The organism is Melioribacter sp. Ez-97 (assembly GCF_051488665.1).
Classification (GTDB): Bacteria; Bacteroidota; Ignavibacteria; order Ignavibacteriales; family Melioribacteraceae; genus Melioribacter.
The window spans coordinates 230,686-288,356 of sequence record NZ_JBPSEG010000003.1 but is presented as its reverse complement, the minus strand read 5'-3'; the positions used below and the strand labels follow the sequence as shown (position 1 = coordinate 288,356).

Annotated in this window: 56 protein-coding genes and 1 CRISPR repeat array (2 of these 57 only partly in view); of the genes, 31 read left to right on the top strand and 25 right to left on the bottom strand. The window is 40.0% G+C overall.

Annotated elements, in window-relative coordinates; genetic code table 11:
• The 5 genes from cas3 to cas2 all read left to right on the top strand — a co-directional run.
• On the top strand, positions 1–1,731 hold the 3' portion of the coding sequence (gene cas3 / locus ACSSWA_RS05865; protein WP_437355624.1) for a CRISPR-associated helicase Cas3'. 918 nt of this gene lie to the left of the window's left edge; only the last 1,731 of its 2,649 coding nucleotides appear in the window; its start codon lies beyond the left edge, outside the window; the stop codon is at positions 1,729–1,731.
• A 48-nt stretch (positions 1,732–1,779) separates the two neighbouring features.
• Positions 1,780–2,280, top strand: a complete 501-nt coding sequence (cas4, locus tag ACSSWA_RS05860; protein ID WP_437355623.1) for a CRISPR-associated protein Cas4 — start codon at positions 1,780–1,782, stop codon at positions 2,278–2,280.
• A gap of 109 nt (positions 2,281–2,389) precedes the next feature.
• Positions 2,390–2,755 (top strand): four helix bundle protein, encoded by a 366-nt coding sequence (locus ACSSWA_RS05855; RefSeq protein ID WP_437355622.1) that lies wholly within the window; start codon positions 2,390–2,392, stop codon positions 2,753–2,755.
• 58 nt (positions 2,756–2,813) lie between these two features.
• Positions 2,814–3,902, top strand: coding sequence for a type I-B CRISPR-associated endonuclease Cas1b (cas1b, locus tag ACSSWA_RS05850; protein WP_437355621.1), 1,089 nt, complete (start codon positions 2,814–2,816; stop codon positions 3,900–3,902).
• 1 nt (position 3,903) lies between these two features.
• Positions 3,904–4,167 (top strand): CRISPR-associated endonuclease Cas2, encoded by a 264-nt coding sequence (cas2, locus tag ACSSWA_RS05845; protein WP_437355620.1) that lies wholly within the window; start codon positions 3,904–3,906, stop codon positions 4,165–4,167.
• 148 nt (positions 4,168–4,315) lie between these two features.
• Positions 4,316–6,660: direct repeats of the CRISPR family, unit length 30 nt; unit sequence GTTTTAATCGTACTATTGTAGAATTGAAAT.
• Between the two features lie 437 nt (positions 6,661–7,097).
• Here cas2 and ACSSWA_RS05840 read toward each other — a convergent pair.
• Entirely contained in the window at positions 7,098–8,282 is a 1,185-nt protein-coding gene (locus tag ACSSWA_RS05840) for an ATP-binding protein (protein WP_437355619.1), read from the bottom strand.
• A 547-nt stretch (positions 8,283–8,829) separates the two neighbouring features.
• Here ACSSWA_RS05840 and ACSSWA_RS05835 point away from each other — a divergent pair.
• The 3 genes from ACSSWA_RS05835 to ACSSWA_RS05825 are packed head-to-tail and all read left to right on the top strand — an operon-like array spanning position 8,830 to position 10,027.
• Positions 8,830–9,069, top strand: a complete 240-nt coding sequence (locus ACSSWA_RS05835) for a septation protein SpoVG family protein (protein ID WP_437355618.1) — start codon at positions 8,830–8,832, stop codon at positions 9,067–9,069.
• 20 nt (positions 9,070–9,089) lie between these two features.
• Positions 9,090–9,791, top strand: a complete 702-nt coding sequence (locus ACSSWA_RS05830) for a class I SAM-dependent methyltransferase (protein WP_437355718.1) — start codon at positions 9,090–9,092, stop codon at positions 9,789–9,791.
• Entirely contained in the window at positions 9,776–10,027 is a 252-nt protein-coding gene (locus ACSSWA_RS05825) for a YkoF family thiamine/hydroxymethylpyrimidine-binding protein (protein WP_437355617.1), read from the top strand. The genes ACSSWA_RS05830 and ACSSWA_RS05825 overlap by 16 nt, the downstream gene beginning before the upstream one ends.
• A 41-nt stretch (positions 10,028–10,068) precedes the next feature.
• Here the strand turns inward: ACSSWA_RS05825 and ACSSWA_RS05820 are convergent, their stop codons facing one another.
• Positions 10,069–10,560: a heavy metal-binding domain-containing protein gene (locus tag ACSSWA_RS05820; RefSeq protein ID WP_437355616.1), complete on the bottom strand. Its 492-nt coding sequence runs from the start codon at positions 10,558–10,560 to the stop codon at positions 10,069–10,071.
• A gap of 444 nt (positions 10,561–11,004) precedes the next feature.
• Between ACSSWA_RS05820 and ACSSWA_RS05815 the strand changes: the two genes are divergently transcribed.
• The 17 genes from ACSSWA_RS05815 to ACSSWA_RS05735 all read left to right on the top strand — a co-directional run bounded on the left by ACSSWA_RS05815 (position 11,005) and on the right by ACSSWA_RS05735 (position 22,382).
• Positions 11,005–11,268: a hypothetical protein gene (locus tag ACSSWA_RS05815; RefSeq protein ID WP_437355615.1), complete on the top strand. Its 264-nt coding sequence runs from the start codon at positions 11,005–11,007 to the stop codon at positions 11,266–11,268.
• 64 nt (positions 11,269–11,332) lie between these two features.
• A complete protein-coding gene (locus ACSSWA_RS05810) occupies positions 11,333–11,902 on the top strand; it encodes a hypothetical protein (protein WP_437355614.1) in 570 nt (189 codons plus the stop codon).
• A gap of 9 nt (positions 11,903–11,911) precedes the next feature.
• Positions 11,912–12,178, top strand: coding sequence for a hypothetical protein (locus ACSSWA_RS05805; RefSeq protein WP_437355613.1), 267 nt, complete (start codon positions 11,912–11,914; stop codon positions 12,176–12,178).
• Positions 12,179–12,182: 4 nt separating this feature from the next.
• Positions 12,183–12,416 (top strand): YHS domain-containing protein, encoded by a 234-nt coding sequence (locus ACSSWA_RS05800; protein WP_014855476.1) that lies wholly within the window; start codon positions 12,183–12,185, stop codon positions 12,414–12,416.
• A 66-nt stretch (positions 12,417–12,482) separates the two neighbouring features.
• Positions 12,483–12,689: a YHS domain-containing protein gene (locus ACSSWA_RS05795; RefSeq protein WP_437355612.1), complete on the top strand. Its 207-nt coding sequence runs from the start codon at positions 12,483–12,485 to the stop codon at positions 12,687–12,689.
• 209 nt (positions 12,690–12,898) lie between these two features.
• The gene (locus tag ACSSWA_RS05790) at positions 12,899–14,104 is read left to right on the top strand and encodes a multicopper oxidase family protein (RefSeq protein WP_437355611.1); all 1,206 of its coding nucleotides are present in this window, start codon (positions 12,899–12,901) and stop codon (positions 14,102–14,104) included.
• An 18-nt stretch (positions 14,105–14,122) separates the two neighbouring features.
• Positions 14,123–15,298 carry a hypothetical protein gene (locus ACSSWA_RS05785; protein ID WP_437355610.1) on the top strand — a complete coding sequence of 392 codons (1,176 nt, stop codon included), beginning with the start codon at positions 14,123–14,125 and terminating at the stop codon, positions 15,296–15,298.
• A gap of 13 nt (positions 15,299–15,311) precedes the next feature.
• Entirely contained in the window at positions 15,312–15,698 is a 387-nt protein-coding gene (locus ACSSWA_RS05780) for a DUF302 domain-containing protein (protein ID WP_014855473.1), read from the top strand.
• A 146-nt stretch (positions 15,699–15,844) separates the two neighbouring features.
• Positions 15,845–16,012, top strand: coding sequence for a hypothetical protein (locus ACSSWA_RS05775; RefSeq protein WP_157867297.1), 168 nt, complete (start codon positions 15,845–15,847; stop codon positions 16,010–16,012).
• A 51-nt stretch (positions 16,013–16,063) separates the two neighbouring features.
• A complete protein-coding gene (locus ACSSWA_RS05770; RefSeq protein WP_437355609.1) occupies positions 16,064–16,270 on the top strand; it encodes a YHS domain-containing protein in 207 nt (68 codons plus the stop codon).
• A 16-nt stretch (positions 16,271–16,286) separates the two neighbouring features.
• Entirely contained in the window at positions 16,287–17,453 is a 1,167-nt protein-coding gene (locus ACSSWA_RS05765; RefSeq protein ID WP_437355608.1) for an NAD(P)/FAD-dependent oxidoreductase, read from the top strand.
• Between the two features lie 218 nt (positions 17,454–17,671).
• Complete coding sequence (locus ACSSWA_RS05760; RefSeq protein WP_437355607.1) at positions 17,672–18,070, top strand: hypothetical protein; 399 nt, start codon at positions 17,672–17,674, stop codon at positions 18,068–18,070.
• Positions 18,071–18,084: 14 nt separating this feature from the next.
• Positions 18,085–18,303, top strand: a complete 219-nt coding sequence (locus ACSSWA_RS05755; protein ID WP_437355606.1) for an SHOCT domain-containing protein — start codon at positions 18,085–18,087, stop codon at positions 18,301–18,303.
• Positions 18,304–18,327: 24 nt separating this feature from the next.
• Entirely contained in the window at positions 18,328–21,015 is a 2,688-nt protein-coding gene (locus ACSSWA_RS05750) for a heavy metal translocating P-type ATPase (RefSeq protein WP_437355605.1), read from the top strand.
• 12 nt (positions 21,016–21,027) lie between these two features.
• Positions 21,028–21,405, top strand: a complete 378-nt coding sequence (locus ACSSWA_RS05745) for a cupredoxin domain-containing protein (RefSeq protein WP_014855467.1) — start codon at positions 21,028–21,030, stop codon at positions 21,403–21,405.
• A gap of 41 nt (positions 21,406–21,446) precedes the next feature.
• A complete protein-coding gene (locus tag ACSSWA_RS05740) occupies positions 21,447–22,013 on the top strand; it encodes a class I SAM-dependent methyltransferase (protein WP_437355604.1) in 567 nt (188 codons plus the stop codon).
• A 15-nt stretch (positions 22,014–22,028) separates the two neighbouring features.
• Positions 22,029–22,382 (top strand): DsrE/DsrF/TusD sulfur relay family protein, encoded by a 354-nt coding sequence (locus ACSSWA_RS05735; protein WP_437355603.1) that lies wholly within the window; start codon positions 22,029–22,031, stop codon positions 22,380–22,382.
• 194 nt (positions 22,383–22,576) lie between these two features.
• Here ACSSWA_RS05735 and ACSSWA_RS05730 read toward each other — a convergent pair whose 3' ends face one another.
• From ACSSWA_RS05730 to pepT, 23 genes are all read right to left on the bottom strand, one after another.
• A complete protein-coding gene (locus tag ACSSWA_RS05730; RefSeq protein ID WP_437355602.1) occupies positions 22,577–22,879 on the bottom strand; it encodes an ATP-binding protein in 303 nt (100 codons plus the stop codon).
• Positions 22,866–23,498, bottom strand: a complete 633-nt coding sequence (locus ACSSWA_RS05725; protein WP_437355601.1) for a hypothetical protein — start codon at positions 23,496–23,498, stop codon at positions 22,866–22,868. The genes ACSSWA_RS05730 and ACSSWA_RS05725 overlap by 14 nt, the downstream gene beginning before the upstream one ends.
• A 12-nt stretch (positions 23,499–23,510) precedes the next feature.
• A complete protein-coding gene (locus ACSSWA_RS05720) occupies positions 23,511–23,822 on the bottom strand; it encodes a PadR family transcriptional regulator (RefSeq protein WP_437355600.1) in 312 nt (103 codons plus the stop codon).
• A 95-nt stretch (positions 23,823–23,917) separates the two neighbouring features.
• Positions 23,918–24,286, bottom strand: coding sequence for a hypothetical protein (locus tag ACSSWA_RS05715; protein ID WP_437355599.1), 369 nt, complete (start codon positions 24,284–24,286; stop codon positions 23,918–23,920).
• A gap of 29 nt (positions 24,287–24,315) precedes the next feature.
• Positions 24,316–24,897, bottom strand: a complete 582-nt coding sequence (locus ACSSWA_RS05710; RefSeq protein ID WP_437355598.1) for a DUF2231 domain-containing protein — start codon at positions 24,895–24,897, stop codon at positions 24,316–24,318.
• A gap of 23 nt (positions 24,898–24,920) precedes the next feature.
• Entirely contained in the window at positions 24,921–25,661 is a 741-nt protein-coding gene (locus tag ACSSWA_RS05705; protein ID WP_437355597.1) for a hypothetical protein, read from the bottom strand.
• Positions 25,662–25,674: 13 nt separating this feature from the next.
• On the bottom strand, positions 25,675–26,229 hold the full coding sequence (locus tag ACSSWA_RS05700) for a hypothetical protein (RefSeq protein ID WP_437355596.1): 555 nt from the start codon (positions 26,227–26,229) through the stop codon (positions 25,675–25,677).
• Between the two features lie 14 nt (positions 26,230–26,243).
• Positions 26,244–27,380: a tetratricopeptide repeat protein gene (locus tag ACSSWA_RS05695; RefSeq protein WP_437355595.1), complete on the bottom strand. Its 1,137-nt coding sequence runs from the start codon at positions 27,378–27,380 to the stop codon at positions 26,244–26,246.
• A complete protein-coding gene (locus tag ACSSWA_RS05690) occupies positions 27,377–28,084 on the bottom strand; it encodes an ABC transporter ATP-binding protein (RefSeq protein ID WP_437355594.1) in 708 nt (235 codons plus the stop codon). Before ACSSWA_RS05690 ends, ACSSWA_RS05695 begins: the two co-directional genes overlap by 4 nt.
• Positions 28,085–28,096: 12 nt before the next feature.
• Positions 28,097–29,257, bottom strand: a complete 1,161-nt coding sequence (locus ACSSWA_RS05685) for an ABC transporter permease (RefSeq protein ID WP_437355593.1) — start codon at positions 29,255–29,257, stop codon at positions 28,097–28,099.
• Positions 29,258–29,259: 2 nt separating this feature from the next.
• Positions 29,260–29,919 carry a Fe-S-containing protein gene (locus tag ACSSWA_RS05680; RefSeq protein ID WP_437355592.1) on the bottom strand — a complete coding sequence of 220 codons (660 nt, stop codon included), beginning with the start codon at positions 29,917–29,919 and terminating at the stop codon, positions 29,260–29,262.
• Positions 29,920–29,957: 38 nt separating this feature from the next.
• On the bottom strand, positions 29,958–30,872 hold the full coding sequence (locus ACSSWA_RS05675; protein ID WP_437355591.1) for a double zinc ribbon domain-containing protein: 915 nt from the start codon (positions 30,870–30,872) through the stop codon (positions 29,958–29,960).
• A 30-nt stretch (positions 30,873–30,902) separates the two neighbouring features.
• Entirely contained in the window at positions 30,903–31,301 is a 399-nt protein-coding gene (locus tag ACSSWA_RS05670; protein ID WP_437355590.1) for a DUF1573 domain-containing protein, read from the bottom strand.
• A 69-nt stretch (positions 31,302–31,370) separates the two neighbouring features.
• Positions 31,371–31,796: a heavy metal-binding domain-containing protein gene (locus ACSSWA_RS05665; RefSeq protein ID WP_437355589.1), complete on the bottom strand. Its 426-nt coding sequence runs from the start codon at positions 31,794–31,796 to the stop codon at positions 31,371–31,373.
• Between the two features lie 175 nt (positions 31,797–31,971).
• The gene (locus ACSSWA_RS05660; protein ID WP_437355588.1) at positions 31,972–32,304 is read right to left on the bottom strand and encodes a P-II family nitrogen regulator; all 333 of its coding nucleotides are present in this window, start codon (positions 32,302–32,304) and stop codon (positions 31,972–31,974) included.
• Positions 32,305–32,413: 109 nt separating this feature from the next.
• A complete protein-coding gene (locus ACSSWA_RS05655; RefSeq protein ID WP_437355587.1) occupies positions 32,414–35,596 on the bottom strand; it encodes an efflux RND transporter permease subunit in 3,183 nt (1,060 codons plus the stop codon).
• 14 nt (positions 35,597–35,610) lie between these two features.
• The gene (locus ACSSWA_RS05650) at positions 35,611–37,305 is read right to left on the bottom strand and encodes an efflux RND transporter periplasmic adaptor subunit (RefSeq protein WP_437355586.1); all 1,695 of its coding nucleotides are present in this window, start codon (positions 37,303–37,305) and stop codon (positions 35,611–35,613) included.
• Entirely contained in the window at positions 37,305–38,579 is a 1,275-nt protein-coding gene (locus tag ACSSWA_RS05645) for a TolC family protein (protein WP_437355585.1), read from the bottom strand. Before ACSSWA_RS05645 ends, ACSSWA_RS05650 begins: the two co-directional genes overlap by 1 nt.
• Before the next feature lie 312 nt (positions 38,580–38,891).
• Complete coding sequence (locus ACSSWA_RS05640) at positions 38,892–40,964, bottom strand: carboxy terminal-processing peptidase (RefSeq protein WP_437355584.1); 2,073 nt, start codon at positions 40,962–40,964, stop codon at positions 38,892–38,894.
• Positions 40,965–41,024: 60 nt separating this feature from the next.
• On the bottom strand, positions 41,025–42,710 hold the full coding sequence (locus tag ACSSWA_RS05635; RefSeq protein ID WP_437355583.1) for an AMP-binding protein: 1,686 nt from the start codon (positions 42,708–42,710) through the stop codon (positions 41,025–41,027).
• Positions 42,711–42,764: 54 nt separating this feature from the next.
• Entirely contained in the window at positions 42,765–43,613 is an 849-nt protein-coding gene (locus tag ACSSWA_RS05630; RefSeq protein ID WP_437355582.1) for a cation diffusion facilitator family transporter, read from the bottom strand.
• Positions 43,610–45,346 (bottom strand): asparagine synthase-related protein, encoded by a 1,737-nt coding sequence (locus ACSSWA_RS05625; RefSeq protein ID WP_437355581.1) that lies wholly within the window; start codon positions 45,344–45,346, stop codon positions 43,610–43,612. Before ACSSWA_RS05625 ends, ACSSWA_RS05630 begins: the two co-directional genes overlap by 4 nt.
• A 62-nt stretch (positions 45,347–45,408) precedes the next feature.
• Positions 45,409–46,656, bottom strand: coding sequence for a peptidase T (gene pepT / locus ACSSWA_RS05620; RefSeq protein ID WP_437355580.1), 1,248 nt, complete (start codon positions 46,654–46,656; stop codon positions 45,409–45,411).
• Positions 46,657–48,221: 1,565 nt separating this feature from the next.
• On the opposite strand from pepT, the gene ACSSWA_RS05615 reads away from it, so the two are divergent.
• The 6 genes in view from ACSSWA_RS05615 to ACSSWA_RS05590 are tightly spaced (at most 21 nt apart) and all read left to right on the top strand, a layout consistent with a single transcriptional unit that may run on beyond the window.
• Positions 48,222–49,799 carry a sodium:solute symporter family transporter gene (locus ACSSWA_RS05615; protein WP_437355579.1) on the top strand — a complete coding sequence of 526 codons (1,578 nt, stop codon included), beginning with the start codon at positions 48,222–48,224 and terminating at the stop codon, positions 49,797–49,799.
• A gap of 15 nt (positions 49,800–49,814) precedes the next feature.
• The gene (locus ACSSWA_RS05610; RefSeq protein ID WP_437355578.1) at positions 49,815–52,208 is read left to right on the top strand and encodes a glycoside hydrolase family 31 protein; all 2,394 of its coding nucleotides are present in this window, start codon (positions 49,815–49,817) and stop codon (positions 52,206–52,208) included.
• 7 nt (positions 52,209–52,215) lie between these two features.
• A complete protein-coding gene (locus ACSSWA_RS05605) occupies positions 52,216–54,012 on the top strand; it encodes a glycoside hydrolase family 13 protein (protein WP_437355577.1) in 1,797 nt (598 codons plus the stop codon).
• Between the two features lie 5 nt (positions 54,013–54,017).
• Positions 54,018–54,164 carry a hypothetical protein gene (locus ACSSWA_RS05600; protein ID WP_437355576.1) on the top strand — a complete coding sequence of 49 codons (147 nt, stop codon included), beginning with the start codon at positions 54,018–54,020 and terminating at the stop codon, positions 54,162–54,164.
• Entirely contained in the window at positions 54,145–57,258 is a 3,114-nt protein-coding gene (locus ACSSWA_RS05595; RefSeq protein ID WP_437355575.1) for a SusC/RagA family TonB-linked outer membrane protein, read from the top strand. Before ACSSWA_RS05600 ends, ACSSWA_RS05595 begins: the two co-directional genes overlap by 20 nt.
• Positions 57,259–57,279: 21 nt before the next feature.
• A protein-coding gene (locus tag ACSSWA_RS05590) for a RagB/SusD family nutrient uptake outer membrane protein (RefSeq protein ID WP_437355574.1) crosses the window boundary here: on the top strand, positions 57,280–57,671 show its start. 1,225 nt of this gene lie beyond the right edge of the window; only the first 392 of its 1,617 coding nucleotides appear in the window; the start codon lies at positions 57,280–57,282; the stop codon falls past the right edge of the window.

Below are 57,671 nucleotides of genomic sequence, written 5' to 3'. Positions count from 1 at the left end.
TTAAATCATATCAGACAAAAATTATCATCTGAGGTAATAACGAATTTTAGAAATAATAAGAATAAAAAACTTTTCTATATTGAGGCGCCTACGGGTAGCGGAAAAACTAATTTATCTTTGTTGGTTATATCCGAATTACTAAAAACAAGAAGTGATATAACAAAAATATTTTACGTATTTCCGTTTACTTCCCTTATTACTCAAAATATTAATGACTTCCGAACATATATGGAGCTAGGCGAAAATGAGATTATACAAATACACTCAAAAGCTCCTTTTAATCATAACGCTAGTGATGACTTATATGGTTCTTTGCATCAAAATTATATAGACGCTTTATTTGTGAACTTCCCTTTTGTTTTATTGAGTCATATTAAGTTTTTTAATTCACTTATTTCTAATGATAAGGAAGATAATTATTTATTACATAGAATTGCTAATTCGGTTGTGATAATTGATGAATTGCAGTCTTATACACCTTCCGAATGGGATAAGCTAAATTATTTGATTAATGAGTTTTCCGAATCACTCAATATTACCTTTGTTCTAATGTCTGCAACATTACCTAAAATAAGTCGACTGCTTGTTAATAAAACAAAAGATTATTTTGTTTATTTAGTAAAGGACAAGAAATCTTATTTCAATAACCCTAACTTTGCGAATCGGGTAAGATTTAATTTTGATTATTTGAACCATTCGCAATTATCATTTTCAAATGAAAGTTTTGCTGATATTGTCTTAAAACATTCAGAAGATTATTATGCAAATGAAAAGCATGTGCATACTTTAATTGAGTTTATAACAAAAAAATCAGCAAAATCTTTTTTTGAATTTATTACTCCATTTAAAGAAAAAGGGTATGATTTAATTTTTATTGATGGAACAGTTTTAGAACCGAGACGAATTGAAGTAATTGAGTATCTTAAGTCAGATGAGCGAAGAGATAAAATTATAATAGTTGCAACACAGGTTATAGAAGCTGGTTTAAATTTGGATATGGATATAGGTTTTAAGGATACTTCAATATTAGATGCAGAAGAACAATTTGCAGGTAGAATTAATAGAAACGCTTCTAAATTAAATTCTATTGTTTATTTATTCAATTCTGGTAATGCTAAATCTGTTTATGAAGAAGACTTGAGATTTAAGGTACAAAATAAAGTCAAAAAAGAAATCCTTAACGAAATTTTAAAAGAAAAAGATTTTGATAAATATTATTCTCATGTATTTGAGAATATAATCAACTATAATAACGATGTATTTGCAGAAAATATTTCCTCATTTCTAAATTCATTAAGATTATTAAAATATTGGGATGTGAGGAATAGTTTTAAACTAATAGATAACAAAACAATTTCAATTTTTGTCCCGCTATGTGTTGGGAAAAAATATTTTTCTTTCAATGAACTAATATTTCTCAAACATAATAAAATATTTAAAGAAGGAGATACTCAAGTTAATGGTGAAGGCGTTTTTGAATTGTATTTACATTTGATTTCACAAAAAGGTGATGATGTCGGATTTTTACAAAACAAAGCAGAGCTTAAAATATTGTCGGCAATTATGTCAAAATTTGTTTTTAATTCTTACTTAAATAACAATTTCTTTAATATATTAAGACATTATGGAGAGGAATGTCACGGTTACTTTTATTTGTATAATTGGCAGAAAGTATATTCTTATGAAAATGGTTTGAAAGCAGACTTAGAAACGGATTGCAATTTTTTATAGACAATAATAAATAAAACTAATTGTGAAATAATATTTGTATTAACCAAATTGAAGATTACTGGCACTCATATCTGTTATTACTTTCATTGTCATCGACACCTTTGGCTTTTTGCTCATTCGATTAATATGGAACATACCAATGATATTGTGGCAATGGGCAAGTTTATATCCGAATCTACATACGAAAGAGAAAAACACGAAATTCATATTACAGACGATGAAGACGATATTGTGCTCGATTTTTACGACTCGAAAACCAAAACTATACACGAAGTAAAAAAATCAGACAAAATGGAAGAAACTCACGTCTGGCAGGTAAAATTTTATATTTACGTGCTTGAAAAAATGGGCATTGATAATGTAAGAGGAGAGATTAATTATCCGAAATTAAAACAAAAGGCGGAAGTAACGCTGACGGAAAGCGACAGAAAAAAACTAAAAGAAATACGAGAAGAAGTCAAAAAAATAGCAGAACTAAACGTTCCGCCGGTAGTAATCAACAAACCTTTTTGCAAACAATGCGCTTATTATGAATTATGCTATGTATGAGGGGAGATTGGCTGGCAAATTATCAAATTGCAAATTACCAAATTACCAAATTGCAAATTAACAAATTGGCTCGCTGAAAAAAGTTAATAAATTCAAAGGGACGTTAATTATGATACGAAAATTTGAAGATTTAAAAGTATGGCAAGACGCGAGAATGTTCGTAAATGTAGTATACAATTTGACAAATAGCGACGTCTTCAGAAGAGACTACGGATTAAAAGACCAGATTCAAAGAGCGTCGGTTTCGATAATGAATAATATAGCGGAAGGTTTCGAAAGAGACAGTAATAAAGAGTTTGTTAAATTTCTTTTATATGCAAAAGGTTCTGCCGGCGAAGTAAGATCTCTATTATATATAGCCTACGACCTTCATTATATTGCCAAAGAAGAATTCGAAACGGCATTGGAACAATCATTGAATATCATAAAACAGATTTCAAAATTCATAAGTTACTTAAAAACAAAAACAAATTAATCTTGCAATCTTGGTAATCTTGGTAATCTTGCAATTTGATAATCTTGGTAATAAAAAAATGAAACGAAATTACTACATATTCAGTTCGGGAAAATTGATTCGCAAAGACAATACGCTTTACTTCGAACCCGGGGAGTCTTCGGAGCCGGAAGAAGTAAGCGATACTGAAGAAATCGAAGTCGAAGACGAGTCGGTAACCGAAAACGACGCGGAAGAAAGGGAGCCTACTCGGTTACCTCGCAAGCCGATTCCCGTTGAAGATATCGATTCGATCTATTGTTACGGCGAATTAAAATTCAACACAAAATTCTTGAACTTCCTCGCCCGGAAGGAAATTATACTTCATCTGTTCAATTACTACGGCTATTACACTTCTTCGTTTTATCCTCGCGAACCTTATTTGTCTGGCAAGCTTTTGGTTGAGCAGGTTAAAAGGAATCTGGATAAAGAGGCTCGTCTGGAGATTGCTAAAAGATTCATAATAGGAGCCGCGGAAAACATCAAAAAAAATTTACAGTATTATAACGGTCGCGATAAAGACCTTTCGTATTTTATCGATAAAGCCGAGGAAGCAATTCGAAAAATACCCGGCTGCGGCGACGTGCAGGAGCTGATGGGTATCGAAGGCAATTTAAGGTCGGACTATTATATGGCATGGAATTTAATAGTAAATCCCGAAATTAATTTTACAAAGCGGGAAAAACGTCCGCCTTCCAATCCCGTTAACGCGCTTATATCATTCGGTAATTCGCTGGTTTATACCGTTGTGTTGAGCGAAATTTACAGAACACAGTTAAATCCCCTGATCAGTTATCTTCACGAGCCGGGAGAAAGAAGATTTTCCCTGGCTTTGGACATAGCGGAGGTATTTAAGCCGTTGCTCGCCGACAGGATTATTTTTTCTTTGCTCAATAAAAATCAAATACAGGAAAAACATTTCAGCAAAGAACTCAACAAGTGTTATTTGACTGAAGACGGAAGGAAAATATTTCTAAAGGAATTCGACGAAAAGCTTAAAACTACTATAAAACACAGGCAGCTTAAAAGAAACGTAAGTTACAGGCATTTGATAAGACTGGAATGTTATAAGTTAATTAAACATATTTTAGGCGAAAAAGAATATAAACCGTTTACAATCTGGTGGTAAAATGTATGTAATTGTGGTTTACGACGCGGCTCCGAAAAGAGGCGTAAAGTTAATGAAATTTTTAAGACAACATTTGAACTGGGTTCAAAATTCTGTTTTCGAGGGAGAACTTACCGAGAGCGGATTTGAAAACCTGAAACACGGTATAAAAGATATAATAAACGACAAGAAAGACAGCGTAATTTATTACCGGTTCGATTCGCAAAACTATCACTACAGAGGAATAATAGGCGTGGAAAAAAATGAAATCGATTCGTTTATATAAATCGGTCGGACGCCTCCCCAATGACTGGTCAATTAAGCTCGAACACACAAAAGTCGTCGACCTCCCGGCGTTTTTGCATTATCGGAGGTCGACGACGCAAAGTGAAAAAAATCCTTGCAAAACAGGCTGAAAATAAGGATATTTAACGGTTTTAATCGTACTATTGTAGAATTGAAATATGTAATAGAATCTGATGGAGACAAAGTGGTAGGGGATGGTTTTAATCGTACTATTGTAGAATTGAAATAACAAAGAAGCCTGCGATAAGTTGAAAGACCAGATTAGTTTTAATCGTACTATTGTAGAATTGAAATAAATGTTACTAATCGTTTTGCTCTCTATCACTTTTGGTTTTAATCGTACTATTGTAGAATTGAAATAGCAATGCCCTCACCTTCGCATTCGTTTCTGCCAGTTTTAATCGTACTATTGTAGAATTGAAATGTACTTTGAGTTCTTCGTCCTTTACGACGAGCCTCTGTTTTAATCGTACTATTGTAGAATTGAAATATGTAATAAGTTATTTTTTCCTTATCATACCATTCGTTTTAATCGTACTATTGTAGAATTGAAATTAGAAAAAGACAAGACAGGCGAGTGGTGTTCTTACTGTTTTAATCGTACTATTGTAGAATTGAAATAACGATGAATTTAGTTACGAATTCGGGCTGGAACCGTTTTAATCGTACTATTGTAGAATTGAAATTAGAAAAAGACAAGACAGGCGAGTGGTGCTATTACGTTTTAATCGTACTATTGTAGAATTGAAATAAAAAATATAAAACGGCGGGAATGATGAACGGGAGAGTTTTAATCGTACTATTGTAGAATTGAAATAATTGATCTGCGACGTCCGCTTCTATTTCCATGCTCGAGTTTTAATCGTACTATTGTAGAATTGAAATTAGATACGCGCAGAGCTTTGTTTAGTTCCATCTTTAGTTTTAATCGTACTATTGTAGAATTGAAATGGGAAATATTCCAATGGAGTCTTATTAGTTACATTGTTTTAATCGTACTATTGTAGAATTGAAATAAAAAGAAGCGAACGACGAAGCTATAGCCGTCCTGGTTTTAATCGTACTATTGTAGAATTGAAATAATTCTCGGCAAAAATTATAAAGAATGCGGGTTCGGGTTTTAATCGTACTATTGTAGAATTGAAATAAATTATAATTTGAATGCCGTAAACCTCATCGGAAGTTTTAATCGTACTATTGTAGAATTGAAATTTAACTAATTTTGTTCCCGGAGTAAGCGGCATAGCTTCGTTTTAATCGTACTATTGTAGAATTGAAATGATGGATGTTGACATCGATATTGTTTGCCCGGATGCGTTTTAATCGTACTATTGTAGAATTGAAATATTGAAATACGAACGCGAAATGTTCGAAGAAGCCGGAAGTTTTAATCGTACTATTGTAGAATTGAAATGACGAATCGTTGTTTGGTCTGACTTTTTTGTCAGAGTTTTAATCGTACTATTGTAGAATTGAAATGCGGGAGTCTCGAAAGTGCCGGTTATAAGCCTTTCGGGTTTTAATCGTACTATTGTAGAATTGAAATGCTTTATGCATCATCATCATCATCATCAAAAGTTCAGTTTTAATCGTACTATTGTAGAATTGAAATAAGAACAAATAGCAGAATTAATACTATCCGAACTTGGTTTTAATCGTACTATTGTAGAATTGAAATTAAAAGGGAACATAAAGGAAAAGGAAGAATTAATTAAGTTTTAATCGTACTATTGTAGAATTGAAATGCTGAAATATTCCGATTCGGTCTTTCCTTTGCGCTGTTTTAATCGTACTATTGTAGAATTGAAATTTTATTAATGTCTATATTAATCCCTATGCGCGAATAATGTTTTAATCGTACTATTGTAGAATTGAAATAACTTATTATTTAATGTTTCAATGATATAAGCTATAGTTTTAATCGTACTATTGTAGAATTGAAATATGGTCAGCCGCTGTGATTGCGGCTATGTCAACGGGTTTTAATCGTACTATTGTAGAATTGAAATCCTTGCCAGAATAATGATATTTTCTGACGAAGGCATTCGCGTTTTAATCGTACTATTGTAGAATTGAAATGCCTTCTACACTTGCAAAATTGAAAAAAGAAGACATGTTTTAATCGTACTATTGTAGAATTGAAATAACCTTGAAATCAACGGGGATAATGTTAGAATGAAGTTTTAATCGTACTATTGTAGAATTGAAATTCCGATTCCGCCGGAGTATCTTACCTCGTGCCCGTGGTTTTAATCGTACTATTGTAGAATTGAAATAAATATTCAATCAAAAACGGTAAGATTGTTATCGAGTTTTAATCGTACTATTGTAGAATTGAAATTTGATTTTCAAATTCGGGGGTGTTCGTAAAGGCATAGTTTTAATCGTACTATTGTAGAATTGAAATTAGAAGTCAAGAAATATCTAAGGGCGTATATTGATAGTTTTAATCGTACTATTGTAGAATTGCCCCGCTTACAGCGGGGTCACCGTTCGTCCGTCAGTCGACGGACTCACTCCGAAAATCCGATGTTACAAATTGGCTTGTGGTATGTTGTATTAATCGTACCCGACTCCGACGGGTTACCGGACGCTGAGCCTGTCGAAGCGTTGTTGTGGCTATGTTCAGGCGGATACTGAGCTTGTCGAAGCGTTATTGCCGCTAGGTTCAAGCGGACGCTGAGCTTGTCGAAGCGTTATTGTGGCTAGGTTCAAGCGGACGCTGAGCTTGCCGAAGCGTCTCCGTTCGTCCGTCAGTCGACGGACTCACTCCGAAAATCCGATGTTACAAATTGGCTTGTGGTATGCTGTATTAATCGTACCCGACTCCGACGGGTTACCGGACGCTGAGCCTGTCGAAGCGACGATATCCCGTTACGATAAGTACATTCTGCAGTTATAAGAAATAGATCAACCTAAATCGCCGCCCCATGTAAAATCGTTGAACGAGGGTGTCGGATACCGGGCGGCTATTATTATCTTCGAGATACCGATTCTTTTTGCAAGAGTTTTAATCTGATTTTTATCCTGAACAGTAGCTCTTTCTTTGACTTCAATTGCAGTTTTACCGTTAAGTATAAAATCGATTTCTTTGCCGGTCTTTAATGAATAATATTGAAGTTTGCCGTGAAATTTTAATTGATTAAAGACAGCATTCTCGAATTGTACGCCGCTGCCGACTTCGGTAAGTCGGTTTAATAATCCGTTGTCGTTAATAAAAATCTTAGGAGCTTTTACGATTTCTCTGTCAGGATTTTTGGTAAATACGGGAACCCTCGTAATCACAAAAGTCTTTTCGAGCAGGTCAATATAATTATAAACTGAAGGCCTGGATATTCCAGTTAATGAAGATAGTTTTGTATAATCCAGGCGCGTAGCCGCCCTCACTGCAAGCATTTTAAGAAGATTAAATAAATTTTTTTGATCTCTGATATCAGCGATATTTTTAATGTCAATATTTAAATACGAACTCAGAATATCGTCGATAATGTCAATTTTATCTTTAATAGTTCTTGCTAAAACGACTTCGGGAAAACCTCCGTATCGAATGAATTCTTCATAATGCTTTTTAAGACGTTCATACTCAGCGGGTAGGAATTGTCGGCCGATTGTTTTGGGCGATGTGTAAGGGATGCCTTTGAAATGAAGAAATTCCCTGAAACACAGCGTATTCAGCTCGAAAACTTTTTTTCTTCCGGCTAATGACTCGCCGAATAAATTCTTTATGTAATAGCTGCTTGAGCCGGTTATAATAAATTTTATTCGATAATTATCGTATAAATATTTGATTGCGCTAACTATACCCGGTAGAAGTTGTATCTCGTCTATGCCAATAAGCGCTTCCTCTTTGAAATCTAGTCCCCGTGAAGCGAGAGACAATATAATGTTATCGTAATTTTTTTCGGAAAAAAGTTCCCGGTTGTCGATACGTTCCAGGTCTATGTAAATTTTATTGTCGGTTTTAAATTCTTCAAAAAGTTTTTTTAACAGCGTTGTTTTTCCGGTTCTCCTTAATCCCGTAATTACTGTAATCTGCTTTCTGGAAAGATGCTCCCTTAAATCCGTGTATATTAGGCGTTCCTTGTAATTATACATTTTCATCATTGATACTATTTGTCAAGCATAATTTACGAATAGTACTACTAAATGTAAAATAGTGTTGACCGTCAATAAATAATCCTGTTTAACGACGGTTAATCTATAGTTAAAAGCTTTAAGTGTTGTGTTCTTCTCTTGTGGGAGGGTTAAATTATCTTTTTGTTGAGGCGACAACTGCAGGTAATGTGATGTTGATGATTCCGCACGCTTCGATAAACTCAGCGTGCGCCAGAATCTTCTCTCAGTTCACGCTTCGATAAACTCAGCGTGCGCCTCTAAGTCTCTTCTATTCGATTATTGACAGATTTTATTATAAAAAGGATGCAAAAATATTCCATAACAATTTGTTAATCTTGCAATTTGGTAATCTTGTAATCTTGCAATTTGGCAATCTTGGTAATTTGGTAATATTTAAAGTAGACAAAAACCGAAAAAATATTTATTTTGACTTTCGCATGAAGGGCAAAAAGAGGGGTAACCGGTAAATCGCATCGCGCAATTTCCTTTCCTGTTAATTATTTGTTTTAATAAACAGGAGTCAAAAATGAAAATCGTACGAATGAACAAAATTCAAGGCGGGGGAAAAACCGTCGCGTTTTTCGATATTCAAACCGACGACGATATTGTAATTAAAGGGTTCCGGCTGGTAAACGGCGCCAACGGTTTGTTCCTTTCAGCTCCAAATGAAAAGGGCAAAGACGGAAAATTTTACGAAACGGTAATTCTACCGAAAGAAATGAAAAAAGACCTGGAGAAAAAAGCGGTCGACGAGTACAACAAATAACTTTAATTCAATAAAATCGTATTTTTGACCGTATAAAATCACAACGGTATATTATGGCAATTTTCGATTCCGAAGCGGATAAATACGACCAATGGTACGAAACGCCTCCGGGTAATTTTATTCACATGTTAGAAATGAAGGCGGTTCTTTCGCTGCTCGATCCGAAGGAAGGGGAAAGTGTTTTAGACGCCTGCTGCGGTACGGGCAATTATTCGATTGAATTGGCAGGACGGGGATGCAGCGTTACGGGAGTCGACAATTCAAACAATATGCTTGATGTTGCAAAAAAGAAAGCTCTTTCCCGGAACTTAAATTTAAATTTTGTATTAGCCGACATTCATAAACTGCCGTTTGAAAACGAACGTTTTGATTCCGCCGTCTGCGTGGCGGCGGTCGAATTCTTCGGCAATCCTTCCAAAGGCGTCGATGAAATTTTCAGAACGGTCAAAAAGGGCGGTAAAGTCGTTATCGGTTTTATTAATAAAAAAAGCGGGTGGGGCGAGTTATACGAATCGGAATATTTCAAAGAAAATACCGTATTCAAATACGCCAGACTGTTCGATATCTCCGAAATCCGCTCGTTTCATCCGGATGAATTGATCGCCGTACGGGAAACTTTGTATACACCTCCCGGCGAAACAGAGCCTTCGCTCGATAAAGAAATGAATTATTCGAAAATAAATAAACCGGGATTTATAGCGGCGTTATGGCAAAAAAAATAATGACATGCGAAATCGCGTTCGTTCCGGTTCAATCTCACGATTATATCGCCGAAGTGAACGCCGTCCTCGATATTATAAAAAAAAGCGGACTCGAATTTAATATCGGCGAAATGTCGACTTTAATAAAAGGAGAACCGGAAAAGATTTTTTCTTTGTTAGAGAGAATTTATAACGAAAGATGCGATGAATCGAAATTTATAATGTCGGTAAGAATGTCCAACGTTTGCGGATGTTAAAAAAAGCCCGCCGGACTTACGAACGGCGGGCGTTCTATAACTTATTTCATTTCTTTCTTTTTCATTTCCATCTTTTCTTTTGCTTTCGTTAAATTTTTGCATGCGTCGTCTACGGAAACCTCTTTTAATTTCATGCCGCATGCAGGACATTCTCCTGCCTCGTCTGAAATTTCATTCGGGCACATTGAGCATTGAAATACTTTTCCGTCTTTGTTCTTGTCATAATCCTTTGCGGATTTCATTTCCATTTTATGATTGTGATCCTTCTCTTTTCCGCAGATTGCTTTATGAACTTCGTCGACGGTCATTTCGTGCAGCTCGGCTCCGCATTTGGAACATTTTCCCGCTTCATCCTGGTAAACTTCGCACTTGGGACAAGCGAATACTTTGCCGTCTTTATTGGCGTCGGTCTTTTGAATTTTTTCGACCATCATTTTGCATTTGGCTTCGTGGTCGTCTTTCTTGTCCTGTGCCTGAATGCCCGTAATAAAAACGGTCAATAAAACGATAAGGGCTAATTTGAAGATTTTCATAGCGTACTCCTTTTTATGTTGTTGGTTGGATTGTATAACGCGCTTTTACAATCGATCTTAAAACAAATCTGCGCTTGCATAAAGATAATATTTACCTTTGTAAATTCACTGTCAATTAGTTGACATAATAAAAACATTCCGCTATCGGAATAAGTTTACAAACTTACGTTTTTTTTAGTCTTAAAAAGCCGCGCAATTTAAAGCGACGCTCTGAATATTATTTCGCGCGTCAATGTTTGTAGTTCGGAATTAAGAAACTGAGTCCCGACGGAAATCCGGCAAAACGGAAAAGTCAGCGGAAATAATCATTAAAAATATTTAAAGAAATATTTAAGATTATTTAAATGACCGGCGACAAATGGCTGTAAATGGATAAAAAATGAATAATTGACAATGGCACGACAGTTGCATATTAGCGTATGGACACAATTAACGGAGGAGCACATGAAACTCAGGTTCTTTAAAGCCGCAGCCTTTTTAGCAGTAGCTCTTATACTTACCGGCATTAATGCCGATATCTACGGAAAAAACTTTAACGCAATGAAATATCGCTCGACGAAGGCGGAGATTTATTCCGCTAAAAAACCGAGCCGGTTTCTTAAATCCAAACGGCACGGTTTCGACGTTTACAATGCGAAAGTTATCGCCGTAAAGCGGACGCTCCAAAAGAGGACAAGCGTTTTCAGAAGCAGTAAAGCCCATATGTAATTTAATTAGGGCGGACAATTTAAGGTCCGCCCGGATAATTGAAATCTTAAAGAAGGGGGAAGTTATGAAAAGGTTAGAACCGTATCCGGTAGCGGTGTCTCTCTTTTTTATTTTCACTATATTCTACGGTATTTGTATAAGCATCGGTCTGATTTTAACCGACTCGGGAAGCAACTCTATCTGGCAGATGCACAAAATATGGCTTTTGTTTTTACCGGGATTTAACGGTCTCGATTCTCTCAGTATTTTAATTGGTCTTCTGGAAGTGTCGGTCGGATCTTATGCATTCGGCTATATTACGTTTCCAATCTACAATTATCTGCTGCGCGATAAATTCAAAAAGAATTCTTACCAGCCTAAGTTGATATATCTCAGGTTCAAAAGTCTTTTCTTATCGTTTGCAGTCTTTCTGATTCTTGTGTTTACGCTGTGCGTCGTCTACGATATTTTAATGCCGCCGCAATACAGCATGATAAAAATATGGGAGATACTGTTGCCCGGATTCAAAAGTTTGAATTTCTATAGTTACTTACTCGGTATCGTCGAAATTATTATATACAGCGCTTATACGGCTTTAATAATTTCGGGTACGTTGAATTATTTTGAAAAGTCCAAGAACGCTGAAATATCGTAGGAGGAGAAGATGAAAAAATATAGTTCCGTTTATTTCGGTATCATTACAGGCGTAGCGGGAGCGGCGTTGTTTCTTTTGTCGATTATTAAAACGCTCGTTTCCGATATCGACGCCTTGCCTTATATTAGAGCTATAGTGCCTTTTGTCGATTCAATTACTATTTATACGGTATTGGGAGGACTGGCGGCGGCGTTTATTTGGGGCTGGGTTCTGGGATTCTTTTTTATGCTTATTTATAACTGGATAGACAATTATTTCTTCGAAAAAGGAGAATAAGCAAATGGAAATCGATCCGGTATGCGGAATGGAGTTGAATAACATCGAATCGGCGCCGCGGATTGCATATAATGGCAGGATGTACTATTTCTGCTGCCCCAAATGCAAATCGTTGTTCGTCAAAGCTCCCGAAAGTTACGTCGATTTCTTTGATTCGTCAATCGAATTGAATGGCATAAAGCCGGATAAATGCGATTGCGACAAGTCGATGCTTTATATAAAAGGTTATCGATTCTGATTGGCCTGTATTATATTCCGCTCATGTACTGATAAGCAATTTGATGAATCTAACGATGGAATGGGTATGGATGGCAAAGCGAATAAAAATAACAGCGGTAAATTTATAGCCGACCCCGTTTGCGGCATTGTTATTCATAATATACTTCTGGCTCAGGAGTCGGTATATAAAGGCAAAACATATTTTTTCTGTTCGGAAACATGCAAAGCAAAATTCGATTTGAATCCGGAAAAATATATTAAGATTAAAAATAAAGAGACGCGTCAACAATGATAAGCGTCGACCGTAATTCGGGAACATAATAAATATCAGATTGTTTGGAGCTTTGATTCATTGTATAGAATTCTTTAGCTTTACTTTGACACAGCGGGCAACAATCTCAAAATAACGAATAATGTAAACTGTTCCCAAATTAATCCCGGTTCATGCAGATAATAAAAAATAGAATGAAGCGTATTTAAAATAAATTAACGGAGGCGCCCTTGAAAAGGAGGGAATTTATAAACAACGCCGCTATTATTTCCGCCGCCGCATTTATGCCGGCCGACCTGTTAGGGAAAGAAGCCGTTGAGCGTAATAAGAAAAATTTCCCCAATGTACTGGAGCCCGTCAAAAACAACGGGATTCTAAAAGAGTATGAACTTTTTATTGATATTGCACGGCACGAAATTGCGCCGGGGTTTGATATTCACACGCTCGCTTTTAATAATTCGGTTCCCGGACCTGAAATACGTGTAAACAGAGGCGACAATGTCAGAGTTATCTTCAGGAATAAGACCGAGTTAAACCATACAATCCATTGGCATGGTATGCATGTGCCCTGGCGTATGGACGGCGTGCCTTATGTGAATCAGATGCCTGTTATGCCGGGACAAACCTTCGTTTATGAATTTACCGCCGAACCGTACGGCACGCATTTTTATCATTGCCATTGGGGAACCCTTCTTCATATGCAGTCGGGAATGTTCGGAAGTTTGATTGTAGAAGAGCCGGACGATCCCATAAAAAAAAGATTTCCATATGAACGCGAGTATACTCTCATTTATTCGGCGCACGACACTAATTTCATTAGAGAAGAACTTAACAATATGATTGTGCGAATGAAAGAACGATCTTATTTAATGATGAACGGAAGATTCGACAAGGAGAGATTCAACCTGTTCGATTCGAAAGACGAACTGACTGAGCATATGCAAAAGGGCTATAAGCCTCCATACGTTTTAAACAGACGATCCTCGGCGAACCTGCCCCAACCGAATTTCTTTACGGTCAACGGAAAGTCATATCCTTCTACGCCTAATCTTTATATAAAGGAAGGAGAAAATATCAGAGTGCGGTTAATTAATGCCGGAGGCGAAGAACATTATTTGCATTTGCACGGACACGATTTCTGGCTGGTTGCGGACGACGGTCTGCCTGTGCCTCAGCCCTGGCAAATGAATACAATCAGATTAAGCCCCGGCAAAACTTTCGATATTATAATTGAAGGGAAAAACCGGGGGATCTGGACGTTTCACGACCATGATACCAGGCGCGTAACCAACAACGGCTTGTACCCCGGAGGCAATCTCCTGGCGCTCGTTTATGAAGACCTTCCGGTGGAAGAGAGAATGGTCGATTCGATGAAAGGCATGCAGATGAAAACCGAAAAAATGAATCTGCTCCCCAAAGTAGCTCTGGACGAATAATAAAATAACAGGTGGAATATGAAACGTAACAAAATTTCAATCTTAATTTTCATACTGTTTTTTTCAAGTATTTCGATTGCGCAGGTTGACCCCGAAATTCGGCTCGGAGCCAGAGGAGTTATGTCCGTCAATAACGACATTATTAACAATTCGCTGTCCTCGGCTATTAATGATTTTTCGGACAGCGGATTCCTGCTCGGCTTTAAACAAAAATTATATAATGATTTCAGAGGACTATTCGTTTTGGGTTTCCAGTTCCCGGACGCCGAATCAGACCTGGGCCAAATTTTCTTTCACCAGATATTCCTCCAAATTGAAGACAAAAATAATATCTTTAAATTAGGAAGAAGCAGAGTCAAAAGCTCATTGATTGAATTTACTACTCTTAGAGACGACGACGCTCTGCAATTGACGGACGTTATTAGTCCGTATTCTAATGGCATTAATACGGAGGATAATCAGTTCGGGAACGTATTTGAATATTCGCATATCTTCAAACAAAGATACTGGCTTACAATTCACGGAGAGCATTTTACAAAGTCAAAAATATCGCCGGAAACCGATTTCAGCATGAACGCCCTTGGCTTTTCGCTTGAATATCGCGTCCCTCTCAGTCAGAGGTGGAACAGAGAAATTATTCAACAAATCGGATTTTCTTTCAATAATTTTCTTACCGAAAGCGAGGGTTACAGCAATAAGTTCAATAAGACTTTGAAGAATTATATTTTTTCTGCGGTTTTCAATTTACTGCCCGACCCGGTCTATTTTCTCGACTTCAGGATGCAGTCGATTCTGAACACGGGAACGGAAGGAATTGCGTCCGTGTCCGGTTTTTCTGATCTCGCGCGTGCAAAGTCGGTTTCCGTTTTTGGCGGTCCCAGATTTTTGTATCGAAGGCTCGAAAGACCATATCTTCAAGCTTCTATTTATGGAGGATATAAAAGTTACCCTGACCTTGTTGAGAAAACATCTCAACTTCAACTGGTAACAAACTTTTTCTACAGGCTCGGAGAAAATTTCGACGTGGGGATTCAATATCAATATAAAAAAAACATTGGCGAGGTTGCAAAAATATATCCTAATAACGAGCACAGAATTCAATTTTCGATCGTCTATTCAATCGAACAAGTTTGGAATAAACATTTCGACGACAGAGAGTCGATATTAAATCTGGAACACGGTTACATCAAATAAATAGGAGTAAAAAATGAGTTACTATTTCACAAAAACAATCGAAGCCAACTTCGAAGACGCAATAGAAAAGGTTACGCAAGCGCTAAAGTCTGAAGGATTCGGCGTTCTTACGGAAATTGACGTTAAGGAAACATTAAAAAAGAAATTAGACGTCGATTTCAAAAAGTATAAAATATTAGGCGCATGCAATCCGCCTTATGCATACAAGGCTCTTCAGGCGGAAGATAAAATCGGGACAATGCTGCCGTGCAATGTAATTGTAATAGAACAGGAAGAAAACAAAATAGAAGTGGCGGCTGTAGACCCCGTAGCTTCGATGCAGGCAATTAAAAATGAATCGCTAAGTCCGATAGCGGGAGAAATTCAAGCAAAATTAAGGAAGGTAATCGACAGCCTCTAAATTAATTTTCTTAATTCACTTTTAAGAAAATTAAATTTTGTTTCGACGAATAAACCGAGAACCGGAAAATTTGACGTTTTTACGATAATAATATTCGGGTATGCTTTTTGCAATATTGAACGTATCATAACGGAACGGAGGATAAAATGGATTTTTTGCTGTTTGTATTCGGTTTAATAGCGGTTTTCGGTTTAATCGGCTATTTCAGAAACAGAAAAGTCGAAGCAGACCCTCATAGCGATATGAGAGAACATCGACATGAGCAATCTCATGGACATAATCATTCGGGCAGACGCCACGGATGCTGCAGCTAAAATAGAAAGCCGCAGAAATTTTAAAATAGTCGTATAAAACAGGAGGATAAAATGGAACACGGAAAAACAAAAGATACGCGTCAAATTCAGGACCCGGTATGCGGTATGGTAATTAAAGACATCGACAAAGCGCCGGCGTCTCATTACGAAGGGAAAAAATATTATTTCTGTTCGGATTTATGCAGAATACAATTTGACCAGCAGCCGGAGAATTATATAAAAAAAGATCAAGAACCGGGGCATTCGCATCATCATTGAATGATAAGATGGCGCTATGCGCGATAACAATACTATAACAATCGTCGGCGCGGGTCCGGGAGGCTTAACTGCCGCGATTGCGTTGAAAAAAGCTGGTTATAATGTAGATGTGTATGAACAAAATTCCGATGTAGGCTTAAGATTCAACGGCGACTACCAGGGATTAGAAAATTGGTCGGATGAACAGGATACTCTGGAAATACTGAAAAATATCGGCATCGAAATTAATTTCTTATGTCGCCCTTACAGCGGTAACGACGGGTGTTTTGTCGGTCCGAAAAGAGAAAGGATTCAGGTTAAAACATCACGCCCATTGTTTTATTTAATTGAAAGAGGAAGCGGTAAAAATTCCCTCGACCAGGGGCTTAAACATCAGGCTTTGGAGGCGGGCGTTAATATTGTCTGGAATAAAAAAATTGAATCTGCTGCCGATAATATTACAATAGCCGGCACTGGTCCCAAAGCGGCTGACGCAATTGCAAAGGGAATAGTATTTAACACTTCGGTTAAGGACCAATTTATTGGTTTTGTAGACAACAGGATAGCTCCCAAAGCTTACGCTTACTTGCTCGTTAATAACGGCAGAGCCACTTTTGCTACTTGTATGTTCGAAGATTTTAAAAATGAGAGACGTTATTTCGAACGGGCTCTAAATGTTCTGAAATCTCACATCGATATCGATATTAATTCCCCGAAAGAATTTGGCGGATTTGTAAATTATTTTACTCCCGTAACAAAAAAGAATAAAATACTCTACGTAGGCGAGAACGCCGGTTTCCAGGATGGGCTTTGGGGGTTCGGAATCAAATATGCGATGCTTTCAGGCTACTATGCCGCTCAAAGTATAATAAAGAATGAAGATTATGCCGAACTATGTAAAAATTATTTATTCCCGAAACTTCGAACGTCCTTAGCAAACAGGTGGCTCTTTGCTCATCTTACGAATTCCGGATATTCTTACATTCTAAAAAAACTTCAAAATTTAGACGACGTTATTCCGCCGTTAAGAAAGCATTACAATCCCTCGTTTTCAAAAAAAATATTCTATCATATTGCAAAAATGTGGTATAAATCGAGGTTGATTGATAAACAATGTATGCACGTTAATTGCAATTGTGTTTGGTGCAGGCACGCCTGCGTGCCGAAACAAAACGATGATCGAATTTCAGCGCGACCTTCATAAAGATGTGAATTTGGCGCGTACAAAATACTTCTACAAAAAGGCGCGGAAAGTATGCGCATGGAAATCTATAGCGTTGAATTTAAGAAAGCTAAATATTTTTTAAAATTGTTAATTAATTGTTTGTTAAATCGTTGATTTCCGATGAAAATCAAACAAAAAATTATGGCAGGGTTTTTGCGACTTGTGCATAAACTAAATTAAAACAAAAGGAGTAAAAAATGTTAACAAAAAGAATTTCTTTCGCGGTGGTAACCGTAACGGTTATGATCTTTTCAATCGCGCTATATGCGCAGGAAAAACCTGCAGAGAAAAAAACAGATCACATGATGATGCAGGACAAAAACATGCAGGAATGTATGGATAAAATTGCATCGGACGAACATATGAGAGGCATGATGATGCAGAAAATGATGGAACATGTAAAAAGCGATTCCACTGGCATGATGCAAATGTGTAAAATGATGATGGATAACCCCGAAATGCATAAGATGATGATGAAAATGATGCACGGGGATAAAGGTATGATGGGCGATAAAATGATGAAACACGATATGATGAAATCGGATTCGACAAAAGCTATGAAAGAATCCGAACACGAAAAACACCACAAAAAATAATTAAGGAGACTGTTATGTTTCACGATATGGGATTTGGTTGGATGGGATTTGGATGGATTTTCTGGCTGATAGTTATTGCGGTAATTGTTTATCTAATTATTAAGATTACCAACCAAAAACAGACGGATAATATTTATCCCAAAGAAACGCCCCTTGAAATACTGAAAAAACGTTATGCTAAGGGAGAAATTTCGAAAGAAGAATTCGAAAGAATTAAAAAAGATATTTCCTAAAACTATTTTAGTAGAGGCAACGAAATGGAAAGCACTCGAAACACGAAAAAAAATATTGCTTACGACCCCGTTTGCGGAATGCAGGTTAAAAGCCCTTCGCAGTTTTACCTGGAATTAAATGGAAAAATATTTGAGTTTTGTTCGGAAGATTGCCGGCAAAAGTTTGCTCTTAACCCGGAGTCTTATATAAATAAATCCGAAGACGACGGGCCTTCGTACAGATCTACGTTATACGGACTTCAAAAAGCGCAACTTCCAATCGTTGATATGCATTGCTCGACCTGCGCCCTTACAATCGAAAAAGAGGTTAAAAAACTCCCCGGCGTTAAATCGGCGGTAGTAAATTACGCTACCGCTACTGCATACGTCGACTACGATTCTGAAAGCGTAAAAACGGACGATATAATCGAAGCGATTAAAAAAGCGGGATATAAAACAGGTCGCTCCGTACTTAAGTTGGGAATCGGCGGAATGCATTGCGCTTCGTGCGTCACTAAAATTGAAAAAGAGTTGAAAGAAACGAAAGGCGTAATCTCGGCAAGCGTCGACCTTGCGACCGAATCGGCGGTTATAAATTATATACCCGGAATGATTAAAGTCGCGGACATTAAGAAGGTAATAGAAAAATTAGGATATGAAACGTTCGATACCGCAGGGGTAAAACCGGATAAGGCTAAAGAAGGAGAACCGGTTGACGAAAATCAGATTGCCCGCGAAAAAGAATATAAAACGTTAATGAAAAAATTCATATTCGCAGGCATACTGGCAATCCCGGTTGTGTTTTTTAGTTATCCTACTCTGTGGGGATTGCCGGCCGAATTTCAGCGCGGAAGCGAAACTCTGCGTTACATATGGATGGCGATGGGCTTGCTTGCTTTGCCGGTTATGTTCTGGTCGGGTTCTCAATTTTTTACCGGAGCCTGGTCGGCTTTTAAAAATCGATCTGCGAATATGCATACATTGATTGCAATCGGAATTTCCGCCGCGTGGATTTATTCTACAATAGCTACTTATTTCCCTTCTCTCTTTCCCAAAGCGGAATTGGCAGATCAATTCTATGACGTCGTCTTTGTGGTTGTGGCTCTGGTTGTGCTTGGAATGGCGCTTGAAATTAAAGCTAAAGGGAAAAGCTCCGAAGCCATAAAAAAATTAATCGGTCTTCAGGCAAAAACAGCTCGGGTTATTAGAGACGGCAAAGAAGTCGATATTCCCGTTGAAGAAGTAGTTCTGGACGACATAATAATCGTAAGACCGGGAGAGAAAATTCCTGTCGACGGTATTGTTATTGAAGGCTCTTCTTCAATTGACGAATCGATGATTACGGGCGAACCGATTCCCGTGGAAAAACATGCGGGCGACGAAGTTATAGGCGCTACAATCAACAAAACAGGCTCGTTCAAATTCAAAGCTACAAAAGTTGGAAAGGATACGGCGCTTGCTCAAATAATTCAGATGGTTGAGCAAGCTCAGAGTTCTAAAGCTCCTATACAAAGAATTGTCGATCAGGTATCGGGCTATTTTGTGCCGGCGGTAATTATACTGGCAATTTTATCTTTTGTCGTCTGGTATATCTTCGGTCCCGAGCCTCAATTAGTCTACGCTTTGATTGTATTTGTTACTGTTCTTGTAATTGCATGCCCTTGCGCTCTGGGATTGGCAACGCCTATATCGCTCATGGTTGGAGTAGGTAAAGGCGCGGAAAACGGAATATTGATCAGAAGCGGCGAAGCGTTGGAAACGGCTCAAAAACTCGATACGATTGTTCTCGATAAAACCGGAACAATAACCGAAGGAAAGCCTTCGTTAACTGATGTAATCGCCGTTAACGGCTTTGACAAAAATACCGTTCTTGCGTTGAGCGCCAGCGCCGAAAAAGCTTCGGAGCACCCGCTTGCGGAAGCGATTGTCAAAGGCGCAGCGGATAAAAATCTTGAATTGTACGATCCGAAAAACTTTAATGCTATTCCCGGGCATGGCATCGAAGCGGAGATTAACGGAAGAAAAGTTCTTTTGGGCAATCTGAAATTAATGAAGAAATTCAATATCGATCTGGGCGAACTGCAATCCGTAAGCGAAAGCCTGGCTGACGAAGGCAAAACTCCGATGTATGTCGCAATTGACAATAAAGCAGCCGGAATCGTAGCCGTAGCCGACGTAATTAAAAAAGATTCTAAAGATGCTATTGCTCAATTGAAAAAGATGGGACTTGAAGTTGTGATGATAACCGGCGACAATAGTCGAACGGCTAACGCTATTGCGCGACAGGTCGGTATCGACAGAGTGCTTGCGGAAGTTCTGCCGGAAGACAAAGCTTTTAATGTTCAGAAACTTCAGAACGAAGGGAAAAAAGTCGCAATGGTCGGCGACGGTATAAACGACGCGCCCGCTCTCGCGCAGGCAGATATCGGTCTTGCAATTGGAACCGGAACTGATGTTGCAATCGAAGCTTCGGATATTACACTTATTAAAGGAAGTCTTAAAGGCGTGGTTACGGCTATTCAACTTTCGAAAGCGACGATGAAAAATATTAAAGAAAATTTATTCGGTTCATTTTTCTATAATGGGATCGGAATACCGATAGCTGCCGGAATGCTTTATCCTTTCTTCGGTATATTGTTATCGCCTATTATAGCGGGCGCTGCAATGGCTTTCAGTTCAGTAACGGTAGTTACAAATGCCAACCGTCTGAGAAGATTTAGACCAAAATTATAAGGAGAAAATAAAATGACTATCGACCAGATAATTGTACTTTTCGGAGGATTGGGACTTTCCGCGCTTGTAGCCTGGTATTTCTGGTTCTCCGAGAAAAAGGCGGTTAAAGTTGAAGCAAGCGAATCCGGAATTCAGGAAGCGGTAATAAATGTAAAAGGCGGATACACGCCCGATGTTTTAATTTTCGAAGCCGGTAAACCAATCAGACTCAATTTCATAAGAGAAGAAACCGCCAGCTGTACCGAAGAAGTTGTGTTTTCCGATTTCAATAAACGCGCGACTTTAACTCCATTTAAAACCATCCCGGTTGAATTAAAAATAGACAAACCGGGCGAGTACGTTTTTCAGTGCGGTATGGGAATGGTTAAAGGGAAGTTGATTGTGAAATAGTTACTTTTGTTGCTTAAATATAAGAGAGTTTGAAGACTTTGATGAAAATCAGAGAAAGCGGAATGCCGGAAGAATCCTATTGGGAATCTTTTTTTGATATTCAATTTATTTTTTCTAAGCTTCATCTAGATGAAACAATTTTTGACGTGGTTGAATTTGGTTCGGGCTACGGAACTTTTTCAATTCCCGCGGCAAAAATTATTAAGGGTACTTTGTATGCTATTGATATCGATGATGAAATGATTAATCGGTTGAAAGAAAGAATTACAGCAGAAAATATTTCAAATATAAAAGTAATAAAACGTGATTTTGTAAATGAAGGAACTGGAATGGAAGATAACTCGGTTGATTATGTTATGCTTTTTAATATTCTACATGCGGAAAATCCATTAATTCTTTTAAATGAAGCTTATCGAATTTTAGAACCAAAAGGTAAAGTTGGAATTATTCACTGGATACATTCATCAATTACTCCACGAGGTCCATCACTGGAGATACGTCCAACACCGCTTCAATGTGTTGAATGGCTGTTGAAAGCAAATTTTAAAATCATTAATAAAGAAATATCGCTACCTCCATATCATTATGGAATTATTGCATACAAGTAAATCAAAGGAGAGACAATGAAGTATTTAATCATCATCAACGACGCGCCGTATGGAACAGAAAAAGCATACAATGCACTTCGACTGGCAATGCAAGTTCAAAAAGATTTTCCCGATACGGAAGCTAGAATATTTTTGATGGCAGACGCTGCAACTTGCGCATTGCCAAATCAAACTACGCCAAATGGTTATTACAATATTGAAAGAATGTTAAAGTCTGTTATTTCAAAAGGAGGAAAAGTAAAAATTTGCGGCACCTGTGCTGATGCACGAGGCATAAAAAATCTTCCTTTAATTGAAGGATGTCAAATAAGCACAATGGCAGAATTAGCTGCATGGACAATGGATTCGGATAAAGTGCTGGTATTCTAATGTATAGTCGAATAAATTAAATGTACATTTGAAAATATTGCTTTTCGGAAAGAAATTGCCTCTGTAATGCGTGGGATCTTACTATAATAAGAGCTTATGCATTTTGCGCTTATCCGATAAGTCAGGCGTCTTTTATCAAATTATCTCGGAAGAATACCGGACGTAAACAAGAAAAAAGGCATTTAAGTGCCGTTTCAGTGGGTTAACGAATTATATGCTTTAATATGTAAGTCGATAGCAATTGCGGAAGTAGGACATTCCTCAACGCAAACCATACAGCCGTTGCACAATTCTGAGTTTTTCATGAAAGGGAATGTCATCATTTTCTCCGGTAATAATTCTTTATTGGTTTTATCGTTGAATTCAAGATATGACAAATAATTACCTTCAATAGTTTTTCCTCTGTGAATTCTCATGTCGATTGCATTTGTTAAACAGACATCCATACATATACCGCAGGAGACGCAGTCTTTTGCGTTTAACTTAAGCCTGTACATTTTCTTTTCCCTTTATTTTGTCAGTAGTATTATTTCTAAATTGTCGGGAGAAATAATATAACGCCGCAGTAAATGTTAGAAATAGCAATACAAAGGTTATGTAAAAAACTACGGTAGAAAGTTCGGGATTAAGATTTGAACGAAGAGATTTCATTATTTGCCAGAAAGGCTGTTTGGCTGCCGGATATTCGTCTCCGGGAGCTTCCATCACCAGCACATAACCAATAAAATTCAGAAAGGCTCCGAATGCTATAATGTAGTTATTTATTTTCGACAGCTTATTATAATCTTCAGTGTTTCTGAATACTTTTATAATGAGAGAAATTACTAAAACCACCATACCAAACGGCACGAATGGCAAACCGATTTTAATATCTGCCATCAAATCGAGATTCACATTTAAGAAAATAAAGAGTACGGAAAAAAACAGCAGTCCGTCTCTGAGAATAATGTAGATTAACCACCAGAGATCGGCGGCTACTCTCAAAGTCATTCTTGATAAGATTCGTTCAAAATATGGTCTGCCTATATGAAGTAAAGCCGAGATAATTGAAAAAAGAATTCCTAAATCGAGCAGCGTTTGAGCCGTCCATATTTCGAGCGCTTTGTAAGCGTTCATTTATCCCCCTTTTTATTTTTCGTATAATTCGTCAACAAGTTCTTTTGCCTGTTGTTTGGCTTTTTCTAAAATTTTTTTGCCGTTTTTTGTAATGGAATAATAACGGCGTATTTTTCCGTTAACATTTTCGGTTTCGGATATTAAATATCCCTGCTCTTCAAGCTTGTGAAATATTGGGTATAGAGTTCCGTATGAAATGTGATAGCCGTGCCGTTTCAATTCCTCGTTAAATTCCTGTCCGTAAATTCGCTCTTTATATGCGTGATGAAGAATATGCACTTTGATAAAACCCAAAAACAAATCTTTTAATAATTTGTCTTCCATAATAAATTCCTTTATGATATCGAAACATAATATCGTAGAACGATATAGGCAAGCGATATTTACATAAAAATATATTTCCCGGCGTTTGCAGACTTTTAGTAATTTTCCGACAGTTGAAGCAAAAATGGGAAGTTGCGCCTGTCGATGTGATTTGCTTGCAATACCGAATCGAGCCATTTTAGTTCCGCTAAGCTCAGCTCGTGTATTTGCTCAAGGATATTGTATGTTTCGCTTATAAAATAACGCGCGACTTCCCTATTGGAAAAAACGGGAGGGGCTTCGGAAATGTATTCGTTTTCGAGCAGAGTGTCCAACGCTTCAATACAAAAATCCTCGGCGAAACCGAAATGTCTGCCGATTATTAAAGCCATCTTTCGCTCGTAATTGCAAATGGCGCCGTCTTTTCTGATTAGCGTCAAAAAGCCCCTGAGAAATTCGCTTTTGTCTTTATATGTTAGTTCCATCGAGTTATGTCGTATATTAGAATGTTTGTTTAATGCGCTAACGTTCCGCCTAAAAGGCCCGTTACAAATACAAGAGCGGCGACGACTAAAGATAAAATTATAGTTATCTTTTTGTATCTGACGGATAAAAGAGAAATTAACCAAAATAATATTGTTACGGACGTAATGATTCCGAACAGCTCGTGTAAATCGGCTACCCACCACCGGCTTGTATTTTCAAACGCCGCTTTCTGTTGTTCGCCTGTAAAATAGGCTCCCACCGCCGTTAAGAACGCCAATGATACGAGCGCAAGCAAAGCGGGTCTATAACGCTCGTCTTTTAGATAAAAAAACATAAGTAAAAGTGCGGCAAGAGAAAAGGCTATTGGAAAATGAACTAATTTGTTGTGCAGGTGCGAAAATAATGATTTTCTAATATCCAACTCGAAAGTTTTCTCTTCCGCTTCGGAGCCGTTCGCGTTAGGTTTTTCGGCGAGGGCGGAAACGGGCTTCCCGTTAATTGCGATGGTGTCCCCGTTAACAGTTGTGACGGTGTCGGGTTTGCTGTTTTGGTGTCCTTCATGCGCCGTTATTAATATTGGCGCAAGTAAAATAATTAATAATTTATTCATAAACGCTCCTTTTTTGTTAATTATTATAAACTCCATTTAAGACCGTATGAAAACGAGTACTCGGAGAAGATTTCGCTTACTTCAAGCGTGCTTAAGAGGAAAAAAGTCGTGCGTGACGAAAAATTATAATTTACTCCCCAAGATATGAATTCCGCGTTATCGAAAAAATTGTCGTATGCTTTATAACCGTGCAGATAAACATAGACGTTAATTGTTTTATCGTAGAAGCGTTTGCCGATACCGATTCCGTATGCAGCCGCCCTGTTGAATTCGAGATGTGATGCGCTGTTGATTATTATGTAGCCGGCGCCTCCGAATCCGCACATATTAGCGAAATATTTTCGGATTGTAAATGAAAAGCCATATTCATAATCGCCTCGATATTCGTTGCAAAACACAAAAGGAAGCCTGGCATAGGAATTAATCGCAGTCGTAACGGAATTCATTTCGTCGTCGCCGTTTGATTCCGCGTCTCCATATAATGAGCTTGCGGGGAAATTGTAAAGGATATTCCGAGCCGTCAAAACATCGTTTGCTGAAGAGTTGATTTTATCCCTGGCGTATATTAGTTCTGTAGAATGCGCAATATTCCAATTGCCTGCGCCGCTTATTCGAATAGTATTGTTAATGACGCCGTTTCTAATACCTGTGTATTCCACTTGCGTTGTAAACGACCACCCGTTCTGGGCGACTGCCGCTATTTGATAAAAAAACATGAAAAAGAATAGAAACGGTAATAAATATGTGATTTTTAAGCTTTGCATCGATAAAAGAGCTCTAAAATATATGCCATAGAAACATCATTACAGCCATGCCGGCGGCGCCTATATACCACCATTCGCTTATTCCGTTCTCCCTGACGTGATTGTGTTTATAATGAATTTTATCAAAATCGAAAGAAATTTCCAGCGGAGTTTCTAATTGTTTTCCTTCGACGGCGTATACTAAAAACCGCCCTACGATTTGACGATCCGATTCAATTGGGCGGCTGACGGAAAACCTTTTTAAGCCGTCGGAGTATAACGGTTTTGCAAAGAGCCTTTCCTGAGGCTCGCTAATCTTTAATACTTCAAACCGCACTTCGGCATCAGTTACCATATCTTCGGAGGAAAGATTGAAAATTTCCAGGCTGTAATGTGACTGATTAGTTTGGAAGTCGGTTGAAAATTCCGCGCTGAACTTATATTCGTTATAAATAACTTCTTTGAAAATAGGAGCGACGGCTGTCGTTTCGTTATCGGACGAGTGCATCCCTATCATATGAAATCCCGGAGTCATACAGCCAGCCAGAAATAAAAGCGAAACGGTTAATATTAGCGGTAGTTTTTTCATAAAATTACCTCAAGTTAATTTGTTATTATCAGCGCTATGTCTAAATAATTTATTATAGGAACGGCTATCGAATCCAATAATCGCGGCTTATTGTTTATAATGTTTTTATAATATCCGGCTTTTTCCGGTTTGCCCGCCAGTCTATATAGAGTTGAAAGTATTTGATAGCCTATTATCTGTTCGGGATTATTTTTAATTTCTTTTTCGGCGTAATAGATTGCTTCGTTTAAGTCGTTTGTTGAATAATAATAGTCGGCTTTCAATAGATTTATGTGCGCATTGTCGGGAAAAAGTTCTTCTATCTTTTCTATAGCGTTTCGGGCGTCCTTGAGTTTGTTAAGTTTTTTTTGCGTAATATACAGAGCTATCCAGGCGTCCGGGTTATTTTGCAGGAGAGAAAGAGAAATATTAAGAAATCGCTCGGCTTTTATGTATCTTTCTAAGCCAATGTAAAGCAATCCAAGCGTGTACGTTATTTTCGAATCCAGACTGTCAATAAAATACGCCTTTAAAAGATATTCCTCCGCTTGATTAAAGCGGTTATTTAATAAATAAAGCGTTCCGAGATTATACAGTCCGTTGATATTTCTCGGATGGAATTCAACCGATTTCCTCAATAAAACTTCCGCCGTATAGTTATCGTCGTTGAACATTGCCAGCGTTCCCAGAGTATTCAGGGCGTCCATATTTGTCGAGTCAATTTCGAGGATACGATTAAAATATTTTTTTATAGAAGGATAATCTCTTTCGGCTATTGCAATCTGTCCCAGATATTCCGGTATTATTGCGTTGTCTTCCGTTTCATACTGAAGTTCTTCGAATAATTCTTTCGCCTCTTTAAAATCGTTTAATAGATAATAGGTTTCTGCCAGTCTGAATTTTAAGGGCTTATTTTCGGGATTGAGTCTGTATGCGGCGTAATATTGTTCAGCTGCTTCGCGATACATATTCTTTTCAAAAAAGAAATTTCCTGATTGAACGTATATTGAATCGTTTTCTTTTGGGCGAGCCGCCGAGTTATTCGTATTAAAGAGGAGCGAATCGTTTACTGAGGTTGAACTATTTGCGCTGTCGGGTCGAATTTGGGCGTAAGTAAAGACGGGATGCGCCAGAAGCGCAAAAATGAACGCTATGTTAAGACATGCTTTCATATTTCCGCCGGCGCCGTAGCGTTTTTGAAGATTTCAATATTTTTGACGGAGCCGTCGTGCAGCTCTACGCACTTCGTTGAGTAATGGACGTATTCTTTATTGTGAGTGACAATTATAATCGTTTTCCCTTCGTCGTTTAGTTCCGAAAACAAATCCATAATTGCCGCTCCGGTGCGTGAATCCAAATTGCCCGTCGGCTCGTCCGCCAATATTATCAGAGGATCGTTTACGAGCGCTCTTGCAATAGCGACTCTTTGTTGTTCTCCGCCGCTTAATTCGTGGATTAATCTCTTGGATTTGCCCGTTAAACTTACTTTTTTTATTAAGGCGTCTACTCTTGCTCTTTGTTCTTCGGAACTTAATTCCGTAATTGACAAGGGCATCATAATGTTTTCTTCTACGGTCAGGTAAGGCATCAATTGGAAATTTTGGAATATGAATCCGATATATTCTTTACGGAAGTCGGCGCGACGCGAATTGTTAAGACGGTATATATCTATTTGATCAACAATGACGCTGCCGGATGTCGGTTTGTTTAGTCCTCCGATAGCCGTTAAAAGCGTGCTTTTTCCTGACCCGGATTGTCCAAGCAATATAATGAATTCATTTTTCTGAATATTCATAGAGATGTCGTTTACGGCTCGCACTTCTTCAGCGCCCGTATAATACTGTTTTACAAGATTTTTAATTTCAATAAAATTCATAACCATATTCCTTTATAATGCTCTGAATGCGGCGGTTGGGTCCAATCTCGTCGCTCTGTAGGCGGGATAAAATCCTCCGAGCATGCCGAGTAAGACCGAGAAAATAAGTGATAGAAATAAGATATTAATATCGTAACCGACGCTGACGTTTGAATTCATTGAGAGAATTGGAACGATGAATTTAGCCGCTAAAATTCCGGTTATGTAGCCAAGCGCGCCCGCCGTCAGACTTATCATTATCACTTCAAGCAGAATAATCTGCATAATATGAATTCTTCTGAAACCGACAGCTTGAAAAATTCCGATTTCCCGCGTTCTTTCGTTTACCGAAGCGTTAATATTTGTGAAAACAATCAATATGCTTATTATAAGTATAATTGCCGATACGCCGAGGGAAAAGTGCTCGAAGCGATGAATGGCTGTCATTTTGGATTCGATAGCTTGCTTGATGGGCATAACGGACGCGCCCGGCAGCTTCGCAGAAATTTGGCTGACAATTTCGTCAATTGGGCAATCGTAGCATAGCGCAGCTATCTCAATAAGACTGATTTTATTGCCTTTCGAAAAAAGCGATTGAGCTTTATCGACCGACATAAAGAGCATACCGTCGTCTTGCGCCCCGGTTTTTTCTAATACGCCCGTTATTATAAATTTTTCGCCGGATATGGTAAGCGTGTCATTGTGTCTAACAGACAATAATCCCGCCAGATTAGCCCCGATAAAGATTTCGTCTGACGCGTCTGGTTTTTTCCCGCGCAGCTTCCACCATTTTTTTAGTCTGAATTCCTCATTTGTTTTAATTCCCGCTACAATTACATTTTTGCCTGATATCTCTGTGAGTACAAAAAGTTTGGGCGCTACAATGCTTATGTTCTTTTTGTTTTTTATGTTTCTTATTTTAATTATGTCTTCGTTGTTGAGCTCGTGGGACTCGTACGATGTGCTGCTTATCGAAATGCCCGCGTAATTTAATGAAAGATTGTCCGATTTTGGCGTCACTAGTATATTTGCCCCGTATTCGTCAAGCGCCGCGGCTACATTTTCGTTGATGTTTTTACTTACCGTCATAATTGTTATTACTGAGGCGACTGAAAGCAAAAGTCCCGCAATTAATAATATAGTTTTTGACTTTTTCCTTTTTATACTCTGTAATGCAATGGAATATATTTTCATAATCAGACCCGTCTTCTCCAGTTTGTTACAAATTGTTTCTCAATCTGAATTTCATTCCCGACAATCTTGCTTGGAATAGGGTCGGGAGGATATTTCCCGCATGAACCGCTTATTGCGTCCAGATTATTAAGGTCCCACGTGGTGCCGCAAGAGTTGCATACGAGGTCGCCGCCTTGTATGTGAAATTCCGTAGAGTTGCAAGGCTCGCACATGCTGATTGCGGTTACTACTTTTCCGTCTTCGGTTAAGTAAGCCAGTATCGGCGGCGTTGATTCAGGCAAACCTGCCACCTGAAAACGCGCAAATTTATTCTCTTTAACGAGTTCAAGCGGTATGATTATTTTTCCGTCTTTTTCAAAAGCGACGGTTATTATATGATCGAAACGGCTCTGAGGATAGTCGACATTGTCGGTCACTCGAGGTTGTTCTTTTATTATTGAATATGCCTTGCTCGGTTCGGAATTGAAGTAATATATTAAGAATATTACGAAAAGAACTATAATTCCCGCTATGTACAGGTTGTTGCCGCGACGGCTCGTTTTGCCGATAATACGATCGCGCTTGCTCTCGGCATTATGAATTTTTTTTCCGCAATTAGGGCAATAAATAACCGACTCGTTAATCTTGTTTCCGCATTCGGGACAGTAATTATTAATCGACATGGTTAACTCCGTTATTATTCTTAATTACAAATGCGTAATTATATTTTTTTTCCGCCGTATCGTTTATCTACAAGCTCAATAATTTGATCGACGCTATATTTGTTCTCGGCAATCTTATCTCTAATGAATCTTTTGACTTCCGTCGCTCCGTTCGGATGATTGCAATTGCAATCTTTAAGTTCGTCTATGCCGCATTGACCGCAAGGACAATTAAAAGCCGAATAAATATTATTTATGTCGGCAAAAGTTGCGCTTTGCGCGCTCGCGTTAATTCCTTTAGCCGGGCTTGAAGGGTATTTTATCTCCGTAGTATTCCAGACTCGCGATTTATCCACATTGTAACTTTTTGCGTATTCAGACTTAAGGTATCCGTATTTATTTGCAAGCGCCATTATTATGTCGGATGAATTCGCATTTTTTTCGACGTATTCTCTGATAAACTGCCTTTCCTCGGCGGCGCGGGGACACGTACAAAGCTCGAGCGATTCTTCACCGCAGGTGCCGCAAGAGCAAACGAATTTAGAAGCGATCTCGTAAACTTTTGCCTCTACGGCGGGATTGCCGCTCTTAATTTCAAAATTAGCAGGCTTGTAAAGATTGTCTTTATTTATATTTTTATCGATGATAGTGTATATTGCCAGAGAGGCGACGAAAACCCCTATCGTTATTATTAATGGTTTGAAATTCAGTCTTTTCTCGATATTATAATTGTTCGAGCGTTGTTTCCCTTTGATAGTCTTTGAGGGATTGCGTTTGTTTTTCTTGCGCCGAAGTTCGCCCTGCTGTACAGCCGCCTTGATTTTGGCTCCGCACGATACGCAATATGTATTTGAAGAATCGTTGTCCGCGCCGCACATGTTGCAAGAGACGGTTGCTTTTTCAAGTTCGACGCCGCAATTAGTGCAAAATTTGTTTTCGTCGTTATTATTGAGTCCGCAGTTGTTACAAATCATAAAAGACCTCTCATAAAAATTATTAAAACGTCAATTGGATGTAATGTTTGCATGTATTGTTATTTTCAGTCTCTTATTAAGAGGGTCGTCCGTTTCAAGATATACGTATTTTAGTTGCTTGCCCGATTTTCCTTTTGGGTTGAAAGAAACTTTAAGACTGCTTGTTTCGCCTGGGGCAAGCTTGCGTTTATCCGGTAAAACAGCCGTACACCCGCATGAAGCTCGCGCGCTCAATATATGAAGCGTGTCTGTTCCGGCGTTTTTGATTAAGAAATATGCGGTAACGGTAGAATCGCCTTCGATATCGCCAAAATCATACGCTTCCGGTTCGACCGTTGCTCTGGGAGACGCGGTTTGAGCGATAGCATGATTATAAGAGAGAAGCAAGAGAATTATTGCCGCCAGCGGTAATGTGAATTTTGTTTTCACGGTATTTGCCTTGAATAAATTTCTATTTAAATAAACGGGCAGCCCGGCAAAACGGGCTGCCTCCTTTTTCTATTGTTTTACCTTATAGCCGTGTTCGAGTAATTTTTTCTTGGCTTGATCGAGGGTTGTCTCTTTTAACTTCATTTCGCAAATCGGGCAATTGCCGGGGTTGTCGGATATTACGTTCCAATCCATTTGGTCCTGAAAGACTTTGCCGTCTTTGTTTTCGTCAATTGCCTCCAGGTCGATTATTCCCTCGCGAATGAGCGGGCTTTTTTTCGTCATATGATGATCGGAACCCCTCATATTATGCATATCCATGGTTTCGGTGTGCATTGCCGAATCCTTCATCATTTCATGCATTTTATGGTTTTTGTCGTGCATCATTTTATGCTGCGATTTTGTCGAATCTGAGTTGCTTTGCGCAAAAGAAATAGATGCAAAGGCAAAAATTAGCGCCAGTATGGCAGCGTCGATCGATTTTAGTCGTTTCATTTTGTAGCTCCTTTTTTTGTTTGAAGATGAATTTTGTTTTAAAAAATCGTACGTGGATTTTGTAATCCTGGCTTGAACGGGCTTTCCGTCGCGGGCTATATAACTGCAGAAATATTCCCGTTCGCCTGTGCGCTTTTTTACTTTCGCGAATAAGGTTAATAATTTATAGTTCATGTTAAATTTTGTTTTTTTCTTTTGTTTTTATTTTTATGGACGTTTCGACGGGGGATATGAAGATCATTCCGTCGCCGGATTTTCCCGTATGTCCATAGCGTAAAATTATTTCCGAAAGTTTCTCTACATCTTCGTCGTCGCAGACGATTTCAAGTTTTATAACTTTCGAGTACTTTTCCACGAATTCAATCGAATAACTGAAAGAATCCTGGTCAGCCCATTCGCACAGAGCGTAGACGTCGATAACTGTCATTCCCTTAACTCCTGCGCTTTCGAGATTCTGAATTATTAAGTCTGCGCGCTCTCTTCTTATATAAGCCTTTATCTCTTTCATAATAACTCCGATTTAGTGACAGCAGTTGTTTTTTTTAATGTTCCTTATTTTGATAATAACGGCGGCTATTATCGCCGCCGTCAGTATAGAAATTAATAGAGTTGACATATCAAGCCTCGGTTTTGTCTGAGGCGTTCAACATTTTTCTTACTTCTCTTCTTTTAATCGTATAGTAAATTGCAGGATAAACCGTAAGTTCCATTATCATACTGGTTATAATACCACCTACCATCGGAGCCGCAATTCTTTTCATTACGTCCGATCCGGTGCCGATTCCTATTATAATAGGGAGCAAACCGAGCAGAGTGGTCATTACGGTCATCATCTTCGGACGAATTCTTTTAACCGCGCCTTCAAAAATCGAATTGCGCAGGTCGGAAAGTGATTTCATCATTCCTTCCTTTTTGTATTTTTCGTATGCCAGATCGAGATAGAGAAGCATAACAACGCCTGTCTCGGCGTCTACTCCCAGCAGCGCTATTATGCCAACCCAAACGGCTACGCTCAGATTGAAACCTGCGAGGTATAAGTACCAGACGGCTCCGACCATTGAAAAAGGAAGCGCCAGCAATACCACGCCCGTTTTCCATGCGGATTTGGTATTCATGTACAGAAGCACTATTACAATTAACAAAGTAAGCGGCACAACCATCATAAGGTGTTTGGAAGATCTTTCCATGTATTCATACTGACCCGACCATTTGATCGAGTATCCCGCGGGCAATTGCAATTTATCTCCGATTATTTCTTTTGCCCTGCTAATATATGTGCCCACATCGGCGTCTTGATTCAAATCGACATAAACCCACGTGTTTGGACGCGCGTTTTCGGATTTTATGCTCGGCGGTCCCTTTTTGATTACAATCTGACCCAACTGTTCCAAAGGTATATTTCCGCCGGAAGGAAGAGGCACGAGCACCCGTTTTAAAGCGTCGATGTTTTCACGGTAATCGCGCATGTAACGGAGATTCACCGGATATCTTTCCAGCCCTTCGACTGTTTTGGTAATGTTCATTCCGCCGACAGCCGACATAAATACATCCTGGACGTCCCCAACCGTAAGACCGTATCTGGCGATAGCGTCGCGGTCAATCCTGAAATCGACGTAGTTGCCTCCGACCGACCTTTCGGCGTATGCAGAACGCGTGCCGGGGACTGTTTTCATGATTTCTTCAACTTCTTTTCCGAGTTTTTGCAGCACATTTAAATCCGGTCCGGCAATTTTAATTCCTACGGGAGTTTTTATCCCTGTCGAAAGCATATCGATCCGGGTTTTAATGGGCATAGTCCATGCGTTGGTAAGACCCGGTATCTTTATAGCGGCGTCGAGTTCTTCGACTAATTTATCGGGAGTCATTCCCTCGCGCCATTGATCGCGGGGCTTCAATCGAATTGTGGTCTCCACCATAGTAAGCGGCGCAGGGTCGGTTGCCGTTTCGGCTCTTCCTATTTTGCCGAATACCGATTCGACTTCGGGAAACGACTTGATTATTTTATCGGTCTGCTGCAATAACTCCCTTGCTTTGGTAACGGATATACCGGGAAGAGTGGTCGGCATATAGAGCAAATCGCCTTCGTATAAAGGAGGCATGAATTCCGAACCTAATTTCGAATAAGGATAAATTGTAAATAAAATTATTACTAAAGCTCCGGACATTACCCACCATCTTCTCCGCATTACAAAATCGACTATGGGATGATACAGTCTGACTAGAACTTTTGTAATAGGATTGTCTTCTTCTTTTCGCATACGTCCGCGCACAAAATAACCGAGCAATATAGGAACGATTGTAACTGCAAGAATTGCCGCGCCCGCCATAGCGTACGTTTTTGTAAACGCCAACGGTTTGAACAATCTTCCTTCCTGCTGTTCCAATGTAAAGACAGGCAGAAAGGAGATGGTAATTACTAGAAGCGAGTAGAATATCGAAGGTCCTACTTCTTTGGCGGACTCGGCAATAATCTTCCAGTGAGGTCTCTGCTTTTCCGGAGGCTTGTCATACTCTTCGGATAAGTGCTTCGCGGCGTTTTCAACAAGAACAATCGACGCGTCCACCATAGCGCCAATTGCAATAGCTATGCCTCCGAGCGACATTATGTTTGCGTTGATACCCTGCAGTTTCATTAGTATGAACGATACGAGAACGGCTGTAGGCAGCGTAAAAATTGCCACGAAAGAACTCCGGATATGGAGCAGAAAGGCAATTATTACCAGCGCAACTATAATCGTTTCTTCAAGTAATTTCCCTTTGAGATTGTCGATGGCGCTATTAATCAACGACGAACGGTCGTAAGCCGTTTCTATTTTAACGTCTTCGGGCAATGATTTTTTGAGTTCTTCAAGCCGCTCTTTTACTTTGTTTATAACGGTAAGAGCGTCCTCGCCGTAGCGCAATACTATAATTCCTCCTACTGTTTCGCCTTCGCCGTTCCAGTCGGCAAGTCCTCTGCGAAGTTCGGGACCTATGTTTATTGTGGCTATGTCTTTAAGATAAATAGGCGTTCCTGTAGTTGGAGAAACTCCGATCGAAACGTTTTTCAGATCGTCTACGCTTTTTATGTATCCGAGACCGCGCACCATAAACTCGGTTTCGCCCATTTCAAGGAGCCGTCCGCCGACGTCGTTGTTACTGCGTTGTATAGCGGTCTTAACTTTCTGAAGCGGTATATTGTAAGAAGCCAGTTTTGTAGGATCTACGTTGACCTGATATTGTTTTACGTATCCGCCGATGCTTGCAACTTCGGATACTCCCGGAATCGAAGAAAGCTCGTACTTGAGAAAATAATCCTGAATCGAACGGAGTTCCTGAAGACTTCTTTTGTCGGAATTCAGTACGTATTGATAAACCCATCCCAAGCCGGTTGCGTCCGGTCCCAATTCGGGCGACACTCCCTGCGGCAGAGAACTGCGGAGACCCGACAGATATTCCAGGACCCGGCTCCTTGCCCAATAAATATCCGTTCCGTCTTCAAATATTATATAAACCATCGAGAACCCGAAAAAAGAATAACCGCGCACGTCTTTTGCGTAAGGCACCGACAGCATTTTAGTCGTAAGGGGATAAGTTACCTGGTCTTCAACGATTCGCGGTCCCTGACCCGGATATTCGGTATAGATAATAACCTGAACGTCGCTCAAATCGGGGATGGCGTCTATTTTAGTGTTTAAAACAGACCAGATTCCTCCCAGGATTAAAGCCACTGTAAAAAGAATTACCAAGAACTTATTATTCAAAGACCATTCTATTAATTTGGCAATTAAACCTTCTTTTTGTTTTTCATCGGTAAACATCTGGAGCTCCTTATTTACTTAACTTGGAAACCGTGTTCGATTAAATTTTGTTTTGCTTCTTCTATAGTTACTTCGGATAAAATCATATTACATAGCGGACACCTTCCGGGTTCGTCCGAGATAACGTTCCAGTCCATCAAATCCTGATATACTTTTCCGTCTTTATTCCTGTCGATCGCTTTCAAATCGATAACGCCTTCCCGCACAATCGATTCCTTCTTTTTCCCGTTTTCCATGCCGGTGGCGTTCATGTTATCATGCGAGTGTGCTTCGTGCGTTCCGCCGCTCTTCATTTCGTGATTCATATTGTGGGAAGCCGTAGAATCCTGCGGGGATTTGGTATCTTCTGGGGAAGCGGAGGTAAACTGGCTGACTGCCGCTCTTAAATTGCTTTCGGAATCGATGAGGAACTGAGCGGATGTAACTATGGTAGTTCCTTCTGTTAAACCGCCGAGAACCTGATAATATCCGTCTGCATATCCGCCGAGTTTTATCTCCTGCGGTTTGAATTTTCCTTCGCCCAACGATATGATAACGATATCTTTTCTGCCGCTGCGAATTACAGCGTTTTCGGGCACTACGGGCTTAACGCCCAGGTCTTTGCCGTAAATCGTAACATTTGCGAGCATGGCGGGTTTTAACAAGTCGCTTTTATTCGGTATGTCGAGCCTGACTTTTGCTGTTCTTGTTTTGGGCTCGATTGTCGGATATATAAAGCTTACTTTACCTGTAAATATTTTATCCGGCAGAAAATTAAAACGGATTTCGGATTTCGATCCTAACTCTATTTTTGAGAGTTCGTATTCGTAAATATCCGCGGTCAGCCACAATAACGATAAATCCGAAATTTGAAGCAGCGGCATGCCCGGCATAACTTTTTGTCCTTCGAGCACATTTTTCGAAATTACGGTTCCGTTTTTCTGAGCGTAGAGAGTAGCGTAGGTTTTAACTTCTTTCGTCTCAATCAGTTTTTTAATGTCCGGGTCGGACATTTCAAGAAGCTCCAGTTTCCTGATAGCGTTCTTGATGAGCATATCGCCGCTTTCGAGAATATCGTTTACGTCCGTTTTGCTGACGGCGTTTTTATAGGCGATAGCGGACAGTAATTCCTGCTGGGCTGCGACAAGTTCTGGCGAGTAGATGTCCATCAGCCGGTCGCCTTTATGCACTTTTTGTCCGGTATAGTTAATATACAATTTCTCAATCCATCCGTTGACCCTGGTCGTCACTATGTAATCGGTTTGTTCGTTTGTTGTAAGAATTCCGTTTGTAACGACAATGTTCGAAAGCCGCATCGATTTTACTTTTTCGGTCTTAACGTTCATGTTTTGAACTACCGCCGGGTCGATTGTAACAATACCGGAGGAGCCGGCTTCGTCTTCGTAGACCGGAACCAGATCCATTCCCATTTTCGATTTGCCGGGATGGTCGTAAATTTCATTCGGATCCATCGGTGCGCGCCAATAGAGAATTTTCCTTTCGCCGCTCGATTTGCCCGTTCCTTTTTTAGGAACTAATTTCATACCGCAAATCGGGCAGTCGCCCGGCTCTTCCAAAATAATTTCCGGGTGCATTCCGCACGTCCAGAGCTGCTTTTCTTCAGTTTTATTTTCGGTTGTTTGAACGCTCTTTTCCTGCGTAAACAAAAAATATCCGGCTGCCGCTATTCCAAGCGCGACCAATGCGATTAATATTATTTTCTTATTCATCAGAATTGCTCCTTATTGATTCTTTTACCGGTTAAGAATTCGAGTTGAGATATTTCTTTAAAAAAATTAGTTCTTATTTTGTAAAGATTGGTTTCGATTTCATAAACTTTGTTTTGAGCGTCGAGAACGTTAATAAAATCGATTTCGCCGACCTGATAGTTTGCCAGCGCGGCGTTCAATGACTGAACGGCTTGCGGCAGCAATCCGTCCTCAATTAATTTTTCTCTTTCTTTGAACTCGTTTAGTCTTGCCAGCAATGCTCCGAAATTTTTATAAAGCGTTTGAAGAGCAAGATTATACTGATCGGCATAAAGTTGCTGCATTAATCTTGCTTCTTCCACTTTAGATGATTTTTTCCCGCCGTAGTCGAGCGGAATGTTCAATCCGACTACAAAAGAAAGAAAATCGTTCAAAGGCGCGTTCGTAGCCGCAATTTTGTCTCGCTGCGAGTATTGAATTGAAAAGTTGAAGTTCGGATAAAACTCGTACTCATACAAAGCTTCCGTCAGTTTCGATTTTTCTTTTGCCAGAAGAATCCCTTTTAAAAATGGTCTGTTCTCTTCGGCGGTTTTAACCAGTCCGTTAAAATCAATTGCGTAATTATGAATTCCGGGAATTGAATCGGTCTCGATTGGAGAAGCCGGCTCTTTCAACAATAGCGAGTTTAACGCCGTTAAAGCCGAATTTTCCATGCTTTTCAACTCTTCGATTTTATCGTTTATTTTTGTTATTTCCACTTCAATTTGTATCAGGTTTTGTTGACTGGCTTTCGAAACTGCGTACTTTGTTCTTACAACCTCTGCGATTTTGTCGAGCAAATTTTTGCTTTTGTCGGCAATGCGTATGGCTTCGCGATAGAATCTTAGGTCGTAATAGTATTTTTTAACTTCGTTAATAATTTCGTTAACAGCGTCGTCAATTTCCTGCTGATTAATTTCGACGTCCTTAGCCTGCGCCTTTTCTGCTGCGCTTAATTTACCGGGGAACGGCACGGCTTGACTCAGACCGATAATTTTGGAAGTCATAGGCTCCTGTGTGAATTTAAATGAATTAACCGGAAGGTTCATTGCGCCGAATGTTAGCGTCGGATCGGGCAGATTTGAAACCTGCGGTATCCTCGATTCCGATACGCTTTGTTTGACGCGAAGCATTTTTAGTTTGGGACTTACCCTGATAGCCTCGCCGATAAGTTTGTCGAGATTTGAATCGTAAGATTGAGCGGCAAGAGGATAGGTAAACAATAGCAAGATTAAAAGCAATTTGGTTTTTGTCATAACAATTTCCCGTTATTATTTTTTACCGATTTTTGTTATCAAAATGCACAATGCCGCTATCAAAGCGAGATAGAGCAGCATTAATGAAAGTTGTATGTATTGATCGTTAATCATAGGCAGGTATAAATGCAAAAGCCGTGCCGTACGGGAAAGCGCACAAACTACTCAAAAATAAAGGCTGATGCGACCCGTGTTTAAAGAAATTTAAATTCTTTTAAATTTTTTTAAGAGGAAACTCGATGGGAGTTAATTTTGGTAAAAGCAAAAAACGCTTTCCCGAAATATTGAAGCGATTCCGGGAAAGCGTCCGGTTTAACCGACTTTGGCTAAAATGAAGTCCGCCAGTATTCTGCCTGTTTCTTTTAATTCGTAGTCTTTGATCCAGGAGTCTTCGGCGGAAGTCTCTTTCTTTTCCTTTATGTCGATGCCGAGCAATTTGGCTTTTTCTTCTTCTCTTCTTTTTTTCTCGGCGTCGGCTTTTTCTTTTTCGGCTTTTCTCTTTTCAAGATTCAGGGTAAACAGTTTTTTCTGCCGGTTCTTTTTGAACTCTTTTATTTCTTCGAGAAGGAAATGATATTCGGGGTCTTTTTGAGCTCGTCTCTCGTGCTTTTGCTCCAGCAGCGGAATTAAACTCGTCAGATTGTCGTACGGTTCGTACTGAACAGGATTGATCGTATCGTAGGGCAGAGCTCTGTCGTAAGCGCTTTCTCCGAATTCTTTCGATTCGTAAGGCGACGGGAACGCCACGTCGGGTTCAACGCCTTTGTTTTGTGTCGAATTGCCTGTAACTCTGTAAAACTTTGCTATTGTCAATTTCAGTTTGCCAAGTTTTTTGTCTTTAATCGGAATTTGACTGTTCAAATCGAGGAGGTTCTGAACCGTGCCTTTTCCGAAAGTATTTTCTCCGATAACAAGTCCCCGTCCGTAATCTTGAATGGCGCCCGAGAGAATTTCGGAGGCAGAAGCGCTGAACCGGTTGACGAGCACGGCAAGCGGACCGTCGTAGTAAATATTCGAATCCCGGTCGCTGTTGACTTCGATTATGTTCATAATGTTTTTTACCTGCACTACGGGACCGGCTTTAATGAACAGTCCGGTGAGATTAATCGCTTCCTGCAGCGAACCGCCGCCGTTATTTCGTAAATCGAGAATTACGCCGTCTACTTTTTCTTTCTTAAATTCGTCGAGTATCTTTTTAACGTCGCGCGTGGTGCTTCTGTAATCTTTTAACCCTTTCTGCTGAGCTTCGAAGTCGCTGTAAAAAGAAGGAAGTTTTATTACGCCCAGTTTGAAATTGAGTCCCTCTTCTTCGATGTTAATAATTTCGCTTTTTGCCGCCTGCTCTTCGAGTTTGACTTCGTCGCGAATGATTTTAATTTCCGTCGGTTGAGCGTTGACTCCGTCTTCGGCTTTTAAAATCAATAAACGCACGAGAGTGCCTTTTTTGCCGCGAATTAATTTAATAACGTCGTCGAGCCGCCATCCTACTACGTCGACCATTTCGCCGTCTTCGCCCTGAGCCACGCCGATAATTTTATCGTCGGCGTGCAAAAGTCCGCTCTTGTCGGCAGGACCTCCCGGAACTATGCTAACGACCACGGTGTAATCGTAATCCTGTCGAAGCGTTGCGCCAATCCCTTCGAGCGAAAGCTTCATGCTGATATCGAAATTATCCGACGCCGACGGTGATAGATAATCGGAATGCGGATCGTATACCTGAGTTACGGAATTCATAAAAACCGAGAAAACGTCTTCGGATTCGTATTGCAAAATTATTTTGTGATAGTTTCTGTAACGTTTCAGCAGCACGTCGACGGCGCCTTTCCAGTCTTTCCCGGAAAGCATCAAATTCAATGCGTCGTTTTTTAAACGCAGTCTCCACAATTCATTTAATTCTTCCTCTGTTTCAGCCCAATCGGCGCTGTCCCTGTCGGGACGAAAATATTCGTCTTTTGTAAAATCGAATTCATGCTCGAGAATCTTTTCGACGTATTTGACGCGTTCGCCCAATCTTTTTTTATAGAGATTGAATATTTCGAACGGAACGTTCAAATCGCCCGTTTCGAGATAATTGTCGAATTCGTAACGATATTTCTCGAACTGATTAATGTCTTTTTTGAGAAAATAAAGTCTGGAATTGTCCAGGTTCTTAATATACTGGTCGAAAATTAACGAAGAGAGAGTGTCGGAAAGAGGTTCTTTCCGAAAGTGGTACCGGCTTAGAATTCTCGTTATAACCTGCGCCACGCGTTCGTTTGTTTCTTCTGGAAGTATTACTTTGTTCGAGTCGATCGAATGGTCTTTGTTGATTACTTCTTCAACGTTTTGAGCGTTGATGAAACCCGTGAAGAATACGAAGCTGAGTAAAAGAATTAATTTTTTCATTGAGTAATCCGAATTATTTAGCGTTGATACATTGACAAATAAAAATAGTTTCTTTTTTGTTTAAGTATAGAGGTATCTTTTAATTTTCTGAGTAGGAGTTTTTTCGAACGGCTCCTGTTGTTCGATAATTTTGCTCAATTGCGAAAACTTGTTCACGCGAGAATTAACGTATGTCAAAATATCGCTCAGTATTTTATTGATAAATTGACGCGACTGCGAGTTGTCCATGTTTTCGGTTTCTTTGTCGATAACGTCGTAATTGAGATAGACGCGCGCAATCAATTTTCCGTTGTTCTCGATTACAAGCGATTCCAGAACGTAAGTCGACTCGTTTATCAACGACTCGATTTCTTCCGGATAGATGTTTTTTCCGTTCGGACCGATTATAACGTTTTTGGAACGTCCTTTAATAAAGAGATAGCCTTCGTCGTCGATAAACCCGAGGTCGCCGCTTCGGAACCATCCGTCTTCAGTGAAAACTTCTTTGGTTTTTTCGGGGTCTTTGTAGTAGCCTTTCATAACGTTTGGTCCTTTGATCAGGACTTCGCCTTCGCCCGTGGCGGGGTCGGGGTTATCTATTTTGACGCTGACGTTCGGCAGAGCTTTGCCGGCGGATCTGAATTTCACTAGTTCCGGTTTTGTTCCGGTCGCAAGCGGCGAAGTTTCGGTCAAGCCGTAACCGACGGCGTACGGGAAATGCGATTCTTTGAGAAACAATTCGACGTCCGCCGCAAGAGCCGCGCCGCCTATGCACATCATTTTCAATTCCCCTCCGAATGTTTGCATCAGCTTTTTGCCCGCCACTGCATTTATCTTTTTTCTGAAATACGGAATGCCGTATAATTTACGGGTGATTAACTTTTTGTTTATTTCCGGCAGTACCTTCAGTTTATAAATTTTTTCGATAATAAGCGGTACCGCCAGTATAATTGTCGGTTTTACTTTTTGAAGCGCCGGAAGCAAAACGGTAGCGGTCGGCGGCTTGGATAAATATGTTATCGACGCGCCCGCTATAAACGGAGTTACCAGACCTAGAGTCGATTCTATTGTATGGAACAAAGGCAGAATCGACAACATTCTGTCCGTCGATGTTACTTCCACAATCGAAAGCGTGTCGAGCGCGTTCGAAACGATATTTTTATGCGTCAACAATACTCCTTTGGAATGACCCGTAGTGCCCGAAGTATAGAGAATCAAAGCGGGAGTTTCTTCTTCAACTTCCTCGGAAATTAATCCGACAAATTTGAGAGCCGCTTCTTTGATTCTTGAAAATTCTTTCCTGCCGCTGTCCAATATCTCTTTCAAAATATCGCTTTTCGTGTTTTCGGGTATTATCGAAAAATCGTCGATCAATATCCGGAGGGATAAATTTTTGCTGTCAAAGTCTTCGATTTTGGAAAATTGTTTCGACGAAACAAAAATAGCTTTTGATACGGAATGTCGTAACACATGCTGCACTTCCGAAGCGCTGAATTCCGTCATTACGGGCACGGCTATTGCGCCCATTGTGGTTATTGCAAAATAAGTGACTGCCCAGTTAGGTTGATTTTCGCTCAAGATAGCCACTTTGTCGCCCGCTATAATACCGTTCGATTTCAGGTAAGCGGAAACGGTTTCTACTTTTTCCTTGAACTTCCGGTATGTAAGCGCGGGTTGATCGATGTACGATACGGCAACGTTGCCGCTGTGTTTTTCGCAGCTTGTTTTGAGCACTTCCAATAATGTTAGTTTTTTCAATTTTCTCACTTCTTTATAAATATTGACACAAATAATAACAAAAATTATCGACAAAAATTCAATTTATACAGGGTCGACGTGGACGAACACTTTTTGGATTTCGTCGAGTTCTTCGAGCGTTTGACGCACCTTGTTGCCGATGTCGTGAGATACGGATGTGGGAATGTCTTTGTCTACTTCGATGTGAATTTCGATGTGATATTTGTCGCCTACAAAGTGTGAGCGTAGGTCGTTTATGCCTTTGACGCCGTGAATTTCCATTGTTATTTTTCTAAGCTCGGAATCAAATTCCGCCGGCGCCGAACGTCCCATTAAATAATCGATATTTTCGCGACCGACTTCGTAACCGGATTTGAAAATGAACATGGCTACCATAATGCCCGCAATGCTGTCGAAATATTCGAGGTTGTATGCGCTGCCCCAAAACCCTATCAATGCAATTGACGATGCCAGCACGTCGTTAATGCTGTCGACCGAAGCGGCTTTTATAGCCGGACTTTTATATTTTCTGCTCACGTTTATCTGGTAACGGCTGAGTATTATTTTCGTGACGATGGTAACAATAAGCACGATATAAACTTCGGGTATCGGGTCGATCGGTTGAGGTTCTATCAATCTTTTAATCGATTCTTCGACGATATTGATTCCTACTACAAACGCAAAAACCGCCAGTATGAAAGCCGCAATCGGCTGAGCCGCGTTGTGACCGAACTGATGTTTTTGATCGGGTTTGTCTTTCGAAATTTTTACCGCTATTTTAATTCCGATTGAAACGAGTATGTCGGTAAAAGAGTTGAGCGCTTCCGAAATAACGGCAATGGAATTCGACATTACTCCCACTACGGCTTTGATAATAAAAAGGAAAATGTTTATTCCAAGAGCAATATCGGTCGCGCGCTTGAGTTGCTTCATTTTTTCTTCACGATATTTAATGATGAACTTTTTATCTGACGATAGAATATTTCGAAGCATAAAAACCAATCGAGAAAAATAATCGTTTTAATTCCCGCCTCGTCGTTAGCTCTTTTAAGATAATTCCTTAATATGTTTTTATTGTAAATGTCCGGATTATATAATTGATTGGTTTCGACCAGTTCGATAAGATAAGGCAGTAATAATTTCTTGAATATTGCAATGTACTCATTCCGGAACGAGTGTCTGAAAAATTTTTCTTTTAATCTTTTGTAGATATTCATCCCGATACCGTTTAGGTAATACGGGTAAACCGTTTCTCCTTTAACAAGCGGAAATCTTCTTAATTCGGAACGCTGACGTTTTATGATTTTTTTAAATATATTTTTTCCGGGAGTATTTATTGAAAAGCTATATTTTAATATTGACGGCTGTACATACGGCATATAAGATTTTACAATGTCATCGATTCTCGACTGTTCGCAGCAAAAATGATTTGGCAGCTTAGTTTTAATAGCCAACAAATTAGAATAATTGTTAATGCCGATGTCTTCTATACCAGGCAAATTATCTATTAGTTCTTCAATTTGAATACGGGCGCCTTCAATCATGATTTTTTTTATGTCATTTGAAAAGAAATCGGGTTTTGGCGAGAGGAAAAGTTCATATAATCTGTCTATGTTTTTTTCTTTGATTGGAACAAACCCAAGAATTCTAAGTTTTTTCAAAAATTCTTTTCTGTATATTTCTCCGAATGCTCCGTCGATAATAATGTTTTGAGTTTCATTTAAAAGCGAGTAATGCCTCAATTGAAGATAAGAGAGGGCGGAAGTATTAATAATCGTTTGTAATAAATATTTTTCTAACTCGGCTATTAAATTATCGGCGTTAGGATTGTAGAACTGTCTATGTTCGATTCCGAAAGTTTGAGATATTTCTTTTGCAATCTGTGAATCAGGATGATTAACCAAACCAAACGAATGTACGTCCCATTTTTTTTCATGGGTATTTAAAAGTATTGAAAATAACACGCGGGAGTCGAGTCCGCCGGATAAACTAAGAGAAACATTGTTCTGAAACAGGGGGAATGTTGTTACCGATTTGAGTTCTGATTCGAAAAGTAATTCGACGTCGGCAATCTCGTTTGAATCCGGTAACCAATTATATTCGTTTAGTTTTATCTCAAGCGTTTGACGATTAATGGTTGCGGATTTTCCCGCGACTAATCGTATTACGTTTTTGAAGACGGATTCGGTCGTAATTTGACTGAATAAGAGCCAGCGGCTGCCGAATTTTTGAAAATCCAATTCGGCGTCGCTTAATTTTTGCAGCCAATCAACGCGTGTAGAAAAAAGGATTGTATCGCTTGATAAGCGATACAGGTAGATATCGCGCAAGCCTGTTATGTCGGTTTGGAATAGTATGTTATTTTTGTTCCAAGTTACAAGCGCAAAATGACCGTCCAGCTTGTATATATCGGCGCGTTTTTCGAAAAGTCTCTTCCAATCGTCGCTTGACATAAACTTTTTCTTTTCGTCCGGAGCAATTCCGTTGCCTACGACTATAAAGCCGTCCTCTGAATTAAAGTCGGCTACCTGAGTAGATTTAGAACCTCCCGATAATAAATAAAGATTTTTTTCTTCATGAACATTTATTAAAGGGTCGGAAATGGTTGAAATTATCCGTTTTAAATCTTCTTGTATCTGTCCAACGACGCCTAAAATCCAGCTCATCTATCTACCTGTTCATTTAATAGAAGAGCCGCGTATATTTGCGGCTCCGGTACCGGCTAAGTTTATTTCTCCGCCCAGATTTGAGCGAGAGTAACAATCATTTTTACCGCCGCTTCGATATCCTGTACGGCAATATATTCTGTGTAGGCGTGAAAATTGTGTCCACCTGCAAAAAGATTCGGCGTCGGAAGTCCCATATAACTCAACCTGGCTCCGTCTGTGCCGCCTCGAATTGCCGATTTGATCGGCTTAATTCCCAAACGATTCAACGCTTCGATTGCGTAGGCTTCAACCTGAGGATGCTGGTCTAAAACATATTTCATATTTCTGTATTGTTCTATCACTTCGAAATCGAATGAAGAACCGGGGTAATTTGCTACGGCTTTTTCCGCCAGTTCTTTCAACATAGATTCGTATTCTTTTAATTTATCGGCGTCGAAATCGCGAATAATGAATTTTACCACGGTTTCGGTTTCGTTGCCCGTTACGGATGTAGGGTGAACATAACCTTCGCGTTTTTCTGTTGTCTCGGGCGAAAGTCTGTCCTTCGGCAGCATATCGATAAAATTTGCCGCAATTTTAATTGCGTTAATCATTTTGTCTTTTGCGTAGCCGGGATGCACGTTTTTACCGTGAAATTTTATAACGACGGCGTCGGCGCTGAAAGTTTCGGTTTCGACTTCGCCGCGCGTTGAGCCGTCGATTGTGTACGCATATTTTGCTCCGAATCTTTTGACGTTGAATTTTTCGGCGCCTCGTCCTACTTCTTCGTCGGGTGTAAAGCACACGCGTATTTTTCCGTGTTTGATTTCGGGATGTTGAATCAAGTAGTTCATAGCGTCAATTATTTCGGCTATGCCCGCTTTGTCGTCCGCGCCCAGAAGGGTTGTTCCGTCGCTCGTGATAATGTCGAAACCGATCATATCTTTCAATTCCGGATTCTCATCCGCCTTGATTACTTTCGAAGAGTCGCCAGGCAGTACAATGTCGCCTCCCTGATAGTTTTTGTGAATCACCGGTTTTACGTCTTTTCCGCTTACTGCAGGCGAGGTGTCGACGTGGGCAATAAAACCGATTGTCGGAACGTCTTTATCGACGTTCGAGGGCAACGTAGCCATAACATAACCGTATTCGTCCATCTCAACATCCTGCATGCCAATCTCTTTTAGCTCCTCAACCAATAGCTTTGAAAGTTCAAGCTGTTTCGGATCGCTCGGAAAACTGGTCGATTCCTCGTCGGAAGTTGTTTCGATTTTTACGTATTTCAAAAAACGATCGACTGCAGTGAATTTGTAGTTTTCGTCAAACATTTTATACCTCTTTCATTTTTCATTGAAATTTGAACTCTAAGTTAAAAGAAATTTTTTCAAAATACGAGATTAATCAAAAAATCCGGAACGGAGCATCGACAAATCAGACGTCGGGAAAAAATTATGTCACCCCTCCGGGGTTTTGTTTCTTATTGATAATTCCATCCTATAATAATATCAACCCTCCGGGTTTTTATGTTTCTCTCAGAGTCAAGGCTAATCGGTAATGAAAAAAAGATAAATTAATTGAGAGAGCCGATACCTGCAAAAATGTTTATTAATCTTGCAATGTTAAAATGCTCTAACCCCGAAGGGGTGACATTTTTGTAATACGTCAAATCCGGACAATAATTAAGAACCCCAGAGGGGTGAAATAGAAAATGTCCGGGAAATATGTCACACGTCCCGGGTTTTTCTTCGACCGCAAATCCGAGTTATAAATATTGGAACCCTCCGGCGTTTATCACATTGTTGAATTATAACCATAACTTCGTATGAGTGATATAATTTATAGAATATATGACAACCAGAGAATGAAAACCCCGTATAGGTGGAATAATTGAAAATTTCGTATACATCAGAAAACCAAACCCCGAAGGGGTGTAATTATTGTAACACAGCAAACCAACCATAAAACGAAACCCCGAAGGGGTGGCATTATTGTAACACAACAACCGAATAACAAAACTAAACCCCAGCGGGGTGACATAACAAACAGCGGAGAACAATATGCCGCCCGTCCCGGGTTCGACACCCGTTGATATTTCAGTCTAGAATAATGTCAACCCTCCGGGTTTGGGGCTTTTATGTTGTCGGTTAGTTGCAAAAATGTCAACCCTCCGGCGTTTATCACATTGTTGATTTATAACCATAACTCCGAAGAGGTGATATTGACAACCGGTGAATAAAAACCCCGCGTGGTCGGAATAATAGAAAATTTCGTATGCATCAGAAAACCAAAACCCCGCAGGGGTGTAATTATTGTAACACAGCAAACCAACCATAAAACGAAACCCCGAAGGTGTGGCATTATTGTAAAACAACAACCGAATAACAAAACTAAACCCCAGCGGGGTGACATAACAAACAGCGGAGAACAATATGCCGCCCGTCCCGGGTTCGACACCCGTTGATATTTCAGTCTAGAATTATGTCAACCATCCGGGTTTTGGGTTTTTTAATGTTGTCGGTTATTTACAAAAATATCACGCCTCCGGCGTTTATCCTCTTGATGAATTATAATCATAACTCCGAAGGAGCGATATAATTATAGAACATATGACAACGGGTGAATAAAAACCCCGCAGGGGTGTAATTATTGTAACACAACAATCCAACCATAAAACGAAACCCCGAAGGGGTGGCATTATTGTAAAACAACAACCGAATAACAAAACTAAACCCCCGAAGGGGTGAAATAATTGTAACTCTCCGTCTCTTATTATTATAATAACGCCCGATTATAAATATAATAATCGACATTCGTCTCCCGTTCTAAAAAAACGCTCCTATTCATGTTAAAGCCATTCGCAAGTTGGTATTTAATTTGATTGTAGTTGTGCCCTATGAATAATGTAATAAATATATATGACGGCATAATAATCATTGGCTATCTTCTGGTAATTATAGCCGTAGGTCTTTATTCCAAATTCAAAGACAAGGGAGTTGACGATTATTTCCTTGCCGGCAGGAATTTAAATTGGGCTGTAGTCGGTTTTTCGTTGTTCGTCACTAACATTTCGAGCGAGCATTTAATCGGACTTGCCGAATCGGGCTCTCAAAGAGGACTGGCAGTGGGTCAATACGAATTGATAGCTATTTTTCTACTCGTTTTGTTGGGATGGGCGTTGGCTCCGTTATATAAAAAGTCGGGCGTATTGACTTCGCCTCAGTTTTTCGGAATTGTTTACGGAGAAAAGAACAGAAAGCTTTTTGCAGGATTGACGATTTTTTCGCATCTGTTTACTAAAATTCTTGTAACGCTCTTTGCAGGCGGAATTTTGTTTAATGCCGTCCTGGGCTGGAGCTTGTTCTCGTCCGCAATCATTATAATCCTCGCCAGCGGAATTTATACTTTGATCGGAGGATTTTCGGCTGTAATTAGAACTCAGATTTTTCAGGGCATTTTGTTTCTTATTACATCGGCTATTTTTGCTTTTATCGGATTGAGGGAAGTAGGCGGAGTAGAACAACTGTTTCAGAAATTACCCGCGGATTATTTCCAGATGTTCAAACCGATTAATGATCCGGAATTTCCGTGGACAGGCATTCTGTTCGGCGCTCCTATTATTGCCTTCTGGTATTGGTGCGCCGATAATTATATGGTTCAAAGGATTCTTGCTGCGCGAAGCGTTGAAGACGCGCAAAAAGGCACGCTCTTTGCCGGATTTCTTAAAATCTTTCCGATTTTCCTTTTCGTTATTCCCGGAATGACTGCTGTTGTGCTCTATCCGGAATTAAAAGGGAATTACGCTTATACGTCGCTTCTGGTGAGCGATATAATTCCCGCAGGAATTAAAGGATTGATTATAGCAGGGTTCTTCGGAGCTATGATGTCGTCTCTGTCGGCGGCGTTCAACAGTATTGCCGCTGTATATACAATCGATTTTTATAAACCTTCTCATCCCGGGGCTTCGGATAGGACGCTGGTTTTGGTAGGAAGGATGACTACCATTATAGTTGTCGTGGTTACATTGGTGCTTGTGCCCTTCGTAAAAATAATTAACAATCAGATTTATCTGTTCCTTCAGAGCGCTCAGGCTTACGTGAGCGCGCCGATAACCGCCGCATTTATAGCCGCGCTTTTTGTAAAAAATATTAATGTCAAATCGGTTCTCCTTGCCCTCGCAGCCGGCGAACTCGTCGGTTTGTTCCGTTTCGCAGTCGAAACGATGGACAGAGGCGGTTATCTTGCCAACGGAGCTCTGTTGTTCCTGATTAATATCAACTATCTCCATTTTGCAATATTGCTCTTTCTGTTCACTTTGACGGTGATGTTTCTTTTCAATGCAATCTTGAAATCGCGCTATGCGAACCCGATACTTCAATTTACCGCTTCGGGAATCGCTTACGATAAAAAAACAGTCGTACTCTCGGGTGTCGTTCTTTTCCTTACTATCGGCATCTGGTTCTTTTTCAGTTGAAAAAAAGGAGTTGTAATGAAGAAATTTGCAGTCATATTTTTAGCGTTGCTGTTCTCCGTAGAAATTACGGCGGAATTCAAATTCGCGGGAAAAGTTACGAATTATAAAAAGTTTGATAATCGAGTTGAATTTACGCTGGAAAATGCAAAATTCAATCTTTACGTTCTCGACGCGAATATTGTAAGATTCAGATATACTCAGAATAACGATTTTGATCCGGCGCCGTCATACGCTGTAGTTTATCAAATGCCGGCAAAGAGCGAATTCGATTTCAGGGAGTCGGGCGACGAATTTGTTCTTGAAACTTCGGAATTAACGGTGCGAATTACGAAAAATCCCTGCCGCGTGTCGATTTACGACAAAAACAATAATCTTCTCAATGCTGATCACAAAGGCTTCGGAGTGGCTTTCGACGACGACGATATAAGATGTTTCAAAGAGTTGAACACAAACGAAAAATTCTACGGACTGGGCGAAAAATCCGACGGTCTTTTAAAAAACGGCAAACAATATACGTTGTGGAATACCGATTTCCCCGCCTACGATACACGCAAGGACGAATTGTATCAATCGATTCCGTTCTTTATCGGAATCAATAATTACAAAGCTTACGGAATATTTTTCGATAATCCTTATAAATCGCATTTTAATTTCGGGGCAAGCAATAACAGGTTTTACTGGTTCGGCGCGGAAAAGGGCGAAATGGACTACTATTTTATTTACGGTCCCGATATAAAAAGAGTGATTTCCGACTATACGAAATTGACCGGCAGAATGGAACTGCCGCCGAAATGGGCAATCGGATATCAGCAAAGCAGATACAGTTATTATCCCGAATCGTCGGTGCGCAGAGTAGCGCAGGCGTTCCGCGATCGCAAAATCCCTTGCGACGTTATCTATCTCGACATTCACTATATGAACGAATATCGAGTATTCACGTGGAATAAGGAACGTTTTCCGCATCCCGAAAAAATGCTCTCGGACTTGGAAGAGATGGGATTTAAAGTCGTTCCGATAATCGATCCCGGAGTTAAAGCCGATCCCGACTATTTTGTGGCTAAAGAAGGACTCGAAAACGACCTTTTTGCAAAGTATCCCGACGGCGAATACTATCAGGGAGAAGTCTGGCCGAGTTGGTCGTACTTCCCCGATTTCACAAAGAATGCTACTCGAAAATGGTGGGGAGACAAACTTTCGATTTTACTTGATCAGGGAGTGGACGGTTTCTGGAACGATATGAACGAACCTGCCGTATGGGGACAAAATTTCCCGGATATCGTACTTTTCGATGACAACGGTTTTACCGCAACACACAAAAAAATACATAACGTTTATGCATTATCGATGGCGCGCGCTACGGCGGAAGGATTAAAAAGACATTCGAACAAGAGGCATTTTATATTAACGCGCGCCGGGTATTCCGGAATTCAAAGATATGCCGCCGTCTGGACGGGCGATAACGTTGCAAACGACGAGCATCTAATTCTTGCCTGTACAATGTCTCTCGGTATGGGCTTAAGCGGGGTCCCGTTTATCGGTTCGGACGTGGGCGGTTTTATCGGCGAACCTTCCGACAATCTTTTCAGAAGATGGTATCAACTGGGAGCTTTTACCCCGTTTTTCAGAGGACATTCGGCGGTCGATACTCGTCAACGCGAACCTTATAATTTCAGCGAATTCGTCGAGAAAGACGTGCGCAAGGCTATCGAAATGAGATACCGGCTTTTGCCTTTCTGGTATAATGAATTTTATAATTCGTCTGTAACGGGCTTGCCGATTATGAGAGCCATGTTCGTTAATTATCCGAAAGACGATAACGCATATAATCAAGAAGCTCAGTATCAATATATGTTGGGCGAAAATTTGCTGGTCGCGCCCGTGCTGATATCTTACGACAAGTTCAAAAAACTTTATCTGCCGGAAGGAAAGTGGTACGACTGGACGAACAACAGCGTGATTGAAGGAGGCAAGTGGATTATTAAAGAAGTTCCGCTGGATGAAATTCTCCTCTTTGTGCGGGCAGGCGGTATTATTCCGATGCAGGAAGTCGTTAATTACACGGGCGAAAAAGAGATCGATTCGCTCCGCTTTTTAGTCTTTCCTGCCGCAAGCTCCGAATATAAATTCTACGAAGACGACGGCGTTTCTTACGAATATAAAAACGGCAAGTATACTGTAACAAAGTTTATACTTGATAAGAAAGATAAAAATATCATTCTCACTACAAATAAAGAACACAAGGGCTACGAAAGCGGGGTCAAAAAATACGAGTTCTTGTTTGTCGGTGTGGAAAAACCAAATGCCGTAATTGTCAACGGAAATAAAACGAATGATTTTAATTTCGAAAACAGCAGGTTGAGTATACAAACTCCGGTTTCGGACAACATAAAAATCGAATTAAAATATTAGGCATAATATGAAAATTTTTACGACGGCATTAATCTTTTTTTCGGCTGCGCTTGTAAGCGGACAAACAAAATTCAACGAGCCGCCGCAATGGGCTAAAGAAGCGGTCTGGTATCAGATCTTTCCCGAACGTTTCTATAACGGCGACAAATCGAACGATCCTAAGCCCGAAGATATGGAAGGCGCATGGCCGTATTTTACGCCCGAAGGCTGGCAAATTCATCCGTGGACTTCCGACTGGTACAAACTTCAGCCGTGGGAAAAGAAAACCGGTTTCGACTTCTACAGAAATGCGGGCTTGAGAAGATACGGCGGGGATATTCGGGGAATAATAGACAAACTCGATTATTTGAAAGAACTCGGTATAACGGCAATTTATCTCAATCCCGTTTTTGAATCGCCGTCGCTTCATAAATACGACGCCTCTATGTATCATCATATCGATAATAATTTCGGGCCCGATCCCGAAGGCGACAAAGCAATCTGGGAAAAAGAAAATCCCGAAGACCCGTCCACCTGGCAATGGACTTCGGCTGACAAACTCTTTCTTGAATTGATTAAAGAAGCGCATAAAAGAGGCATTAAAATTATTATAGACGGCGTATTCAATCATACGGGAACTAATTTCTGGGCTTTCCGGGATATCGTTAAAAATCAACAGAACTCCAGATACAAAGATTGGTATACGATTAAAAAGTGGGACGACCCAAATACTCCAGAAAACGAATTCGATTATGAAGGCTGGTACGGTGTAAAAGATTTGCCTGAAATAAGAGAAGACGAAAACGGTATTGTCGATGGTCCGGCTGAACATATTCGTTTAATTGTAAAAAGATGGATGGATCCGAACGGAGACGGCAATCCTGAAGACGGGATTGACGGCTGGAGGCTCGATGTGGCTGAAATGGTAAATCATAAATTCTGGATGAAATTCAGAACGTGGGTAAGAGAAATCAATCCCGAGGCGTATCTGGTCGGAGAAGTATGGTGGAAGGATTGGAACAATTACGAAATGTTTAACGCTGCGCCGTGGCTTCAAACTCAGTTCGATGCCGTGATGAATTACAGGTTTACAAGAGCCGTTAAAGACCTCGTTTTTTCCGGAAAATATTTTACAGGCGTTCGCGGCTTTATCGATACAATCAAAACTATGATGAATCAGTACGGAGTTAATTATTACGCAATGATGAATTTGATGGGGAGTCACGATACCGAACGCCTGGCGTCGTTAATTGTCAATCCCGACAACATGTACGACCATTCCGGTAATCCGGGACAAAATCCCGGCTTCGACGTAAGGAAACCGAATGAAATCGAAAGAGAGAAACAAAAGCTTGCCGTTGCTTTGCAATTTACACTGCCGGGCGCGCCTCAAATTTATTACGGAGACGAAACAGGCATGTGGGGCGGCGACGATCCCGACTGCCGTAAACCGATGGTATGGGAAGAGTTTAATTACGAAGTCGAAAAATCCCATCCGCTCGGAAAGGATCGTCCGGCGGATTCCGTCTTTTTCGACAAACAGCTTTTCGATTGGTACAAAAAAATGGCGGCAATAAGAAACGGCAATAAGTCTTTGTCGTTAGGAAACCTGACTTTTATGGAGCGCTTTGCCGGGAAAAATATACTGGCATATAAAAGAAATCTCGACGGCGAAGAAATAATGGTTATAGCAAACATAAAAGACGAACCGAAAGAGATTGATATTAAGAGACCGGGAACGATGACCGACCTCGTTTCGGGAAATAAAATTAACTCCGACGAAAAAATTTCTTTAAACGGTTATCAGATAATGATATTAAAGTAAGGCTTATGAAAGAATATAAATCTAAATACGAAAGTTTCATTTTATTGTTAAGCGGGGGATATAGTTTGATTCAAAATAACCAAACTAAATTAATTACTAAACAAAATAATCACACAATGGCGGGAGGAAAATATGATGAAACCCAAAGATGAAAACTTGGTGGCGAATTCATGCGATAACGCAGACAGCCATTTAAGTTTAACGCTTATTAAAGACGGCGTACTATCCGCTAAAAGAACCGGCATTCCGGCTGTATCCAAAGGAATACTGTTTTTAATAGTATTTTTATTAATGCAAGCGGGTTCGGTTCTTTATGCCCAGGAATGGGAATTACGCGGAAAGGTTACTGACGCCGAAGACGGCTCTCCGATAATCGGAGCCAACATTATCGAAAAAGGCACTACGAATGGAACGGCTACTGATGTTAACGGAGAATTCAGATTAAAAGTAAGAAAAGGCTCTGTGCTTGTTATTTCGAGCGTCGGTTATGCAAAGGTGGAAGTAACCATAGTCGATCAGAAATATCTCGAAATTGCCATGAATGTAGAAGCGGAGCAATTAACGGAAGTTGTAGTAGTCGGAATAGGATACGGAGAGGTGAAAAAATCCGACGCTACCGGATCGGTTGCGGCAATTTCCGCTAAAGATTTTGACAAGAGAGTTATTACATCGCCTCAGGAATTGTTAATCGGCAAAGCGCCCGGCGTGGTTGCCAATACTTTAAGCGGCGAAGCCGGAGCTGCAGCTCAGATCCGAATTCGCGGCGGATCGTCTATTACTGCAAACAACGATCCTTTGATTGTAATAGATAATATTCCGCTAGAAAGTACCGGAATAAGCGGAATGGCTAATCCGCTTTCGACAATTAATCCCAACGACATCGAATCGATTACTATACTTAAAGACGCTTCGGCTACCGCAATTTACGGATCGAGAGCCTCTAACGGCGTTATCATAATAAAAACCAAAAAAGGATTAAAAGGCGCCGAAAGAATGCTGGTTAATTACACCGGTAATTTTTCCTTGTCTTCTCCTTATAATTACATGCCGGTATTCAGCGGCGACGAATTCAGAGCTCTTGTACAGGACAGAGTGGAAAATCATGGCTTAACGTCGGCGGCGCTGGATCGTCTGGGAAATGCCAATACCGATTGGCAGAAAGAAATATATCAAGTGGCTCCGGAAACAGAGCATAACATTAGTATCCGTCATTCGATCGGTTCGGTGCCTTACCGTCTTTCTTTAGGATATTTATACCAGGATGGAATTCTTAAGTATAACAATATCGACAGAAAAAATGTGACGCTTAATCTAACTCCTACTTTGTTGGATGGAAATCTGACAATGGAAATAAACGGTAACGCGTCCTGGATAAGCAATAATTTTTCCAATACCGACGCTATCGGTTCTGCTGTAGAATTTGATCCGACGCAGCCTGTTAAAAACGGAAACACTCGTTATGGAGGGTATACAGCCTGGACGGAACTCAGCTCGGGTGATCCTCTTAACGGTTTGCCAAATAATATTGCGACTCATAATCCGGTGGCTCGTCTGGAATACCGCGATAATACGTCGACTGCTACCCGCTATATTGTAGGCGGCAAGTTTGACTATAACATCCCTTATGTACCGGGATTAAAGGCGATTTTGAATTTGGGTTACGATTATTATAAAACTGATGGAAGCGATATTACGGATACATTGGCTTCGTGGTCTTACAGAGAGCCGGAATATCAGATACGGGAGTACTGGCAGAAAAAGACAAACAGCTTATTGGACCTTTATCTGAATTACAATAAAGAATTGGGAATAAATAAATTCGATTTCACCGGCGGTTATTCTTATCAGCATTTTTATAACGAAGGTGAAAATTCGAATCGCGCATGGGATCCCACGGTGCCCGGCGCCCGCGTTACGCCTTATAAAAACGAATATTTCTTAATCTCATTCTTCGGACGTCTCAATTATACTTTATTGGACAAGTATCTGCTTACTGCGACAATCAGATACGACGGTTCTTCGAGATTTGCCGAGAACAACAGATGGGGCACTTTCCCGGCGGTTGCGTTCGCATGGAAAATGACCGAAGAACCGTTCATCGGAAAATCAGACCTTGTTAACGAGCTTAAACTTCGCGTAAGCTGGGGTAAAACCGGTCAGCAGGATATAGGGGACGACTACTACCCGTATATCCCGACTTATACGCTGAGCACTGCCGGCGCCTATTATCAATTTGGCGACCAGTTCTATCCCACTCTTCGACCCGATGCATACGACGCTAATATCAAGTGGGAAGTTCTCACTTCGTTGAACGCAGGTTTGGATTTCTCTCTGTTAAATAACCGCGTTACCGGCTCTATAGACGTCTATAAGAATAACTCGGATAATTTGTTGAACAGCATTCCGATTCCGGTAGGCAGTAACTTCTCGAATTATTTGTTGACAAACGTCGGCTCGATGGTAAATAAAGGCGTTGAAGTCGGGTTGAATATTACTCCTATACTCGAATCGGATTTCTCATGGGACTTGGGTATTAATATGACTTATAACAAAAATGAAATTACCAAACTTACGCTAACCGACGATCCGAATTACCCCGGAGTCAATACGGGCGATATTGCAGGCGGAGTCGGTAATACGGTTCAGAAATTCGCTGTCGGATATCCTGCTCGCGTATTCTTCCTTTTCACCCAGGTTTATGATCAAAACGGTAATCCGATTGAAGGACTTTATGTGGATAAAAGCGGACAAGGCGGCAACGTTGCAGGCAACGAACTGAATAAATATTACATGAAATCGCCCGACCCCGATTATCTTGTCGGTATTTCGTCGCGGATTAATTACAAGAATTTTGACTTTAGTTTCTCCGGCAGGCTAAGTCTGGGCAACTATGTCTACAACAATAACGCTTCAAACAGAGCGCTCTATCAACAGATTTATAATCAAAGCGGTTTTCTGTCGAATATCTTAACCGATGTTAAAAAGACGAACTTTACCACGGCACAATACTGGTCGAGTTTCTATCTTGAGAACGCATCGTTTTTCAGAATGGATGTCATAAGCGTCGGTTATAATTTTTCATCGTTGTTCGGAAATAATATTGGTGGGCGTATCGGTTTGTCTGTTCAGAATGTATTCGTAATTACCGACTATAGCGGATTGGATCCGGAAGTAGTTAATGGAATCGATAATAACATCTACCCGCGTCCGCGTACCTATATGATGACTATCAGCCTTAACTACTAATATTAAAAAAGGGAAAAAAAGATGAAAAAGATTACATTATTTATAACGGCAATAATTCTTTCTGCATTCTTCTTTACATCGTGCGTAAACGATTTGAATGTAGAACCAATAGATCCGAATGTAAATACGTTAAATAACGTCTTTAAGGATCAGTCGGCATATAAAAAGGCTCTGGCTAAACTATATGCCAGTTACGCATTAAGCGGTCAAACCGGAGGCGGAGGAGGCAATCCCGACATCGCCGGCATCGACGAAAATTTCGGCAATTACCTGAGACAGTATTGGGGACTGCAGGAACTTCCGACGGACGAAGCTATTATTGCATGGGACGACGCCACTATTAAAGATTTCCATTGGCACACATGGTCTCCTAATGATGTCTTTATTTCGGCTCTCTATTCAAGAATATTTTA

What these genes read in the sequence shown, in the direction of transcription:
- ACSSWA_RS05650 (WP_437355586.1), bottom strand. Translation starts at nt 37,305, where the DNA reads ATGAATAAGAAAATAATATTAATCGCATTGGTCGCGCTTGGAATAGCG.
- ACSSWA_RS05675 (WP_437355591.1), bottom strand. Translation starts at nt 30,872, where the DNA reads ATGATTTGTAACAACTGCGGACTCAATAATAACGACGAAAACAAATTT.
- ACSSWA_RS05805 (WP_437355613.1), top strand. Translation starts at nt 11,912, where the DNA reads ATGAAAAAATATAGTTCCGTTTATTTCGGTATCATTACAGGCGTAGCG.
- ACSSWA_RS05600 (WP_437355576.1), top strand. Translation starts at nt 54,018, where the DNA reads ATGAAAGAATATAAATCTAAATACGAAAGTTTCATTTTATTGTTAAGC.
- ACSSWA_RS05810 (WP_437355614.1), top strand. Translation starts at nt 11,333, where the DNA reads ATGAAAAGGTTAGAACCGTATCCGGTAGCGGTGTCTCTCTTTTTTATT.
- ACSSWA_RS05815 (WP_437355615.1), top strand. Translation starts at nt 11,005, where the DNA reads ATGAAACTCAGGTTCTTTAAAGCCGCAGCCTTTTTAGCAGTAGCTCTT.
- ACSSWA_RS05630 (WP_437355582.1), bottom strand. Translation starts at nt 43,613, where the DNA reads ATGAAGCAACTCAAGCGCGCGACCGATATTGCTCTTGGAATAAACATT.
- ACSSWA_RS05785 (WP_437355610.1), top strand. Translation starts at nt 14,123, where the DNA reads ATGAAACGTAACAAAATTTCAATCTTAATTTTCATACTGTTTTTTTCA.
- ACSSWA_RS05660 (WP_437355588.1), bottom strand. Translation starts at nt 32,304, where the DNA reads ATGAAAGAGATAAAGGCTTATATAAGAAGAGAGCGCGCAGACTTAATA.
- ACSSWA_RS05760 (WP_437355607.1), top strand. Translation starts at nt 17,672, where the DNA reads ATGTTAACAAAAAGAATTTCTTTCGCGGTGGTAACCGTAACGGTTATG.
- ACSSWA_RS05800 (WP_014855476.1), top strand. Translation starts at nt 12,183, where the DNA reads ATGGAAATCGATCCGGTATGCGGAATGGAGTTGAATAACATCGAATCG.
- ACSSWA_RS05795 (WP_437355612.1), top strand. Translation starts at nt 12,483, where the DNA reads ATGGATGGCAAAGCGAATAAAAATAACAGCGGTAAATTTATAGCCGAC.
- cas1b (WP_437355621.1), top strand. Translation starts at nt 2,814, where the DNA reads ATGAAACGAAATTACTACATATTCAGTTCGGGAAAATTGATTCGCAAA.
- ACSSWA_RS05710 (WP_437355598.1), bottom strand. Translation starts at nt 24,897, where the DNA reads ATGAATAAATTATTAATTATTTTACTTGCGCCAATATTAATAACGGCG.
- cas2 (WP_437355620.1), top strand. Translation starts at nt 3,904, where the DNA reads ATGTATGTAATTGTGGTTTACGACGCGGCTCCGAAAAGAGGCGTAAAG.
- ACSSWA_RS05700 (WP_437355596.1), bottom strand. Translation starts at nt 26,229, where the DNA reads ATGAAAAAACTACCGCTAATATTAACCGTTTCGCTTTTATTTCTGGCT.
- ACSSWA_RS05840 (WP_437355619.1), bottom strand. Translation starts at nt 8,282, where the DNA reads ATGTATAATTACAAGGAACGCCTAATATACACGGATTTAAGGGAGCAT.
- ACSSWA_RS05625 (WP_437355581.1), bottom strand. Translation starts at nt 45,346, where the DNA reads ATGAGCTGGATTTTAGGCGTCGTTGGACAGATACAAGAAGATTTAAAA.
- ACSSWA_RS05750 (WP_437355605.1), top strand. Translation starts at nt 18,328, where the DNA reads ATGGAAAGCACTCGAAACACGAAAAAAAATATTGCTTACGACCCCGTT.
- ACSSWA_RS05780 (WP_014855473.1), top strand. Translation starts at nt 15,312, where the DNA reads ATGAGTTACTATTTCACAAAAACAATCGAAGCCAACTTCGAAGACGCA.
- ACSSWA_RS05720 (WP_437355600.1), bottom strand. Translation starts at nt 23,822, where the DNA reads ATGGAAGACAAATTATTAAAAGATTTGTTTTTGGGTTTTATCAAAGTG.
- ACSSWA_RS05640 (WP_437355584.1), bottom strand. Translation starts at nt 40,964, where the DNA reads ATGAAAAAATTAATTCTTTTACTCAGCTTCGTATTCTTCACGGGTTTC.
- ACSSWA_RS05690 (WP_437355594.1), bottom strand. Translation starts at nt 28,084, where the DNA reads ATGAATTTTATTGAAATTAAAAATCTTGTAAAACAGTATTATACGGGC.
- ACSSWA_RS05695 (WP_437355595.1), bottom strand. Translation starts at nt 27,380, where the DNA reads ATGAAAGCATGTCTTAACATAGCGTTCATTTTTGCGCTTCTGGCGCAT.
- ACSSWA_RS05655 (WP_437355587.1), bottom strand. Translation starts at nt 35,596, where the DNA reads ATGTTTACCGATGAAAAACAAAAAGAAGGTTTAATTGCCAAATTAATA.
- ACSSWA_RS05715 (WP_437355599.1), bottom strand. Translation starts at nt 24,286, where the DNA reads ATGGAACTAACATATAAAGACAAAAGCGAATTTCTCAGGGGCTTTTTG.
- ACSSWA_RS05610 (WP_437355578.1), top strand. Translation starts at nt 49,815, where the DNA reads ATGAAGAAATTTGCAGTCATATTTTTAGCGTTGCTGTTCTCCGTAGAA.
- ACSSWA_RS05705 (WP_437355597.1), bottom strand. Translation starts at nt 25,661, where the DNA reads ATGCAAAGCTTAAAAATCACATATTTATTACCGTTTCTATTCTTTTTC.
- ACSSWA_RS05740 (WP_437355604.1), top strand. Translation starts at nt 21,447, where the DNA reads ATGAAAATCAGAGAAAGCGGAATGCCGGAAGAATCCTATTGGGAATCT.
- ACSSWA_RS05735 (WP_437355603.1), top strand. Translation starts at nt 22,029, where the DNA reads ATGAAGTATTTAATCATCATCAACGACGCGCCGTATGGAACAGAAAAA.
- ACSSWA_RS05770 (WP_437355609.1), top strand. Translation starts at nt 16,064, where the DNA reads ATGGAACACGGAAAAACAAAAGATACGCGTCAAATTCAGGACCCGGTA.
- ACSSWA_RS05765 (WP_437355608.1), top strand. Translation starts at nt 16,287, where the DNA reads ATGCGCGATAACAATACTATAACAATCGTCGGCGCGGGTCCGGGAGGC.
- ACSSWA_RS05825 (WP_437355617.1), top strand. Translation starts at nt 9,776, where the DNA reads ATGGCAAAAAAAATAATGACATGCGAAATCGCGTTCGTTCCGGTTCAA.
- ACSSWA_RS05725 (WP_437355601.1), bottom strand. Translation starts at nt 23,498, where the DNA reads ATGAACGCTTACAAAGCGCTCGAAATATGGACGGCTCAAACGCTGCTC.
- ACSSWA_RS05745 (WP_014855467.1), top strand. Translation starts at nt 21,028, where the DNA reads ATGACTATCGACCAGATAATTGTACTTTTCGGAGGATTGGGACTTTCC.
- ACSSWA_RS05855 (WP_437355622.1), top strand. Translation starts at nt 2,390, where the DNA reads ATGATACGAAAATTTGAAGATTTAAAAGTATGGCAAGACGCGAGAATG.
- ACSSWA_RS05665 (WP_437355589.1), bottom strand. Translation starts at nt 31,796, where the DNA reads ATGAAACGACTAAAATCGATCGACGCTGCCATACTGGCGCTAATTTTT.
- ACSSWA_RS05615 (WP_437355579.1), top strand. Translation starts at nt 48,222, where the DNA reads ATGAATAATGTAATAAATATATATGACGGCATAATAATCATTGGCTAT.
- ACSSWA_RS05835 (WP_437355618.1), top strand. Translation starts at nt 8,830, where the DNA reads ATGAAAATCGTACGAATGAACAAAATTCAAGGCGGGGGAAAAACCGTC.
- ACSSWA_RS05775 (WP_157867297.1), top strand. Translation starts at nt 15,845, where the DNA reads ATGGATTTTTTGCTGTTTGTATTCGGTTTAATAGCGGTTTTCGGTTTA.
- ACSSWA_RS05730 (WP_437355602.1), bottom strand. Translation starts at nt 22,879, where the DNA reads ATGTACAGGCTTAAGTTAAACGCAAAAGACTGCGTCTCCTGCGGTATA.
- ACSSWA_RS05645 (WP_437355585.1), bottom strand. Translation starts at nt 38,579, where the DNA reads ATGACAAAAACCAAATTGCTTTTAATCTTGCTATTGTTTACCTATCCT.
- ACSSWA_RS05755 (WP_437355606.1), top strand. Translation starts at nt 18,085, where the DNA reads ATGTTTCACGATATGGGATTTGGTTGGATGGGATTTGGATGGATTTTC.
- ACSSWA_RS05820 (WP_437355616.1), bottom strand. Translation starts at nt 10,560, where the DNA reads ATGAAAATCTTCAAATTAGCCCTTATCGTTTTATTGACCGTTTTTATT.
- ACSSWA_RS05680 (WP_437355592.1), bottom strand. Translation starts at nt 29,919, where the DNA reads ATGTCGATTAATAATTACTGTCCCGAATGCGGAAACAAGATTAACGAG.
- pepT (WP_437355580.1), bottom strand. Translation starts at nt 46,656, where the DNA reads ATGTTTGACGAAAACTACAAATTCACTGCAGTCGATCGTTTTTTGAAA.
- ACSSWA_RS05605 (WP_437355577.1), top strand. Translation starts at nt 52,216, where the DNA reads ATGAAAATTTTTACGACGGCATTAATCTTTTTTTCGGCTGCGCTTGTA.
- ACSSWA_RS05595 (WP_437355575.1), top strand. Translation starts at nt 54,145, where the DNA reads ATGATGAAACCCAAAGATGAAAACTTGGTGGCGAATTCATGCGATAAC.
- ACSSWA_RS05685 (WP_437355593.1), bottom strand. Translation starts at nt 29,257, where the DNA reads ATGAAAATATATTCCATTGCATTACAGAGTATAAAAAGGAAAAAGTCA.